The sequence below is a fragment of the Mycobacterium syngnathidarum genome (assembly GCF_001942625.1).
GTDB lineage: Bacteria > Actinomycetota > Actinomycetes > Mycobacteriales > Mycobacteriaceae > Mycobacterium > Mycobacterium syngnathidarum.
In genome coordinates this window covers 1-56,918 of sequence record NZ_MLCL01000023.1, presented here as the reverse complement: position 1 = coordinate 56,918, position 56,918 = coordinate 1, and the positions used below count along the sequence as shown (strand labels likewise).

53 protein-coding genes and 1 pseudogene (1 of these 54 running past the window's edge) are annotated in these 56,918 nt (G+C 66.0%); 31 read left to right on the top strand and 23 right to left on the bottom strand.

What is annotated here, in order from left to right:
- The 4 genes in view from BKG60_RS05500 to atzF are tightly spaced (each overlapping or abutting the next) and all read left to right on the top strand, a layout consistent with a single transcriptional unit that may run on beyond the window.
- On the top strand, positions 1-651 hold the 3' portion of the coding sequence (locus BKG60_RS05500; protein ID WP_070944414.1) for an urea amidolyase associated protein UAAP1. The gene continues 177 nt to the left of window position 1, outside the view; the window shows 651 of its 828 coding nt (coding positions 178-828); the start codon falls outside the window, past its left edge; the stop codon is at positions 649-651.
- A complete protein-coding gene (locus BKG60_RS05495; RefSeq protein ID WP_070944413.1) occupies positions 648-1,271 on the top strand; it encodes an urea amidolyase associated protein UAAP2 in 624 nt (207 codons plus the stop codon). The genes BKG60_RS05500 and BKG60_RS05495 overlap by 4 nt, the downstream gene beginning before the upstream one ends.
- Positions 1,268-3,262 (top strand): 5-oxoprolinase/urea amidolyase family protein, encoded by a 1,995-nt coding sequence (locus BKG60_RS05490; protein ID WP_070944412.1) that lies wholly within the window; start codon positions 1,268-1,270, stop codon positions 3,260-3,262. The genes BKG60_RS05495 and BKG60_RS05490 overlap by 4 nt, the downstream gene beginning before the upstream one ends.
- Entirely contained in the window at positions 3,259-4,920 is a 1,662-nt protein-coding gene (gene atzF, locus BKG60_RS05485; protein ID WP_070944411.1) for an allophanate hydrolase, read from the top strand. Before BKG60_RS05490 ends, atzF begins: the two co-directional genes overlap by 4 nt.
- A 17-nt stretch (positions 4,921-4,937) precedes the next feature.
- On the opposite strand, the gene BKG60_RS05480 is transcribed toward atzF, so the two are convergent.
- Positions 4,938-5,516, bottom strand: a complete 579-nt coding sequence (locus BKG60_RS05480) for a TetR family transcriptional regulator (RefSeq protein WP_070184778.1) — start codon at positions 5,514-5,516, stop codon at positions 4,938-4,940.
- A 183-nt stretch (positions 5,517-5,699) separates the two neighbouring features.
- Here BKG60_RS05480 and BKG60_RS05475 point away from each other — a divergent pair, with 183 nt between their 5' ends.
- Positions 5,700-7,286, top strand: a complete 1,587-nt coding sequence (locus BKG60_RS05475) for an FAD-dependent oxidoreductase (RefSeq protein ID WP_070184777.1) — start codon at positions 5,700-5,702, stop codon at positions 7,284-7,286.
- Here the strand turns inward: BKG60_RS05475 and BKG60_RS05470 are convergent.
- The 3 genes from BKG60_RS05470 to BKG60_RS05460 all read right to left on the bottom strand — a co-directional run bounded on the left by BKG60_RS05470 (position 7,264) and on the right by BKG60_RS05460 (position 10,601).
- Positions 7,264-8,163: a DMT family transporter gene (locus BKG60_RS05470; RefSeq protein WP_070944410.1), complete on the bottom strand. Its 900-nt coding sequence runs from the start codon at positions 8,161-8,163 to the stop codon at positions 7,264-7,266. The two genes, BKG60_RS05475 and BKG60_RS05470, sit on opposite strands and share 23 nt — an antisense overlap.
- Before the next feature lie 62 nt (positions 8,164-8,225).
- A complete protein-coding gene (locus BKG60_RS05465; protein ID WP_070944409.1) occupies positions 8,226-9,368 on the bottom strand; it encodes an acyl-CoA dehydrogenase family protein in 1,143 nt (380 codons plus the stop codon).
- Positions 9,369-10,601 (bottom strand): acyl-CoA dehydrogenase family protein, encoded by a 1,233-nt coding sequence (locus tag BKG60_RS05460; RefSeq protein WP_075909324.1) that lies wholly within the window; start codon positions 10,599-10,601, stop codon positions 9,369-9,371.
- A gap of 201 nt (positions 10,602-10,802) precedes the next feature.
- On the opposite strand from BKG60_RS05460, the gene BKG60_RS05455 reads away from it, so the two are divergent.
- Positions 10,803-11,165, top strand: coding sequence for a PAS domain S-box protein (locus BKG60_RS05455; RefSeq protein WP_207549553.1), 363 nt, complete (start codon positions 10,803-10,805; stop codon positions 11,163-11,165).
- A 2-nt stretch (positions 11,166-11,167) separates the two neighbouring features.
- On the opposite strand, the gene BKG60_RS05450 is transcribed toward BKG60_RS05455, so the two are convergent.
- Positions 11,168-11,821, bottom strand: a complete 654-nt coding sequence (locus BKG60_RS05450) for a ScbR family autoregulator-binding transcription factor (protein WP_070944406.1) — start codon at positions 11,819-11,821, stop codon at positions 11,168-11,170.
- 1 nt (position 11,822) lies between these two features.
- On the bottom strand, positions 11,823-12,533 hold the full coding sequence (locus BKG60_RS05445) for a TetR/AcrR family transcriptional regulator (protein ID WP_070944516.1): 711 nt from the start codon (positions 12,531-12,533) through the stop codon (positions 11,823-11,825).
- Between the two features lie 503 nt (positions 12,534-13,036).
- Here BKG60_RS05445 and BKG60_RS05440 point away from each other — a divergent pair.
- Complete coding sequence (locus BKG60_RS05440) at positions 13,037-13,777, top strand: hypothetical protein (RefSeq protein WP_239252466.1); 741 nt, start codon at positions 13,037-13,039, stop codon at positions 13,775-13,777.
- Here the strand turns inward: BKG60_RS05440 and BKG60_RS05435 are convergent.
- From BKG60_RS05435 to BKG60_RS05425, 3 genes are all read right to left on the bottom strand, one after another.
- The gene (locus BKG60_RS05435; protein ID WP_070944515.1) at positions 13,757-15,556 is read right to left on the bottom strand and encodes a putative bifunctional diguanylate cyclase/phosphodiesterase; all 1,800 of its coding nucleotides are present in this window, start codon (positions 15,554-15,556) and stop codon (positions 13,757-13,759) included. The genes BKG60_RS05440 and BKG60_RS05435 overlap by 21 nt on opposite strands.
- Before the next feature lie 80 nt (positions 15,557-15,636).
- Positions 15,637-17,799 carry an Rv1355c family protein gene (locus BKG60_RS05430; protein ID WP_083339223.1) on the bottom strand — a complete coding sequence of 721 codons (2,163 nt, stop codon included), beginning with the start codon at positions 17,797-17,799 and terminating at the stop codon, positions 15,637-15,639.
- Positions 17,796-18,551, bottom strand: coding sequence for a hypothetical protein (locus BKG60_RS05425; RefSeq protein ID WP_070184762.1), 756 nt, complete (start codon positions 18,549-18,551; stop codon positions 17,796-17,798). The genes BKG60_RS05430 and BKG60_RS05425 overlap by 4 nt, the downstream gene beginning before the upstream one ends.
- Positions 18,552-19,011: 460 nt before the next feature.
- Between BKG60_RS05425 and purU the strand changes: the two genes are divergently transcribed.
- From purU to BKG60_RS05405, 4 genes are all read left to right on the top strand, one after another.
- Positions 19,012-19,902, top strand: coding sequence for a formyltetrahydrofolate deformylase (gene purU, locus BKG60_RS05420; protein ID WP_070184761.1), 891 nt, complete (start codon positions 19,012-19,014; stop codon positions 19,900-19,902).
- A 22-nt stretch (positions 19,903-19,924) separates the two neighbouring features.
- Positions 19,925-20,377, top strand: a complete 453-nt coding sequence (locus BKG60_RS05415) for a MaoC family dehydratase (RefSeq protein ID WP_070184760.1) — start codon at positions 19,925-19,927, stop codon at positions 20,375-20,377.
- A 145-nt stretch (positions 20,378-20,522) separates the two neighbouring features.
- Positions 20,523-21,875, top strand: a complete 1,353-nt coding sequence (locus tag BKG60_RS05410; RefSeq protein WP_070944404.1) for a flavin-containing monooxygenase — start codon at positions 20,523-20,525, stop codon at positions 21,873-21,875.
- Positions 21,872-22,771 carry an alpha/beta hydrolase gene (locus tag BKG60_RS05405; RefSeq protein WP_070944403.1) on the top strand — a complete coding sequence of 300 codons (900 nt, stop codon included), beginning with the start codon at positions 21,872-21,874 and terminating at the stop codon, positions 22,769-22,771. Before BKG60_RS05410 ends, BKG60_RS05405 begins: the two co-directional genes overlap by 4 nt.
- 17 nt (positions 22,772-22,788) lie before the next feature.
- Here BKG60_RS05405 and BKG60_RS05400 read toward each other — a convergent pair whose 3' ends face one another.
- Genes BKG60_RS05400 through BKG60_RS05390 form a run of 3 tightly spaced genes read right to left on the bottom strand, consistent with a single transcriptional unit; the run spans position 22,789 to position 26,303 of the window.
- A complete protein-coding gene (locus BKG60_RS05400; RefSeq protein WP_070944402.1) occupies positions 22,789-24,267 on the bottom strand; it encodes a class I adenylate-forming enzyme family protein in 1,479 nt (492 codons plus the stop codon).
- Between the two features lie 6 nt (positions 24,268-24,273).
- Positions 24,274-25,095 (bottom strand): mycofactocin-coupled SDR family oxidoreductase, encoded by an 822-nt coding sequence (locus BKG60_RS05395; RefSeq protein ID WP_070184756.1) that lies wholly within the window; start codon positions 25,093-25,095, stop codon positions 24,274-24,276.
- 26 nt (positions 25,096-25,121) lie between these two features.
- Positions 25,122-26,303: an acyl-CoA dehydrogenase family protein gene (locus BKG60_RS05390; RefSeq protein WP_070944401.1), complete on the bottom strand. Its 1,182-nt coding sequence runs from the start codon at positions 26,301-26,303 to the stop codon at positions 25,122-25,124.
- 66 nt (positions 26,304-26,369) lie between these two features.
- On the opposite strand from BKG60_RS05390, the gene fabG reads away from it, so the two are divergent.
- The 5 genes from fabG (at position 26,370) to BKG60_RS05365 (ending at position 31,522) form a co-directional block, all read left to right on the top strand.
- Positions 26,370-27,158 (top strand): 3-oxoacyl-ACP reductase FabG, encoded by a 789-nt coding sequence (gene fabG, locus BKG60_RS05385; protein ID WP_070944400.1) that lies wholly within the window; start codon positions 26,370-26,372, stop codon positions 27,156-27,158.
- Positions 27,155-28,375, top strand: coding sequence for an acetyl-CoA C-acetyltransferase (locus BKG60_RS05380; RefSeq protein WP_070944399.1), 1,221 nt, complete (start codon positions 27,155-27,157; stop codon positions 28,373-28,375). Before fabG ends, BKG60_RS05380 begins: the two co-directional genes overlap by 4 nt.
- Positions 28,372-29,565, top strand: a complete 1,194-nt coding sequence (locus BKG60_RS05375; RefSeq protein ID WP_070944398.1) for an acyl-CoA dehydrogenase family protein — start codon at positions 28,372-28,374, stop codon at positions 29,563-29,565. Before BKG60_RS05380 ends, BKG60_RS05375 begins: the two co-directional genes overlap by 4 nt.
- Positions 29,566-29,567: 2 nt before the next feature.
- Positions 29,568-30,236 carry a GntR family transcriptional regulator gene (locus tag BKG60_RS05370; RefSeq protein WP_070944397.1) on the top strand — a complete coding sequence of 223 codons (669 nt, stop codon included), beginning with the start codon at positions 29,568-29,570 and terminating at the stop codon, positions 30,234-30,236.
- 89 nt (positions 30,237-30,325) lie between these two features.
- Complete coding sequence (locus tag BKG60_RS05365; protein WP_070944396.1) at positions 30,326-31,522, top strand: CaiB/BaiF CoA transferase family protein; 1,197 nt, start codon at positions 30,326-30,328, stop codon at positions 31,520-31,522.
- A 1-nt stretch (position 31,523) separates the two neighbouring features.
- On the opposite strand, the gene BKG60_RS05360 is transcribed toward BKG60_RS05365, so the two are convergent.
- From BKG60_RS05360 to BKG60_RS05320, 9 genes are read right to left on the bottom strand one after another with little or no spacing between them, the layout of a single operon-like run.
- A complete protein-coding gene (locus tag BKG60_RS05360) occupies positions 31,524-32,351 on the bottom strand; it encodes a TIGR03619 family F420-dependent LLM class oxidoreductase (protein ID WP_070944395.1) in 828 nt (275 codons plus the stop codon).
- Positions 32,348-32,746 carry a PaaI family thioesterase gene (locus tag BKG60_RS05355; RefSeq protein ID WP_070944394.1) on the bottom strand — a complete coding sequence of 133 codons (399 nt, stop codon included), beginning with the start codon at positions 32,744-32,746 and terminating at the stop codon, positions 32,348-32,350. Before BKG60_RS05355 ends, BKG60_RS05360 begins: the two co-directional genes overlap by 4 nt.
- Complete coding sequence (locus BKG60_RS05350) at positions 32,743-33,870, bottom strand: NDMA-dependent alcohol dehydrogenase (RefSeq protein WP_070944393.1); 1,128 nt, start codon at positions 33,868-33,870, stop codon at positions 32,743-32,745. The genes BKG60_RS05355 and BKG60_RS05350 overlap by 4 nt, the downstream gene beginning before the upstream one ends.
- Positions 33,867-35,357 carry a class I adenylate-forming enzyme family protein gene (locus BKG60_RS05345; RefSeq protein WP_070944392.1) on the bottom strand — a complete coding sequence of 497 codons (1,491 nt, stop codon included), beginning with the start codon at positions 35,355-35,357 and terminating at the stop codon, positions 33,867-33,869. The genes BKG60_RS05350 and BKG60_RS05345 overlap by 4 nt, the downstream gene beginning before the upstream one ends.
- Positions 35,350-36,786 (bottom strand): class I adenylate-forming enzyme family protein, encoded by a 1,437-nt coding sequence (locus BKG60_RS05340; protein ID WP_070944391.1) that lies wholly within the window; start codon positions 36,784-36,786, stop codon positions 35,350-35,352. The genes BKG60_RS05345 and BKG60_RS05340 overlap by 8 nt, the downstream gene beginning before the upstream one ends.
- On the bottom strand, positions 36,779-38,227 hold the full coding sequence (locus BKG60_RS32340; protein WP_070944390.1) for a class I adenylate-forming enzyme family protein: 1,449 nt from the start codon (positions 38,225-38,227) through the stop codon (positions 36,779-36,781). Before BKG60_RS32340 ends, BKG60_RS05340 begins: the two co-directional genes overlap by 8 nt.
- The gene (locus tag BKG60_RS05330) at positions 38,227-39,000 is read right to left on the bottom strand and encodes an enoyl-CoA hydratase/isomerase family protein (protein WP_207549550.1); all 774 of its coding nucleotides are present in this window, start codon (positions 38,998-39,000) and stop codon (positions 38,227-38,229) included. Before BKG60_RS05330 ends, BKG60_RS32340 begins: the two co-directional genes overlap by 1 nt.
- A gap of 2 nt (positions 39,001-39,002) precedes the next feature.
- Entirely contained in the window at positions 39,003-39,818 is an 816-nt protein-coding gene (locus tag BKG60_RS05325) for an enoyl-CoA hydratase/isomerase family protein (RefSeq protein WP_070944388.1), read from the bottom strand.
- 14 nt (positions 39,819-39,832) lie between these two features.
- Positions 39,833-40,627 (bottom strand): enoyl-CoA hydratase/isomerase family protein, encoded by a 795-nt coding sequence (locus BKG60_RS05320; protein WP_083339222.1) that lies wholly within the window; start codon positions 40,625-40,627, stop codon positions 39,833-39,835.
- 90 nt (positions 40,628-40,717) lie between these two features.
- On the opposite strand from BKG60_RS05320, the gene BKG60_RS05315 reads away from it, so the two are divergent.
- From BKG60_RS05315 to BKG60_RS05305, 3 genes are read left to right on the top strand one after another with little or no spacing between them, the layout of a single operon-like run.
- A complete protein-coding gene (locus BKG60_RS05315; RefSeq protein WP_070944387.1) occupies positions 40,718-41,491 on the top strand; it encodes a FadR/GntR family transcriptional regulator in 774 nt (257 codons plus the stop codon).
- Positions 41,481-42,380 (top strand): enoyl-CoA hydratase/isomerase family protein, encoded by a 900-nt coding sequence (locus BKG60_RS05310; protein WP_070944386.1) that lies wholly within the window; start codon positions 41,481-41,483, stop codon positions 42,378-42,380. The genes BKG60_RS05315 and BKG60_RS05310 overlap by 11 nt, the downstream gene beginning before the upstream one ends.
- 51 nt (positions 42,381-42,431) lie before the next feature.
- Positions 42,432-43,613, top strand: coding sequence for a thiolase family protein (locus BKG60_RS05305; RefSeq protein WP_070944385.1), 1,182 nt, complete (start codon positions 42,432-42,434; stop codon positions 43,611-43,613).
- 72 nt (positions 43,614-43,685) lie between these two features.
- On the opposite strand, the gene BKG60_RS05300 is transcribed toward BKG60_RS05305, so the two are convergent.
- The gene (locus BKG60_RS05300) at positions 43,686-44,444 is read right to left on the bottom strand and encodes a TetR/AcrR family transcriptional regulator (protein ID WP_207549549.1); all 759 of its coding nucleotides are present in this window, start codon (positions 44,442-44,444) and stop codon (positions 43,686-43,688) included.
- Positions 44,445-44,703: 259 nt separating this feature from the next.
- On the opposite strand from BKG60_RS05300, the gene BKG60_RS05295 reads away from it, so the two are divergent.
- From BKG60_RS05295 to BKG60_RS05255, 9 genes are all read left to right on the top strand, one after another.
- Positions 44,704-45,465 (top strand): crotonase/enoyl-CoA hydratase family protein, encoded by a 762-nt coding sequence (locus tag BKG60_RS05295; RefSeq protein ID WP_070944384.1) that lies wholly within the window; start codon positions 44,704-44,706, stop codon positions 45,463-45,465.
- 43 nt (positions 45,466-45,508) lie between these two features.
- A complete protein-coding gene (locus BKG60_RS05290; RefSeq protein WP_070184737.1) occupies positions 45,509-46,303 on the top strand; it encodes an SDR family NAD(P)-dependent oxidoreductase in 795 nt (264 codons plus the stop codon).
- An 8-nt stretch (positions 46,304-46,311) separates the two neighbouring features.
- Positions 46,312-47,319, top strand: a complete 1,008-nt coding sequence (locus tag BKG60_RS05285) for a dihydrodipicolinate synthase family protein (RefSeq protein ID WP_070944383.1) — start codon at positions 46,312-46,314, stop codon at positions 47,317-47,319.
- Between the two features lie 112 nt (positions 47,320-47,431).
- Positions 47,432-48,253 (top strand): enoyl-CoA hydratase, encoded by an 822-nt coding sequence (locus tag BKG60_RS05280; RefSeq protein WP_070944382.1) that lies wholly within the window; start codon positions 47,432-47,434, stop codon positions 48,251-48,253.
- A gap of 4 nt (positions 48,254-48,257) precedes the next feature.
- A complete protein-coding gene (locus BKG60_RS05275) occupies positions 48,258-49,505 on the top strand; it encodes an amidohydrolase family protein (protein WP_070944381.1) in 1,248 nt (415 codons plus the stop codon).
- Between the two features lie 8 nt (positions 49,506-49,513).
- A complete protein-coding gene (locus BKG60_RS05270; RefSeq protein ID WP_070944380.1) occupies positions 49,514-51,130 on the top strand; it encodes an acyl-CoA synthetase in 1,617 nt (538 codons plus the stop codon).
- Complete coding sequence (locus BKG60_RS05265; protein WP_070944379.1) at positions 51,127-51,972, top strand: amidohydrolase family protein; 846 nt, start codon at positions 51,127-51,129, stop codon at positions 51,970-51,972. Before BKG60_RS05270 ends, BKG60_RS05265 begins: the two co-directional genes overlap by 4 nt.
- Positions 51,972-53,015, top strand: a complete 1,044-nt coding sequence (locus tag BKG60_RS05260; RefSeq protein ID WP_070944378.1) for an acyl-CoA dehydrogenase family protein — start codon at positions 51,972-51,974, stop codon at positions 53,013-53,015. Before BKG60_RS05265 ends, BKG60_RS05260 begins: the two co-directional genes overlap by 1 nt.
- Positions 53,016-53,017: 2 nt before the next feature.
- The gene (locus BKG60_RS05255) at positions 53,018-54,187 is read left to right on the top strand and encodes an acyl-CoA dehydrogenase family protein (protein ID WP_070944377.1); all 1,170 of its coding nucleotides are present in this window, start codon (positions 53,018-53,020) and stop codon (positions 54,185-54,187) included.
- Between the two features lie 106 nt (positions 54,188-54,293).
- Here BKG60_RS05255 and BKG60_RS32335 read toward each other — a convergent pair.
- Positions 54,294-54,513 (bottom strand): annotated as a pseudogene (locus BKG60_RS32335) (hypothetical protein); the annotation flags it as partial.
- A gap of 236 nt (positions 54,514-54,749) precedes the next feature.
- Between BKG60_RS32335 and BKG60_RS05245 the strand changes: the two are divergent.
- Genes BKG60_RS05245 through BKG60_RS31685 form a run of 3 tightly spaced genes read left to right on the top strand, consistent with a single transcriptional unit; the run spans position 54,750 to position 56,739 of the window.
- Positions 54,750-55,028, top strand: a complete 279-nt coding sequence (locus BKG60_RS05245; RefSeq protein WP_070944376.1) for a hypothetical protein — start codon at positions 54,750-54,752, stop codon at positions 55,026-55,028.
- A gap of 26 nt (positions 55,029-55,054) precedes the next feature.
- Positions 55,055-56,227 (top strand): hypothetical protein, encoded by a 1,173-nt coding sequence (locus BKG60_RS32180; RefSeq protein WP_207553868.1) that lies wholly within the window; start codon positions 55,055-55,057, stop codon positions 56,225-56,227.
- A gap of 50 nt (positions 56,228-56,277) precedes the next feature.
- The gene (locus BKG60_RS31685; RefSeq protein WP_131823369.1) at positions 56,278-56,739 is read left to right on the top strand and encodes a hypothetical protein; all 462 of its coding nucleotides are present in this window, start codon (positions 56,278-56,280) and stop codon (positions 56,737-56,739) included.
- Positions 56,740-56,918: the final 179 nt, after the last annotated feature.

Here is a 56,918-nt window from a genome sequence, read left to right as displayed (position 1 = left end):
CTGGCCCGCGGCACCCGGCTGCGCCTGCGGGATCTGGACGGCTCCGCGTGTGCCCACCTGTTGCTCTGGCGGGCCGACGCCTCCTGGGAGCGGCTCAATGTCGCCGACACGGTGAAAGTCCCCTGGCAGGCGTATCTCTCGACCGGGCACCCGCTGCTCAGCGACCAGGGCCGGGTGCTGGCCACTCTGGTATCGGACACCTCGAGGCACCACGACGCCCTGTGTGGCACTACCACCCTGGCCGGAAACACCGCCAAATACGGTGCGGGCGAGCCGGAATCGTCGAGCCCCGCAGGCCGCGAACTGCTTGCGCTCGCCGCGTTGAAGAACGGACTGACCCGACGTGACGTGGCGCCGAGCCTGTCGTTCTTCCACGGCGTGCGGGTGGAAGCAGACGGCACGTTGGTCTCCACCGGATCGGCCGGTGCCGGCACCATGGTCGAACTGGTCACCCATCTGCCGCTGATCGTGGCGGTCGCCAATACCGCCCACCCACTTGACCCGGCACCACAGTTCGCCGTCGGCCCGCTCGAGGTCCTGGCCTGGTCGGCGCCCGGCGACCTGGCCGAGATCGGTGCCACGGTCAATCAGCGGGACCCCGAGTACCAACGTGCCTACCTGAATTCCGAAGATGTCTGGAGTGCCCGATGACCACCATCACCGCTACCCACACCGTTGTCGATGAAATCGTCGCGCCCCGCGCCCCGTGGTCGAAGGTGGTATGCGCAGGGGACGTGCTCACCATCGTCGACCTGCACGGCAACCAGGCCGTGGACACCCTGTTCTACGGCGCCGACGACCATACCGTGCGCTACAGCGCCCCGGCCACGATCGCGGCACAGGGCAACATCTTCCTGACCACCGGATCGGTGCTGCGCGACAGTGACGGTGCGCCGATGCTGACCATCGTCGACGACGAGGTCGGCAACCACGACACCCTCGGTGGGGCCTGCTCGCAGGAATCGAACACCTTGCGGTACGGACACCACACCAAACACCAGCACGCCTGCGTCGAGAACTTCATCGGCGAGGGCGCCCGCTGGGGGCTGACCAAAGCCGACATCGTCAGCAACATCAACTTCTTCATGAACGTGCCGGTGGATCCCGACGGCGCGCTGGGCATCGTCGACGGCCTGTCGGCTCCGGGCAAGACAGTGTCGCTGCGCGCAGAGATCGACACTCTGGTGTTGGTGTCGAACTGCCCGCAGATCAACAACCCCTGCAACGGGTTCGACCCCACGGCGGTGCGAATGATCGTGACCCGCCCATGACCAGCTTGGAGATCGTTCGGCCCGGCATGGCCACCACCGTGCAGGACTGGCCGGGACGGACCGGTTACTGGCAGATCGGGGTGCCGCCGTCGGGGCCGATGGACGACGTGTCCTTCCGGCTGGCCAACCTCGCGGTCGGCAATCCGGAGGGCGCGCCCGGCCTGGAGGCCACCATGGGTGGGCCGGCGCTGCGGTTCGACACCGACACCTGGGTGTGTGTCACCGGTGCGCCCGCGCCGGTGGCCGTCGATGGTACGCGAGTCCCGCAGTGGGTGCCGATCCTCGTGGAGGCCGGCCAGCTCCTGGATGTCGGGATGATCGAGGGGCCAGGGCTCCGGATGTACATCGCGATGGCAGGCGGGCTGCTGGCCGACGAATACCTGGACAGCGCATCGACATTCACCCTCGGCCGGTTCGGCGGCCACGAGGGTCGGGCACTGGCCGTGGGGGACAAGCTGGAAACCCTGGACGCGGTGACCGGTGCACCACGACGGATCCTGTTCGAAGAACAGCCGGCCATCAGCAACCATTGGTGCATCGCGGTGACCGTGGGCCCGCACTCCGCGCCGGAGTTCTTCACCCGCAACGACATCGACACGCTTCTCAACCACGACTACGAGGTGCACTTCAACTCCGACCGCACCGGGGTCCGGTTGATCGGGCCGAAGCCGGAATGGGCCCGGCCCGATGGCGGGGAGGCCGGGCTGCACCCGTCGAACATCCACGACAATGCCTATTCCGTGGGTTCGCTCGACTTCACCGGGGACACCCCGATCCTGCTCGGCCCGGATGGACCGAGTCTCGGCGGTTTCGTCTGCCCGGTCACCGTCACCGCCGCCGACCGCTGGAAACTGGGGCAACTCGCCCCCGGCGCCACGGTCCGGTTCGTCCCGGTGAAGGCTTCGGCGGCACCCGCACCAGCGACCGTCGGCCCGGCGCGACGCGCCGCCATTGCGGCGGTGTTCTCCGCGGGCGGCGACGAGGACAACGGAATCATCGCCGGCACAACCTCATCGGACGGCAGCACTGCCGTCACCTACCGCCGGATCGGCGACGACAACGTTCTGGTCGAGTACGGGGACATGAGACTGGACCTGGCGTTACGCGCCCGCGCGCATGCGCTGCACCACGCCCTGGAACAGCACCGGCCGGACGGACTCATCGACCTCACGCCAGGAATCCGTTCGTTGCAGGTCAAGGTGGACCCGGCCCGGCTTCCGCAGTCGAAGCTGGTCCCGTTGCTCACCGAGCTCGAGGCCTCGCTTCCGGCCGCCCAGGAGTTGGTGGTGCCCAGCCGCACCGTGCGGTTGCCACTGAGCTGGGATGACCCGTCGACGCGAGAGGCGATCGAGCGCTACATGCACGGCGTGCGCGCCGACGCGCCATGGTGCCCCTGGAACATCGAGTTCATCCGCAGAATGAACGGTCTGGACTCGGTCGAGGATGTGCACCGGATCGTCTATGACGCTGAGTATCTGGTGCTCGGTCTCGGCGATGTGTACCTCGGCGCCCCGGTCGCGACGCCGCTGGATCCGCGGCATCGCCTCGTCACCACGAAATACAATCCGGCACGCACCTGGACGCCGGAGAACGCGGTCGGCATCGGCGGGGCATACCTGTGCATCTACGGGATGGAGGGGCCGGGCGGATATCAGTTCGTCGGCCGCACCACACAGATCTGGAACCACCGGCACCCGCTGGTCGCGCAGGGATTCGATCCTGAACATCCCTGGCTGCTCCGGTTTTTCGACCGCATCCGGTGGTATCCGGTGTCCGCCGAGGAACTGCTGGACCTGCGTGCCGACATGGCCGCCGGCCGCGGTCAGGTCGAGATCACCGACGGAACCTTCTCACTGGCCGAGCACGAGCGGTTCCTGGCCGCCAATGCCGAGGACATCGCCTTGAAGCGCGCGGCGATGGAGGCCGCACGGTCCGAGGAGCGCGAGCGGTGGGCGGCGGCAGGAGAATTCGTGAGGAAAGAGTCTGCATGAGCAAGATCGCCGAGATCTACCGGAACATCGAAGCCAGCGGACGCGACGAGGTGTTCATTCACCTGCGCCCGCAATCGGAGGTAGAAGATGACTACCGCGCGGCGCTCGCCGCTGACGGCCCACTGGCCGGGTTGGTGCTCGCCGTCAAGGACAACGTCGACGTGGCCGGGATACCGACCACTGCGGCGTGCCCAGATTTCAGTTATATTCCCGATGCCGACGCACCGGCGGTGACCGCTCTCAAGGCCGCCGGTGTTGTCGTCCTCGGGAAGACCAACCTCGACCAGTTCGCCACCGGATTGGTCGGAACCCGCAGTCCCTATGGCGCCGTGCGCGATTCCCGCCGACCGGACTACATCTCCGGCGGCTCGAGTTCGGGGTCTGCGGTGGCCGTGGCGCTCGGCTTCGCCGACATCGCGATCGGGACCGACACCGCCGGGTCCGGTCGCGTGCCGGCCGGGCTGCAGGGAATCGTCGGCATCAAACCCACGCTGGGCCTCGTCTCTACCGAGGGAGTCATCCCGGCATGTGCGAGCTATGACTGTGTGACGATCTTCGCCGCTGATCTGGCCACTGCCCAATCGGCAATGGCCGTGATGACTGCTGGTGCGCCGCAACGGCAGTGGCCGGCCAACGTCCCCTTTGCCGCGCCGGTGACACCCAGAATCGCGATACCCGATACGTCGGCTGGTCTCGACGACGCCTGGCAGGCGGCCTTCGGCGCCGCCGTACGCCAGGCGAAGGAAGCCGGATTCGAGGTCGTCCCGATCCCGATGGACGACTTCTTCGCCGCCGCTGCTCTGCTCTACAACGGCGCGCTGGTCGCCGAACGATGGGACGCGGTAGGGGAGTTCGTCACCGCCGCAGGTACTGAGGCGAAGCTGGATCCGACTGTGGCGGCCATCATCACCGCGGCCGGGTCACATTCGGCGGCAGACCTGTTGCGTGACCGGCGGCGCGTGGAGGCGCTACGTACCAAAGCGCTCGCTCGGCTCGACGGCTGTCATGCGCTCATGGTGCCGACGGCTCCCGAGCATCCGCTCATCGAGGAGGTCGCGGCCGACCCGGTCGCGGTGAACTCCCGGATGGGCCGGTATACCAACTTCTGCAACCTCTTCGACATGTGCGCCATTGCCGTGCCCGCGGGGATTGTGTCCGACGGCGCGCAGTTCGGAATCACCCTGCTGGCACCGGGATTTCACGATGGCGTCATCGCCGATCTGGCGAGTCGCTTTCTCGACGTCCCGTCGGTCGGCACCTGGCCCGAGTCGGGTGGTGCGCCGGTGACCGAACTCGCGGTGTTCGGTGCACATCTGCGCGGTCAGCCGCTGGAGCATCAGCTCACCGGACGTGGTGCGCGATGGGCCGGTCCGATCACCACCGCGCCCCACTACCGGCTGTACGCCCTCGACACGGTTCCGCCCAAGCCGGGCCTGACCCGCGTGGACGAGGGAGGGGCCCCGATTGTGGGCGAGCGCTGGCTGTTGTCCCCGGCCGCACTAGGCGAGTTCCTGGCCGAGCTACCCGCGCCGATGATGCTGGGAAAAGTGGAACTCGACGACGGCCGCTGGATCACCGGATTCGGTTGTGACCACACCGCGCCCGGACAAGGCCGCGACATCACCGAGTACCGGGGTTGGTTGGCCGCGATGGCATGAGTGGAGCATTCGTGGAGTCAGCCTCCGGGCACGATCAACGACACCATGGTCTCCAATTGCCGGGCCATCTGCCGGTAACTCATCGCGCCGGTTTGTGCCTGCAGCAGCGCGCCCCAGAACACCGCCTCCAAGGTCGCGAGTACCTCCGGCCAGGCCCCGGCTCCCAAGGCCGTCGAGATCCGGCGGTTGACCTCGGCGGCGATCCGGGAGCGGACGTCCTCGACGACTGCGTCGTCGGTGCTCATCAGTGCCTGAGTGCAGGCTCGGGCCAGTCGCGGCTCATCGGCCATCAGCAGCGTGAGCGCGGTGAGCTGCTCGGTGACCCGGCTGGTCGTACTGGCCGCGGGATCGATGGCCAGGGGCAGCTGTATCACGCGGTCCAGGTACAGCTCGGCGAATACCACCTCGATGGACGGGAAATGCGCGTAGAGCGCTGCGGGCGCCATCTTGGCGCGCGCAGCCAGCGCCGGCACCGAGACGACGTTGTGCGCATCGAGAAGTTGCGTGGCCGCCCCGAAGACGCGGCGCTGCGTGCGCATGCGCTGAGCCTGGGCGTCGTGTAGGCGAGTGACCGTAGCCACCACTGGCCTGGACATGTGTCCAAAATAGTGGCGTAGGTCGCGATTGGCAATCGTCCAGTGAAATTGCCTGTATAAACCCGTTCTCTGCCGTGAAGTCGGTGCGGTTTGGCTGGCGGCGGGTGCGCAGGTGCGACGATCGAGTCGATAAACCGGACAGGTGTCCAGTACGATCTGGATAGATTTGGAAGGGGAGGGCCGATGGCTTACGTGATCACGCAGAACTGCTGCAAGGACGCCAGCTGTGTACCGGTGTGCCCGGTGGATTGCATCCGTCCTGCAGAGGGCGGACTGGATTCCGCGTCGGCCGAGATGTTGTACATCGACCCGGAATCGTGCATCGACTGTGGAGCGTGCTTCGAGGAATGTCCGGTCGGCGCGATCCACTATGAAGAAGACCTGCCCGGCGAACTCAAGCGGTTCAAGGACCTCAACGCCGCCTATTTCGAGCGCCATCCGCTCGAGCCGGTGACCTTACCGACGGCTACCTCCCGCGCTCGGGTCGAGGCAGGGTCGTTGCGGGTGGCGATCGTCGGATCCGGGCCCGCCGCCTGCTATGCCGCCGCCGAGCTGATCGATGTCGACGGTGTGGAGATCGACCTGTTCGAGCGTCTGCCCACGCCGTTCGGCCTGATCCGGGCGGGCGTGGCTCCTGATCACCAGCACACCAAGTCGGTGGTCGACATCTTCGAACGGGCATTCACCCACCCGCGCTTCGCCGGCCATTTCAACGTCGAGGTCGATCGGACCATCAACCACGACGAGCTGCTGGCCCATCATCACGCGGTGATCTACGCGGTGGGCGCGGCCACCAGCCGACGACTGGGGATCGACGGCGAGGATCTCATGGGACACCATGCCGCCGCCGAGTTCGTCGGTTGGTACAACGGCCACCCCGACCACGCTGCGCACCAGTTCGACCTGTCTGGCGAGCGGGCGGTCATCGTCGGCAACGGCAATGTCGCCCTCGACGTCGCCCGGGTGCTGTTGATGGACCGGACCACGCTGGCGGCCACCGATATCGCCCAGCACACGCTGGATGCGTTGGCCGACAGCGCAATTCGGGAGGTGGTGATCCTGGCGCGCCGCGACATCGGGCACGCCGCATTCTCGGCGGGGGAGTTCCTGGCGTTGGGGCACCTCGACGGTGTCGACGTGATCGTGGACCCGCAGGACCTGCCCCCAGATGACGAACATGACGACGTCGAGACTTCGTTCAAGCTCGCCATCGCACGCGAATACGCACAGCGCAGCCCGACTCCCGGATACAAGCGCGTGGTGTTCCGCTTCGGCACTACCCCGGTCGCTTTCCACGGAACCGGCCGGGCCGAAGGGCTCGAGATCAGCAGCGACGTCCGCGGTACCGAAGTGATCGCGACGTCTCTGATCCTGAGGTCCATCGGCTATCGAGGCCTACCTGTCTCAGGGTTGCCCTACGACGAGGACACCGGGACCGTGCCCAACGACTCGGGCCGGGTCGTGCCCGGTACCTACGTGACCGGTTGGATCAAACGCGGACCGCGTGGGGTGATCGGCACGAACCGGTTGTGTGCCGAGCAGACAGTGGCCCAGTTGTGGGCGGATTTCGACGCCGGCCTGTTGGCTCGTGACGTCGACGGCCGGGAGTCGCTCGATGCGCTGTTGGCCAGTCGGGGAGCCGAGCCTGTCGGCTGGCCGGGGTGGCGCGCGATCGACGCCGCCGAGCGTGACCGCGGCGTGCAGGCGGCGCGGCCTCGGGTGAAGTTCGTGTCGATCGAGGAGATGCTCAGCGCGGGCCGGCGCGGCTGACTTCGGCTTCGAGGTCCGGCTCGGGATCCCGCGAGGTCCGGGTCGCCAGAATCGATCCGGCGAGGATCAGCGCCAGCCCGGCGACGTTGTACACGGTCAGCGGTTCACCGAGCACAACGACCCCGGCGGCCAGGGCAACGGCCGGGTTGACGTAGGTGAACACCAGCGCCCGCGCGCCCCCGACTTCGCGGATCAGCGCGAAGAACACCACGAAGGCCAGGGCGGTGCAGATCACGGCCAGTGCTGTGAGCGCGAGCAGTACGTTCCGCGAAGGCATCTGGTCCGGCCAGGTCAGCAACGCCGGTGCGGTGTAGATCAGCGCCGCCAGCGACAGACACGCAGCGGTCAGCGGAAGGGTGGGCACCTCACCCAGATAGCGGGCGGCGATCAGCGGTGCGATGGCGTAACAGGTTGCCACCAGCAGCACTTCGGCGATCGGCCAGCCATGCCCTCCAGTGAGCCCGGGCCCGGCCAGCACGGCCACGCCGGACAGGCCGATCCCCAGTCCGGTGATCCGCTTGGCGCTCAACCGTTCTCCACCGGTGAGCCGGTCGAGAACGGCGGCGATGATCGGGGCGGTGGCGATCAGCAGGCCGGTCAACGAGCTGCTCAGGCGCCGCTCGGCATCCGTGAGCAGGAACCACGCCGCGATGATCTCGAAGAACGCGAACGCCAGCACGGGCCGCCAGTGCCGCAACACCGGCGCCCACGCCGCGCGGGACATCACCAGCGGCAGCAGCACGGCTGCGCCGACCGCCGTGCGGGCCAGCACCAGCACGGGCACCGAGACGCCTTCGACGGCAATCTTGATCAGCAGGTACGGGATGCCCCAGATGATGCTCATGGCGCCCAGCAGCAGCCAGCCCCGCACACTCACCCGATCCAGACTACGGATCGCGCGAAGCTGACCGCCGGTGTTTCAGCACCCGACGAGCACGACTAACCCCGGGTCAGCTCCGCATAGCGGCTGACGTGGTAGTCGGTCGAGCCGAACTCGTACTGCACCGCGGTGAGACGTTTGAAGTAGTGACCGATTGCCAGCTCCTCCGTCATGCCCATGCCGCCGTGCAATTGCACCGCGTTCTGTCCGACAAAGCGCGCGGCCCGTCCGATGGTGGCCTTGGCCGCCGAAACCGCCTTGGCGCGCTGCGCGGGTTCGGCATCGAGGTTCAGCACGGCCAGATAGACGGCGGCCGAAGCCTGTTCGACCTCCATGTGCATGTCGACCATCCGGTGCTGCAACGCCTGGAAACTGCCGATCGGCAGGCCGAACTGCTGGCGTTGTTTGCAGTATTCGACCGTGTCGGCCAGCACCTTGCGCATACCGCCCACGGCCTCGGCGCACACCGCCGCAGCGCCTTCGTCACGAGCCAGGTCCAGTGCCGGCCAGGCCTGCCCCTCGGTGCCCAACAGTGCTGCGGCCGGCAACCGGACATCGGAGAATGTCAGGTCCGACGCCCGGCGATCGTCCACTGTGCGGTATGGATGGGTGCTGAATCCTGTTGTCAACGACGCAATGTCGACCAGGAACAACGAGATGCCGTCGGTATCCGCGCGTTCCCGCGAGGTACGCGCGGTCACCAGCAGGTGGGTGGCCAACGGTGCGTTGACGACCATCACCTTGGTGCCGTTGAGCACCCACTCGTCACCGTCGCGGCGGGCGGTGGTGGACACGTCCCGCCAGTTGTCCCCGGAGGTCGGCTCGGTCGCCGCGAGCGCGGCAATGGCCGACCCCGCCACGATGTCTTCCAACAGGGCCGCGGCGCCCTCATTTCCGGACCGGTGCAGCAGGCCCCCGGCGACCACCACGGTGTCCACGAACGGCTCGATCACCAGGGCGTGGCCCAAAGCCTCGGCGATGACCATGGTTTCGACCGGGCCGCCACCGATGCCGCCGGCCTCCTCGGGCAGGGTGGCTCCCAGAATTCCCAGTTCGTCGGCGAATCCGCGCCAGATCTCCGGCTGCCAGCCAGGGCCGGTCTTGGCCGCCGCGCGGCTCGCAGCCAGGTCGTATCGGCTGGCCAGGAACTTGGTCAGCCCGTCGCGCAGCAGTTCCTGTTCGTTGGTCAGGTTGAAGTCCATCTAGAGCCCCAGTTCTGCCTTGGCGAGGATGTTTCGCTGAATTTCGTTGCTGCCGGCGTAGATCGAGCCGGCCCGGTCATTGAAGTAGCGCAACGGTGCAACCGCCTGCCATGGTGCGCCGCTGTGATAGCCGTCGGCTGGCGGTTCGTAGTCGGCCACCGGACCGCCCGGGAAGGTGGCGTGCGGTTGGTAGGCGCGAGCGAGCGGGCCTGCGGCCTCCATCGAGAGTTCGGTGAGCGTCTGGCTCAGTTCCGTGCTCAAGACCTTGAGCATCGACGATGCGGTACCCGGATGGCCACCACCGGCCAGCGCGGACAACACCCGGTACTCCAGGATCTCCAGCACATCGGTGCGCAGCCGAGCATCGGCGAGCCTGCGGCTGAAGCCCGGATCGTCGATCAGGAGGCCGCCGTTCGGTCCTGGCATCTGGGTTGCGGCCGTGGCGATTTCCTCGCCCAAGACCTGCAACGCCGGCGCCGTGGCACCGCCACCGCGCTCGAACTCCAGCAGATACTTGGCTACGGTCCAGCCGTCGTCGATCTTGCCGATCACGTTGGACTTCGGTACCCGGACCTCGTCGAAGAAGACCTGATTCTGCACCTCTTCACCGGAAGTCATGACCAGCGGGCGGATTTCGATACCGGGGGAGGTCATGTCGATCAGCACGAACGTGATGCCCTGCTGCTTCTTGGCGCCGCGGGTGGTGCGGACCAGCGCGAACATCCAGTTGGCTTCCTGGGCGTGGGTGGTCCAGATCTTGCTGCCGGTGCAGACCAGGTCGTCGCCATCGGAGACAGCGGCCATCGACAGCGCGGCCAGGTCGGAGCCGGCCTCGGGCTCGGAGTAGCCCTGGCAGAAGAACACCTCACCGGTCAGGATGCCGGGAAGGAAGTAGTCCTTCTGCGCCTGCGTACCGAATTTGATGATTGCGTGGGCCACCATGCGGATGCCCATCGGCGACAGCGACGGGGCGCCGGCCAATGTCGATTCGCGGCTGAAGATGTAGTGCTGGGTGAGGCTCCAGTCGCAGCCGCCGTGTTCCACCGGCCATGCCGGGGCGGCCCAGCCCCGCTCATGGAGGATCTTCTGCCAGGCCATGCTGGCGTCGTGGTCGGCATACACGCTGGTCATCAGCTGGCCCGCGCGCCGAAGTTCGGGAGTCAGATTCTTGGCGAGGAAGTCGCGCACCTCGTCGCGGAATTCCTGGTCGCTCGTCGACCACTTCAGGTCCATGCCTGCCCCTTCTGCTGGTGTCGCTCCACAGAGTAAACCTAGTTAGTCAAGTGGCGTAGACCACCCCAGCATCTACGCGGCGAACCGGCGGCGCGGCTTCGGCGCGGCGCGTTGCTGGACGCTGGTGGCACCCCTACGGGGCCGCGGGCGATAATCGGATTCGTGGAGCGTCGCCAAAGCGGTCATGACCCCCAGTCCCCGATGGCACTACTGCAGAACCTTCCTGCGCTGGTGGTGCTGGAGCGGTTCCCGGTGCCGGTGTTGGCAATCGCCGAGGACGGAACGATCCTCTTCGCCAACACCGCCTTCGGTGAGATGGTCGGCCGCGGCACCGAAGCGGTCAAGAGCATGCGGTTTGCTGAGGTGTTCCACTCGCTACCGGCCGACGAGTCGGCGGTCTCGGTGATGCGCGCCCACGCCGGCCTGTTGGTCGACCTCGTCCACGACGACGGTTCGATCGTGCGGGCCCGGATGAGCAAGTCGGCGCTGCTGCGCGGCGACGATCCGGTGGCGCTGGCGACGTTCCAGGACCTCACCGAACGGTTGTGGGCCGAAGAACTCTAGGGCTATCCGGCGGCCCGCGCGCGCCGCAGTGATTCGCGGGCCAGAAACTCGCGGAAGTAGTCCAGAGATTCCCTGCTGACGATCGAAGGAAGCAGCAGGTCCCACGTACGGGCGACCCGTTCGCGCAAGTCGGTGCCCGTCGCGTTGGCGCGGGAGAGCGCCTCCGCGCCCAGCATCGATCCCAGGATCACCTCGGCGGCACCGACGACGTCGAGGTTGTCCCGCAGGTCGCCTTCGTTGGCTGCTTGATTCAACTGCGCCCGCAGCTCATCGAGCCAACTCGCATATACGCGGGTGGCTGCCACGTTGATGCCGCTGAACGTGCGGAGCAACTGCATGCCGATCTGTGCCACCTTGTCTGAGCGGGCGAAATCGGCCACCACGAACAACCCGTGGATCGTGTTTTCCAAAGCCGGCGACGAGGATTCGGCGATCGTGCGGAAGGTGGCCAGCATCGCGCTGCCGCCGTCACTGATGATCGCCTCGGCCAGCGATTCTTTCGAGTCGAAGTGATAGTAGAGCGCGCCCTTGGTCATCTCGGCCCGCGCGATGATGTCGCCGAGCCCGGTCGCCGGATAGCCCTGCTCGCTGAAAAGGTCGACGGCGGCGGTGATGATCTTCTGCCGGGTCAGTTCGGATCGAGCCTGGCGTGCCATGTCAGCCTCGCTCGACGTTGGTGTCCGCGGCATTGCCGGCGGTGCGGGGCCGCAAGGGCACCACCTTCTTGACTCCGACCGCGGTGCGTCGCCGGATGAACTGTTTGAGGTAGCCGAGCCGTTCGGGCTCGACGAATCCAGGCAGCGCCAGTCGCCAGCTGTGCTCGAGATCGGTGAGGAATCGAGGGGGATCGTCGAGGTCGCTGGTCTGGCGCACCCCGAGGTAGATCGACACCAACAACCGCGCGACCGCCTCCGGGTCCGAGTCCGCGGTGAAATCACCTTCACCGATGGCCCGTTTGGCGATGCCGGCGAAACCTTGCACCCATTCGTCGAGCACCCGTGGCCCCAGGCCGTCGGTCCGGCCGATGGATTCGACCAGATTCAGGCAGGCCCGGGCCATCGGGTCTCCGATGTCCTCGGCTGCAACCAGGCAGGTGAGGTCGATCAATGTCTCGGCTCCGGACAGGTTGCGGGCCAGCACTTCCTCGACCGACTTGTTGGCCCGTGCGGTGCGGTGCTCGACGATCGACACCGCCAGCGCGTGCTTGGACCGGAAGTGGAAGTACAACGCACCCTTGGTGACCGTGGCATCGGCGAGTATGTCGTCGAGGCTGACCAGGCTGTAGGGCGTGTGGGCGAACTGGCGCGCCGCCGCCTGCAGGATCTGGAGACGGGTCAGCTCTGCTCGCCGGTCGAGCTGCTCAGTCACCTCGGGGCCTTTCTGACTCTGATCGGCCGGCGGCCAGGTGTCTGATCTCGCCGTCGTCACCAGCAGACTCAAAGTCTTCGCCGTACGTGCATAACATTCTAAAGGTATGTATCGTGCTTAGCGTGATAACTCTTGGTTCGTCGCGGGTTGCCCGCCCGGCGGTGGCGCACGCCACGGCTGCGGGCACTGTGGCGAGCGCCACCATTTGGCGGTCGGCGGTAGCCAAGGGCTATCCTGGAAGCGTTGTCATGGCCTGCACCGGCAATCCCCCTCGAATCCCGGTGCGGGCCATGACGACCTCAATTTCTCATGCCTTCCAATATGATTCGATCTTGATGACGCCGCTCGAGGTTCGCTCGGAGTGTCCGTAGCCAATGTGGGATGACGAAGTCGACGTCGTTTGCTGTGGCCCCGGCTTCGGAGCATTGGCGGCGGCCGTAGCGGCGGCGGACGCCGGGCTGGACGTGCGTATCGTTCGTCCGGGGAGTGCGAGCACCGGTTCGGTGGCGCCCGGTCTTGGGACACCGTGGTTGGGTGCTGGGATCGACGATCCCGAGACCCGCGAATATCTCGATGCGTTGTCGGCGGACCTGCCGCCGGCCGACGATGCCGAATACGACACTGCCCTGACGGTTCGGCCGGTCAGCGACTGGACCCCGGTAACCGGGCGCGGTCGGATCGCGCCGTTCTACGGCGCCCGGCTGCAGGCCTGGGCGCAACACTGCCTGACGTCTCCCTACGGCGTGCTCTACACCCGGCTGGCGGACCGGGGTACGACTTCGATGAAGACCCGCGCCGGCGAAGAAATCCAGGTCAAGGTGCTCGGGAGCGTGGATGTCGAGAGCGGTTCCGCCGTATCGGTGCTCGGTGACTGGCTCTCGGTGCGGGTCGTCGACAAGCAGATCGACGTCGACACCGGCGCGCTGCAACGCCTCGTGTTCGAGGAGGGCGAGGTTCTCGGGGCGGTGATCGACACCGCCGACGGCCCGTTGGCCCTGCGAGCCCGCCATGGCGTGGCTCTCGCGACCGAACCCCGGGGCGCCGCCCCGGCCGCGGCGGATGACCAGCTCATCGAGCCCGGCAAGTGCCTGCAGGTCGGCTTGGTCGGCTACAGCGCCAGCAGATTCGGTCGCGTCGAGTTGCTCGACCACCAGCCGGACACCGGACGGTCGGACTACTGCCGATCCGGGGGAGTGCACGACTCACCGCGTGAGTCGTATCGATCACGTGCGCGGCGCGGCTGAGAAATGCACGGGCACGCGCCCTTTGGCCAGTAACGCGGCCATCTCTTGTCCCAGGATCGGCTTGGACAGCAAAAAGCCCTGGGCGCGGTAGCAGCCGTGCCGCAACAGCGTCAGCGCGGCCCGTTCTGTCTCCACGCCCTCGGCGACCAGCTGCAGGCCGAAGGCGCCGGCCAGGGCGATCACCGCGCGCACGATCGGCAGGTCGCCCGGGTCTGACCCGAGTCCGGCAACAAAGCTCCGGTCGATCTTGAGGGTGTCCACCGGGAGTGACTTCAACAGTGACAGCGCGCTGTAGCCGGTGCCGAAGTCGTCGATGGCCACCTGCACGCCCACCTTGTGCAGTCCCGTCAGAGTGGATCGGGTGGTTTCGATGTCCTGCACGACGATGCTCTCGGTGATTTCCAGGCATACCGATCCGCGGGGCAGACGGAACTCCTTCATGATGCCGGCCACCGACGCCACGAATCCGTCGGTCACCAATTGCACCGGCGACACGTTGATCCGCAGCACGATGTTGCGGCCGACGCCGTTGGACCGCCACCGGGCGAACTCGGCGCACGCGGTCCGCAGCACCCAACGGCCCAATTCGCCTGCCAGATTGATGGATTCGGCTACGCCGATGAACGAGTCAGGGGACAGCAGGCCCCGCGTCGGATGTTGCCAGCGCACCAGCGCCTCGGCCGCCAGCACCTCGCCGGTCCGCATGTCGATCTCTGGAAGGTAGTGCAGTACCAGCGCGCCGCTCTCGATCACACTCTGCAGGTGCAGCTCGATGTCGTTGCGGAAATCGATCTCCATGGCCATCGCATCGGAGAACACCGCGACCCGGTTGCCCCCGGAGTTCTTCGCCGTGAGTACCGCGTGGTCGGCTCGGTTGAGCAGATCAGAGGTGGAGTCACGCCCCGGAATGCCTTGGGCCAGACCGATACTGACAGTACGGGTGAGCATCTCGCCATCGATGGTTACCCGTTCGCGCAGCACCGACTGGAGTCGGTAGGCCAGCGCCGTGGCTGCTTCGGCTGTCATCGCCGCCGCGGGCACCACGACGAACTCGTCACCGCCGAGCCGGGCGATGAGCTTGGGCGAGTCGTCTCCGCGTTGCAACCGGTCGGCCAGGATGCTGATGAACGCATCGCCGGCGGTATGCCCCAGATAGTCGTTGATCGCCTTGAGCCGGTCCAGATCGAAGAACATCACCACAACCGGGCCGGGCTGCCCCGGTGCCAGCCGGGCCTGGAGGTGCGCCATCAGCGCCCTTCGGTTGTGCAGGCCGGTGAGGTGGTCGTGATCGGCCAGGTAGCGCAGCCGGTCCTCGGCTTCGATGCGGGCTTGCACCTGGGCGAACAATGAAGCAATCGCCTTGAGCGCGTTGAGCTCTGCGGGTAGCCACTCGCGATCGCCGAACTTGACGAACCCCAGGACACCGGTGGTGATGTCGCCGGACAGCAGCGGCACGCAGGCCATCGACGTACTCGCGATGTGCCGGCCCGCCTCGATCGTGCGCTGATAGTCGTCGGTGGACGGCTCCGGACGAAACACCGCCGGCTCCTTGAGGTGCTCGGCCATCGCGAACACCGGGTCGGCATCGGCGAAATGGATGACCGCGATCGGGTCGGTGTGCGCGTCGGGCGGGCGCGGCGGCCACTCGGCCACCAACCGTGTCGCGTGAGCCTCGTGGTCGTTGTGACGCAGGAAGCTCACGTCGACGTCGAAGAACGAGACCAGCTCGGCGAGGACCTGCTGGCTCACCGTGACCGAAGTCGCGGCGTCCACCGCCATCAGTTGGGTGGCAACCGATGTGACGAGCAGTTCGAGACTGCCTGGCACCAGATACCTCCGCCTATCCCTCAGCACGCGCCTCAGCCGTACTGCGTCGTCGAACCCGCCCGGGCTCGGCGCCTGCTGCGTACGGTCGGACGCGGCGCGTCGGACAACCTGAGCACCAGCGCTTGTGATTCGTCGCGCTCGGTGCTGGTCAACCTGCGAAAAGCGTACTGCAGGTCGCGCAACGCGTCGGCGTGACCAGGTGAGAGCTCGTCGCGTTCCCGATCGTTGTGGGCGTAGAGGAACACCGGCGACACCGGTTGAACCGCCAGGCCGCGGCGCTGGGCATCGACCCAAACGGCCTCGACCGCAGATCCGGCGGCGGCGTAGTCCGTCAGCCGACGACCCCGGATCGAGACGACCGCCAGTGCCGAGCTGGATGTCACCCGCTCGTAGGTGTCGTCGCCGAGTGCCGTGCCGGCATCCCAGCCGGCCAAATGCTCCATCACCTCGGGCCGGCGCAGGATGTCGAGGATCACCAGGTCCGCCGGGTCCAAGCCGAGCGTCGTCACGTCGAGACCGGTATCGGGGTCCGGGTCGCCGGGCCAGCGCAGCTCCGACATCATCTCGCGGTGCAGGGCCGGTGTCAGATAGCGGATCCGGTCCGCCGCGGCGAGTAGGCGTGCGGCGGCTTCGATCTTGTCCCGATCATCGAGGATCGTGAGTTTGGCGCCCTCGTTGCGTGCGGCGGCCTGCAGCCCGTCGATCACCTCGCCGGCGATCGGCGCCGCCGTGCCCCGGAGTCGGTTGGTCTCCCGGGCCAGCATCGGTTCGTACAGCTCGGCCAGCTCCGGTGCGCTACCGACGGAAAATTCCGCGATCCCGTACAACGGTGTGCCTTCGTCGCCGCGGGACCACTGCACGTCTCCGGTGAGTCCGTGTGCGGCCGCGGCCACCCGCGCATTGAACGCCGCGGCGCCCAGTGCCACCGCGCTCCCGCGATACCCGACGTCCATTGTCGTGGTGTATTTCGTCGCCAGCCGGAGGCTGATCCGGTCGTCGGTCGCCTCGATGTGCCACGGCTGGACATTGCCACCCGAGGGTGCGCGCGTTGCCGCCTCGGCCAGGATGTCGGCCATCCCGGCCGGTTGGTGATACGCGTCAGGCGGGCGGGATACGGGCGCGGGTCTGAAGTCGAGGGGATCGCCGATTCGGTCCAGCGCGTCGGCGACATCGACACGAACCCGGCCCGAGGGCATCGGCTCGCCCAGACCGATGCGCCGTACGGCATTGGCCACGACGGTCGCCCCGAGAACCACCTCGGAAGCGAGTTGGGGCCACGTGCTCAGCGTCTTGCCGACCTCGACCAACGAAGCCGCCATGCGGGGGGAGAGTTGAGGGGCGTCCAGGATCCGCAGGACGTGCGGCACCTTGTCCTTGCTGCTGAGCCCGGCCAGGTCTCGTGCGGCGACGTCGCCGAGCAGACCGTGCAGGACGGGCCGTGCGGGTTCCAGGTCGAACCGCTCGACGTCGAGCAGGCCGCGGTCGCCCGTGGTCATCAGCACCGGTAATCGGTGGGCTCGGGCCGCTTCCCGGACAAGGACTTTCGCGTCCAGCGAGTCGCATTCCTCGACGACGACGTCGAGCCCGCGCAGGAAGGCGTCGATGGACTCGGGTGCGGCACCGTTGCGATCGATGTGGACCGAGATGTACGGGTCGATCTCGGCGATCCGCCGGGCGGCCACCACGGCTTTGTTCAACCCCAGGTCGAACACCGTGCCCGGGACCCGGTTGAGGTTCGCCAACTCGAGTTCGTCGAAATCTGTCAGGTGGATCTCGCCGCACAGGCCCTCGGTGGCGAGGTTGTGGGCGATGGCATGGCCGACGCTCAGCCCGATCACGCCGATCCTCAATCGCGACAGTTGTCGTTGTTCGTCGGCGGTGACGAGGTTGCGGTTGCGGTCCAGCCGTAGCCGATTGAAAGCGGCCGGCCCGAGGATGTGGACCAGGCTCCGACGCCACGAGTAGTACGCCCATCGTGTCGGCTCGTCGAGCAATTCCCGGCCGACCGCCGGTACAAGAGTGCGCAATGCGGCCTGCTGCTCGCCGCATTCATCGACAACTGCGATCCGCGGGTCCCGGCGGAGCTGGTCGAGGGTGAATTCGTCATCGATGAAGATCGCATGATGTTGACCAGAGTCGTCGACTTCGCTCAATGCGGAATTCCCGACGGCTGCGTGGCTGTTTTCGTCGGTCATCGTCCCGCCGCGGTCCCGGTGTGGTCACCGAAGCCGGCGGTGGCCGGGTGCGGCCCGATTCGCTGGGCCTCGGCGAAGTAGCGCGACAGCTGTCCCGCATCGGCGTGATTGGCGAATGTCCTGCTATCCCACCACATCATCTTCGTCTGGTATCGCGCGTCGGGATAGGGAGTCGCCGGAATCCTGGCGGCGAGCACCCCGCCCGATGACAACCAGCGTTTGAGCACATAGGCCGCTGCGGTGGCCATGGCAAACTGAATGTCCAACAGCGTCATGGCATGCAGCGGCATGCGCGCCAGCGTATCGGTGAGTGCACGGCTCTGCTCCGGGTCGTCGCCCACCCACGCGGTTTTCATCTCGACCACACCGAACGGCAGCCGGTCGGCGATCATCTTGCGTACCGAGCCGAGCGCGGGTTGTCCGCTCCATTCGACTACGGCGTGGCTGTCCTCGACGCGCTGGTGGGGGCCCTTGGCCCGCAGACCACCGACGACGTCGCCCGCACTGTTGATCCCGACGCAGAAAAGCGCCGTATCCTCACCTGTCCGTAGTGTTTTCGGGTCCAGTGCACGTTCCACTCCGTGTTTGCGGTAGTTGGAGTGGGCGCCGCGGACGTACTCCTTCCACAGCCGGCGCTCCGCCGCCGGCCGTGCCACGACGATCGTGCACTCGCTGTCGGGGTCCCACCAGCTTGGGCTTTCGTCCAATGTCACGCTGCGGCGGGCTGCCGAATCGAGTTGGGGAGCGGTCATCTGGAATCCATTTCGTCGGTCAGCCGTGCCTTCCGACTCGGCCGGCTGATTTTGGTGTGCAGCACGGTTGTACGAATACGTGTGACGAGTATTGCGCCGCCTCGTGGTGGAATTCCAGCGAGCCGAGAAATCTTGTCCAGGCGCGGGGTGAATTCTTCCCGGGCGCCCTCGATTTACTCACGGGTACGTGCAATTTTGGCAAATTCGGTTGACGCTATTCATGCCGTATATGTGCGTCTCGGGTGAGCATGGCAAAAATTGCCAATTGACGTCGCTGTCGAATGGGTGATGTGAGGAGGGTGGGGAAACCTTTTGCTGCGGCGGCCCTCAGCCAGCCGTTCGGCGATAGCGCATCGGGGTGAATGGCGATCGGCTTGGTGTTCGCCACGTCCTTTCGGGCCGGTGTTTCATTGGCGGGTAGTGCCGCGGCCCGCGCACCCAGGATGAGATTCTTGTGGGGATGACACAGGAGTATCCGAAAGCGACCACCCTGCCGGTTCAAGATGTCGGCAGGCTGCTGTTGCGGTGCGCGGACCGGCCCGGGTTGGTCGCGGCGATCAGCGGCTTCCTCACCGGCGCCGGGGCCAACATCATCTCGTTGGATCAGCACTCCACCGAGCAGTCTGGCGGCACCTTCATGCAGCGCACGATCTTCCACCTACCTGGGCTGGCGGCGGTGCGCGACGAAATCGAGCGGGACTTCCGGCGGCAGGTGGCAGAGCCGTTCGAGATGGACTTCCGGCTGACGGAGGCGGCCAAGCCGAAACGGGTGGCGCTGATGGCTTCCCGCGAGGACCACTGCCTGCTGGATCTGTTGTGGCGCAACCGACGCGGTGAACTCGACATGTCGGTGGTGATGGTCATCTCCAACCATCCCGACCTTGCCGATCAAGTGCGCGCGTTCGGTGTGCCGTTCCTCTATGTGCCCGCGACCCGTGAGAACCGGCCCGAGGCCGAGCAACGCATCCTGGAGTTGTTGCGCGGCAACGTCGATCTTGTGGTGCTGGCCCGGTACATGCAGATCCTGACGCCCGAATTCCTGGACGCTGTGGGATGCCCCCTGATCAACATTCACCATTCCTTTCTGCCGGCGTTCATCGGCGCCGCGCCGTACCGCAGGGCCAAGGAGCGCGGGGTCAAGTTGGTCGGCGCGACAGCGCATTACGTCACGGGCGACCTCGACGAGGGGCCCATCATCGAACAGGACGTGGTCCGTGTGGATCACCGTCACTCGGTCGGTGACCTGGTGCGATTGGGTGCGGACGTGGAGCGGCTGGTGTTGTCCCGCGCGGTGCTGTGGCACTGTGAGGACCGCGTAATCCGGTTCGGGAATCAGACCGTAGTCTTCTGACCACGGTTCGAGAGGAGTGAGCGTGAAAGTCTTCAACGGTCTTGACGAGTTCGTGGCGGCAAAGGGCAGCGAGCTGGGTCCCACCGAGTGGATGGAGATCACCCAGGAACGGGTGAACCTGTTCGCCGATGCCACCGATGACCATCAATGGATCCACGTCGATCCCGAAAAGGCGGCGGGCGGACCGTTCGGCGGGACCATCGCGCACGGGCTGCTCACTCTGTCGCTGCTGCCGCATTTCACGCATCAGCTGTATCGCGTCGACAACGTCAAGTTGGCGGTCAACTACGGATACAACAAGGTTCGGTTCATCACGCCGGTTCGCGTCGGTGCCAATCTTCGTGCGCGTGCGGCGGTCACCGATGTCGCGCAGCTCGACGGCGCGGTTCAGGCGACCATGACGGTGACCGTCGAGATCGAGGGTTCGGACAAGCCCGCGGCGGTCGCCGAGTCGATCGTCCGCTTCATCGGCTGAATCAGGGCCCGTTCCCCTTCAGCTTTTCGCGTGAGCAGTCCCCGCAAGGGGCTGCTCACGCGCATTCTGACAGTTGTCAGAATTCATTGACGGCCGTCAAAGTCCGCTGCTAGTGTTCTGCATCACAACGTGAAGGAGCACTGGGTTGCAGCGTTCACTGCCTCGGACCGCGATCATCGGCGCGGGTATCAGCGGGCTCACCGCCGGGAAGATGCTCAAGGATTACCGGGTGCCCTACACGACGTTCGAGACGTCGGACCGCATCGGCGGAAACTGGGCCTTCGGCAATCCGAACGGTCACAGCAGCGCATACCGCTCCCTTCACATCGACACCAGCAAACATCGGTTGTCGTTCAAGGACTTTCCCATCCCGGAGCGGTTCCCGTCGTTCCCGCACCACTCCGACATCAAGTCCTATCTGGACTCGTACGCGAACGCGTTCGGGTTGTCGGAGAACATCGAGTTCAACAACGGCGTGGTGCATGCGGCCCGGATCGAAGGGGGCGGTTGGGAGATCGAGGATCAGGCCGGCGCGCGGCGCGAGTTCGATCTACTCGTCGTCGCCAACGGGCATCACTGGGATCCGCGATTGCCGGATTTTCCCGGCACTTTCACCGGTGAAGAGATCCACTCGCACCACTACATCGACCCGAAGGAACCGCTTGAGCTGACCGGCAAGCGAATTCTGGTGGTGGGCATCGGGAACAGCGCGGCCGACATCGCAGTTGAAATTTCGTCGGGTTCGCTGCAGAACAAGGTCACGCTGTCCACCCGCTCCAGTGCCTGGATTGTGCCGAAATACATTGCGGGACAACCGGGGGACAAATACTTCCGCACCAATCCGTACCTGCCGTTGTCGTGGCAGCGCAAGCTGGTCCAGCTGATCGGTCCGATACTGGGCACCGACCCGACGATGTACGGGCTTCCTGCGCCGAACCACAAGCTCTTCGAGGCGCATCCGACGCAGTCGGTGGAGTTGCCGCTGCGGTTGGGCTCCGGCGACGTCATTCCGAAGCCGAACGTGGCCCGGTTGGACGGTGCCACCGTGCATTTCGAGGACGGATCCAGCGACGATTTCGACGTGATCGTCTATGCGACGGGGTACAACATCACCTTCCCGTTCTTTGATCCGGACGTCGTCAGTGCGCCCGGCAACCAGATCCGGCTTTACAAGCGGATGTTCAAGCCCGGGATGGACGATCTGGTGTTCATGGGATTCGCGCAGGCGATCCCGACGCTGTTCCCGTTCGTGGAGTGCCAGTCCCGGCTGTTGGCGGCGTACGCGGTCGGGCGCTACGCCCTGCCTGCGGTGGCGGAGATGGAGCGGGTGATCGATGCCGATCAGCAACTGCACGCCGGGCATTGCACCGACCGGCCCCGACACACCCAGCAGGTGGACTACTTCTACTACGAGCACGACATCCGCACGCGCGAGTTGCCCGCAGGGGCGAAACGGGCAGCCGGCCGCGTCAGCGCGATCGCCGGAGTGAGGGCATGACCTACACCGAGCTCGCGTTCTACTCGGCCGGAGACCGCTGCAGTGGATGGCATTTCCGCGCGGAAGGTGACGGATTCGCCGGGCCTGCGGGACGGCCGGTGGTGGTGATGGCACACGGGTTCGGCGGTACGAAGGACTCCGGTCTGCAGCCGTTCGCGGAACGGTTCAGCGCGGCCGGTCTGGACGTGGTGGCCTTTGACTATCGCGGCTTCGGGGCTTCCGACGGGCAACCGCGGCAGAGTGTTTCGGTCGAGCGCCAGATGGCGGATTACGGTGCGGCGGTCGCTGCGGCCCAACAATTGCCGGGGGTGGACCGCCGGCAGGTGGTGTTGTGGGGATCGTCCTTCTCGGGCAGCCATGTCCTGCGGGTGGCCGCTCAGTGCGCCGACGTGGCCGCGGTGATCGGGATGACGCCGCTGACCAGTGGGCTGGCTGCCAGTCGAGCGGCCGTGGCACACCGTGATGTGGCCTCGGCGCTGCGCTGGACACTGGCGGGTCTGAAAAGTCGCGTGGCGGTGGCGGCGGGTCGGGCACCGACGCTGATGCCGCTGGCGGCCAAGCCGGGAGAGCCTGGCGCGTTGGCCCTCGACGGCGCGTACGACAGCTACAGCGCGATCGCCGGGCCGACGTGGCGCAATGAAGTGGATTCGGCGATCGGGATGGAGCTGGTGCAGATCCGCACGAGTGCTGCGGCCAAAGCACTGAAATGTCCTGTGCTGATTCAGATTGCCGACTTCGACCGGTTCGTGCCGGCCAATTCGGTGATGAAGACGGCGGTGCAGGCCCATGCTCAGGTCCACCACTATCCGTGCGATCACTTCGACGTGTGGCCGGGCCATGACTGGTTCGACACCGCTGTCGAGGACCAACTGAAGTTTCTGGCCGCTCACCTTTGAGCGCTCGCGGGGGAACGTTACGTGCGGTACAGCGCCGCAACGTCTCCCGGTCGCACCTTGAGAGCGGCATTGCGGGGGAGTGCATCGACGACGGTCACAGCCACCGGTACGTGATGGCTCGGGAGTGACTCGCGCACGAGGTCTTTCAACTCGGCTTCGGTGGGCTTGACCGAATCCCGCCGAAGTTCGACCGCGGCGAACGGCACCGCGCCGAGGCGGTCATCCGGAACGCCGACGACGCAGGCGTCGAGCACGCTGGGATGTGAGATCAACACGCGGCGTACCGTTTCCGGGAGGATCTTGAAGCCGCCACGGTTGATCGCGCCATCGCCGCGCCCGTGCACGGTGAGGAATCCGTCTTCGTCCATGGCGGCCAGATCAGTGGTGCGCACCCAATCCGGTCCGATCACCTCGACGCTGGCTTCGAGTAGTCCGACGGTACCGGCCGGAACTTCGGAGCCGGTGTCGGGATCGACGATACGCACGCGTACGCCGGGCAGCGGCCGTCCGACGCTGTCAGGCTTGTCCGCGCCGTATCGGCGGTACAGTTCGGGTGTCCAGCTGCACACCGACCCCGCGAATTCGGTTGCCCCGTAGGCCCACAGCAGGGGTATGCCGTAGCGACCCTCGAACTCCGCCCGCAACCCCGGCTCCAACGGTCCGGAGCCCCCGGACAGCCCCTCCAGCGATGCCAGATCTTCGGGAGGCACATCAGCCTGCAACAGCATCCGCAGGATCGCCGGTTGCACGCCCGCCCGGGTGATTTGGTAGGTCTTGATGGCCCGGACCCACTCGTCGACTCGGAACTTCTCCAACAGCACCATGCGCTTGCCGGAGCACGGTGCGGCCAGCAACTGGCAGACGCCGATGCTGCCGAACGGCCAGTACACCAGCGCCGGCGGGGTGTCGTCGTCCACTCTCTCGGTGCCCGCACCGATCGTCATGCTCAGCACGGTGTGGGCAAGCACATTGGTGGCGACCGGGATTCGCTTGGGCGGGCCGGTGGTACCGCTGGTCAGGATGTGCAGCCCGGCCCGCTCCAGCGCCCGGTCGTGCCTGCTGCCCGGTTGTCGCGGTGCGGTCACGCCGACCCCGAGTGGTTCACCCGACAGCGAGATCCCGGCCGATCCGACGGTCTGCAGCGCACCGTTCAGTTCCGGTGTCCAGTCCTGGCGATCGGCGACGATCGCCGGCAACGCCAGATCCCGGGCGTCGCGGGCAATCGCCGCGGCCGATTGGTACGAGTAGATCATCACCACCGGGCGGCGTGACGCGATGAAACCCAGGATCGTCGCGGCGTGCGCGACGCGATTGCGCACCACGATGCCGACCGGCTCGCCGGGCCCGACACCCGCCTCGCGCAAGGCAGCCGAGACCCGCTCGATGAACTGCGTTATCTCGTTGCCCGTATACCACTTTCGGGCGAACTCGATGAACGGACGGTCACCGTAGGCGTCCAGCCCGGTGCCGAGACTGTCGGCGAAGTCTGCGGACATGCCGGCCTAGAACTGCGTGGAGCCCAAGTCGACGGCCACCCGGCTGGCGGTGACGTAGCGTGACTCGTCGCTGGCCAGCCAGATCGCGGCGTCGGCGATGTCCTCGGGTTCGGCGATGTAATCCGGCAGGAACGGAGTCACCATCTGCATCAGGCCGGGGTTGGTGTCATTGGCCCGGTTGAGCGCGGCCAGCATGTCGCCGGTTCCCATCGGGGTGTTGACCGCGCCTGGGTGCAGGCTGTTCACCCGGATCTTGTGCTTGCCCAACTCTGCGGCGAAAGCCCGGGCCATGCCGGCGACGGCGTGCTTGCTGGCCGTGTAGTGCACCATGAACGGCTGCATCTTGATGCCGGCGGCCGAGCTGATCAAGATGATCGACCCGCCGCGGCCACCGTCGATGATGTGCTGGGCACCGGCCATCACGGTATTCCAGGTGCCGGTGACGTTGATGTCCATGACGTCCCGGAATGACTCCGGGGTGGTGTCGTTCCATGGTTCGGGCACCGTGATACCGGCGTTGGCGACGATCACGTCGAGCCGACCGAATTCGGCGACGCCCTTGCCGACGATGGTCTTCAACGCGTCGTGGTCGCGGGTGTCGGCGGCGGTGGCGATGATGCGCTTTCCGGTGGCCTCAACCAAGCGCACGGTCTCGTCCAGGTCTTCAGGGGTGGCCGAGTCGTAGGGCACGCTCGGCGGCAGTGGCCCGGCGATATCCACGGCGATGATGTCGGCGCCCTCTTTGGCCATGCGAACCGCGTGGGCACGTCCCTGCCCGCGGGCAGCTCCGGTGATGAACGCGACTTTTCCGGCGAGCCGTTCAGTCATGGATTCTCCTTGGTGAGTATGCGGATTCAGTGCTGGCGCTGGGCGGCCTTGACCAGCCCGCCGCCGATGATGAGTCGTTGGATCTCACTGGTGCCCTCGTAGAGGCGCAGCAGTCGGACTTCCCGGTAGATGCGTTCGACCGGGACCTCGCGCATGTAGCCGGTACCGCCGTGGATCTGTACCGCGAGATCGGCTACGTTGCCTGCCATTTCGGTGCAGAACAGCTTTGCTGCCGAGGGGGCGATGCGGCGGTCCTCACCTGACACCCACTTGGCCGCGGCGTCGCGCACCAGTGCCCGGCCGGCCATCACTCCGGTCTGCTGGTCGGCGATCATCGCCTGCACCAACTGAAAGCTGCCGATCGGTTGGCCACCCTGGGTGGCCGCTGCGGCGTAGGCGACTGACTCGTCGAGCGCGCGCTGGGCAGATCCCACCGCCAGCGCAGCGATGTGGACACGGCCGCGGGCCAGGGAGGTCATCGCGGCGCGGTAGCCGACATCCTCGCTGCCGCCCACGAGTGCGCTCTTCGGCACCCGCACGTCGGTGAAGGTGACGTCGGCGGTCCAGGCCCCTTCTTGGCCCATCTTGGCGTCCTTTACGCCGACTTCCACACCGGGAGCATCGGCAGGGACCAGGAAAACTGCGATACCGGGTCCGTCGGTGTCGGCAGGGCGGGTCCGGGCGAACACCACGAACAAGTTCGCGGTGGGTGCGTTGGTGATGAACCGCTTCTGACCGTCGATGACCCAGTCGTCCCCGTCGCGAACGGCCTTGGTGCGCAGGCCTGCGGGGTTGGATCCGGCGCCGGGCTCGGTCAGGGTGAACGAGGCGACGACGTCGCCGGAAGCGATGCCCTCCAGCCACCGGGACTTCTGTTCATCAGAGCCGAACCCCACCAGTACCTGCCCGGCGATGCCGTTGTTGGTGCCGAACATCGACCGCAACGCCAGCGACGTGTAACCGAATTCCATTGCCAGTTCGACATCTTGGGCCAGGTTGAGGCCGAGGCCACCCCACTGCTGGGGGATCGCGTATCCGAACAACCCCATGTTCTTGGCCTGCTCGCGCAGATCATCGGGCACCTGGTCGGTGGCCAGGATCTCGTTCTCGCGGGGCACCACGGCGGAGCGGATGAAGCTGCGGGTCTGCGCCAGGATCTCGGCGAAGTCCTCGTCACTGACTTCGGACGTGGCCGCGGTGGTGGTCACAGGTGAGCTCCATTTCGTCGCGCGGGATCCGCGGGGGCGATGAATCTCCAATATCGTATATGAAATATGATCTGGCTCAGACAGAGCCCCCGGGATCGAAAGTTAGGTGATCAGGTGTCGTTGCTGACCGGTCAGACTGCAGTGGTGACAGGCGGTGCCCAGGGTCTGGGCCTGGCCATCGCGAAGCGCTTCATCGGCGAGGGCGCCCGGGTGGTGCTGGGTGACGTGAACCTGGAGGCGACCGAGGCGGCCGCCCAGGAACTCGGCGGACCCGAAGTGGCGACCGCGGTGCGTTGCGACGTGACCTCGTCCGCCGAGGTCGACGCCCTCGTGCAGGCCGCCGTCGAGCGGTTCGGTGGGCTGGACATCATGGTGAACAACGCGGGCATCACCCGTGATGCCACCTTGCGGAAGATGACCGAAGAGCAGTTCGATCAGGTCATCGCGGTGCACCTGAAGGGCACCTGGAACGGCACCAAGTCGGCCGCGGCGATCATGCGGGAGAACACGCGCGGCGCGATCGTCAACATGTCCTCGATCTCGGGCAAGGTCGGCCTGGTCGGCCAGACCAACTACTCGGCGGCCAAGGCCGGCATCGTCGGCATGACGAAGGCGTCGGCCAAGGAACTTGCGCACCTCGGGGTCCGCGTCAACGCCATCCAGCCGGGGCTGATCCGCTCGGCGATGACCGAGGCCATGCCCCAACGGATCTGGGATCAGAAGCTGGCCGAGATCCCGATGGGCCGGGCCGGCGAACCCGACGAGGTGGCCAAGGTCGCGCTGTTCTTGGCGAGCGACTTGTCGTCGTACATGACCGGCACCGTGCTCGAGGTGACGGGCGGTCGGCACGTATGACGACCCGCGAGGCGGTCATCTGCGAACCGGTCCGCACCCCGATCGGCCGCTACGGCGGCATGTTCGCGTCGCTGACCGCCGTCGAACTCGGTGTCGTCGCGCTCAGGGGACTGCTGGAACGCACCGGCGTGGCACCCGAGCAGGTGCAGGATGTGATCCTGGGGCACTGCTATCCCAACAGCGAGGCCCCGGCCATCGGCCGCGTCGTGGCGCTCGACGCCGGCCTGCCGGTGACGGTTCCTGGAATGCAAGTCGACCGCCGATGCGGCTCGGGTCTGCAGGCCGTCATCCAGGCCTGCCTGCAGGTCCGCAGCGGCGACAACGATCTCGTGGTGGCCGGTGGCGCCGAGAGCATGAGCAACGTGGCGTTCTACTCCACCGACATGCGTTGGGGCGGGGCCCGCAGCGGCGTGCAGATCCATGACGGGCTGGCGCGGGGACGCACCACGGCCGGTGGGCAGTTCTATCCCGTGCCGGGCGGCATGCTTGAGACCGCCGAGAACCTGCGCCGCGAGTACGGCATAACCCGGGCTGAGCAGGACGAGCTCGCGGTGCGCTCACATCGCAGCGCGGTGGCGGCCCAGGAATCCGGGGTTCTGGCTGAAGAGATCATTCCCGTCACCGTCCGCGACCGTAAGGGCGAAACCGTCATCGACGCCGACGAGCACCCGCGCGCCGACACCACGGTCGAGGCGCTGGCCAAGCTCAAACCCGTTCTGCTCAAGCAGGATCCGGAATCTACCGTGACCGCGGGCAACTCCAGCGGGCAGAACGATGCCGCGTCCATGTGCATCGTGACCACCCCGGAGAAGGCCGCCGAGCTGGGCCTGCGGCCGCTGGTGCGGATGGTGTCGTGGGGTTCGGCGGGCGTCGCGCCCAACGTGATGGGCATCGGACCGGTGCCGGCGACCGAGGCGGCCCTGGCCAAGGCCGATCTGCAACTGAGCGACATCGACCTCATCGAACTCAACGAGGCGTTCGCCGCGCAGGCACTGGCGGTGACGAAGGAGTGGAAGTTCGGAGAGGCCGACTTCGAGCGCACCAACGTCCGGGGCTCCGGGATTTCGCTGGGGCATCCGGTGGGGGCGACCGGTGGGCGGATGCTCGCCACGCTGGCCCGGGAACTGGACCGGCGCCAGGCCCGGTACGGGCTGGAGACCATGTGCATCGGCGGTGGCCAGGGTCTGGCCGCTGTGTTCGAAAGGGTGACCCCATGACCAAACTTGCCCAGACGCTCGGGTTGACCGAGTTCCAGACCGAGATCGTGTCGACAGTAAGGCAATTCGTCGACAAAGAGGTCATTCCCACGGCCCAGGAGCTCGAGCACTCCGACGCCTACCCCCAGGCCATCGTCGACCAGATGAAGGACATGGGCCTGTTCGGGCTGATGATTCCCGAGGAGTACGGCGGCCTCGGCGAATCGCTGCTGACCTACGCGCTGTGCGTCGAGGAGCTCGCCCGCGGCTGGATGAGCGTATCCGGGGTGATCAACACCCACTTCATCGTCGCCTACATGATCCGGCAGCACGGAACCGAAGCCCAGAAGCAGAAGTTTCTGCCACGCATGGCCACCGGCGAGACCCGCGGCGCGTTCTCGATGTCGGAGCCCGAACTGGGCTCGGATGTGGCGGCGATCCGGACCCGGGCCAAGAAGAACGACGACGGCACGTACACGATCGACGGTCAGAAGATGTGGCTGACCAACGGCGGCAGTTCTACGCTGGTGGCCACACTGGTGCGCACCGATGAGGGCGCTGACAAGCCGCACCGCAACCTGACCGCATTCCTCGTCGAAAAGCCCACTGGTTTCGGCGAAGTGGTCCCCGGGCTGACGATCCCCGGCAAGCTTGACAAGCTGGGCTACAAGGGCATCGACACCACCGAGCTGATCTTCGACGGTTACCGCGCCAACGCGGACGACGTGCTCGGTGGCGCCACCGGCCAGGGCTTCTTCCAGATGATGGACGGCGTCGAGGTGGGCCGCGTCAACGTCTCTGCCCGCGCCTGTGGGGTCGGCATCCGCGCCTTCGAGCTGGCGGTCCGCTACGCGCAGCAGCGCGAGACGTTCGGCAAACCGATCGCCGAGCACCAGGCGGTGGCCTTCCAATTGGCTGAGATGGCAACCAAAGTCGAGGCTGCTCACCTGATGATGGTCAACGCCGCGCGGCTCAAGGACTCCGGTGAGCGCAACGACGTGGCGGCCGGGATGGCGAAATACATGGCCAGCGAGTTCTGTTCGGAGGTGACCCAGCAGAGCTTCCGGATCCACGGTGGGTACGGCTACTCCAAGGAGTACGAGATCGAGCGGTTGATGCGCGACGCTCCGTTCCTGCTGATCGGTGAGGGCACCAGCGAGATCCAGAAGAACATCATCAGCAAGCGACTGTTGTCCGACTATCGGGTTTGACTGTGTCGATACCCGATTTCGCTGCGCGGCCACAGCTGGCCGAGGATGTGGCGCGGCTGATCCGGCGGAGGATCTTCGACGGCACCTATCCGGCGGGGAACTACATCCGGCTCGAACAGCTCGCGGCCGAGCTGGGGATCAGCGTGACCCCGGTGCGCGAGGCGTTGTTCGGCCTTCGCACCGAGGGGCTGCTGACCCAGCAGCCCCGCCGCGGGTTCCTGGTGCTGCCGGTCACCCGGCGCGACATCGACGACGTGGCCGGCGTGCAGGCGCACATCGGCGGGCAGTTGGCCCTACGCGCCGCGGGCCAGATCAGCGACGGCCAGCTCGACGAACTCGACCGGATCCAGCAGGAGCTGGAGGACGCCTATGCACGCGACGACCATGACGCCGCCGTCCGGCTCAACCACGCGTTCCATCGCGGCGTGAACCGGGCGGCCGAGTCGCCGAAATTGGCCCAGTTGATGTCCCAGATCACCCGGTACGCACTGGAATCGGTGTATCCGACGGTCGAAGGCTGGCCCGAGCAGTCCACCCACGACCACCGCCGGATCCTGGCCGCGCTCAAGGAACGCGACGGGGATGCGGCCCGCGACGCCATGGCCGAGCATCTGTGTGCGGCCTCCAAACCGCTGAGCGATCACCTCGACCGGCTTGGTGTGTTGGAGTAGCGAATGACCCGCGAGCAGACGCAAACTCGCACATTTCGGTGCAAAAGTGTGCGAGTTTGCGTCTGCTCGCCGAAGGAAGGTGAGTGAGCGTGGCAGGCGTTCCAGGGGTTCTCAGTGGGATCCGGGTGCTCGACTACGGCCGGTTCATCGCCGCGCCGTGGTGCAGCGCGATCCTGGCCGACATGGGTGCCGACGTGTTGCGGGTGGAGAAACGCGAAGGCGGGGAAGACCGTTGGGTGCAGGCCGTCACCGAGGGCGGCGAGGGCGGCACGTTCCTGCAGTGCAACCGCAACAAGCGCTCACTCACGCTGGACTCCACCACGGCCGAGGGTGCCGAGATCACCCGCCGTCTGGTGGCGCAGGCCGACATCGTGATCGCCAACATGCCGGCAGCCGGAATGCGCGCGAGCGGCCTGGATTACGAGACCCTCAAGACGGTCAAGCCCGACATTATCCTGGCCAGTGCGACGGCTTACGGTGAGGGCGGCCCGTACAGCGAGAAGATCGGCTTCGACGGCGCCGGGCAGGTGATGTCCGGTGCGGTCTACCGGCAGGGCCTGCCCGATCAGCCCATCCGAACGGTGGTGCCCTACGCGGATTTCGGCACCGCGCTCACGCTGGCGATCGGGGTCATGATGGCGCTGTATCACCGCGACAAGACCGGTGAGGGCCAGCACGTCGAGGGTGCCCTGCTGCCCACTGCGCTGATGCTGTCGAACGCGTTCCTGATCGAACGCGAGCTGCTGCAGGTGGACAAGCCCCGGATGGGCAACAGGGGTGCGTCGGTGGCGCCGTGCGATCTCTATCGCACGGCCGACGACCAGTGGGTATTGCTGCAGGTCGCGGGCCAGCCGATGTTCAAACGGTGGTGCCGCTTGGTGGGTCGCGAAGAACTGTTCGACGATCCGCGGTTCGCCAACGACGACACCCGCTGGGCCAACGGCGACATCCTCAACGACATCATGGCCGCGTGGTGTGCCGACAAGACCAAAGCCGAAGTCCTGGAGCTGTTGGAGAAGGCGAAAATGCCTGCCGCTCCGTTACATTCCACCCAGGACGTGCTCGATGATCCGCATGTGCAGGCCATGGGTTACCTGCAGCGGGTGCCGTACCCGGGTGCGTCGCGCGACGTGCCGATCATCGAAACTCCGTTCCGGATGTCGGCGACGCCGGGGACGATCCGCCGACGGGCTCCGCTGCTGGGTGAGCACACCGATGAGGTGCTCGCCGAGATCGGTTACGACGCAGCGCAGATAGCCGGCTTGCGGGCAGACGAGATCGTGTGAATCACAGATCCTCGCCGATCGCCTTCAGGGCCGCCAGCTGATCGCAGAAATGCTCGGCATTGCGGGCCTGCACCGAACAGTTGGCGATCGTGGCTCCGGCGTCGCGCAATCGGGTCAGGCGTTTGCGCACGGTGTCTGCGTCCCCTGACGGATCCAGCGGCGCACCGGGAGAGAGGACGACGTCGAAATCCCCGGGCAATGCGTGCCGGGCCAGGAATTCGGTGATCGTGTCCGGCGAGAGGCTGAACGGCATCCAGCCGGTGCCAAGTTCGACGGCACGGCGCAGCGAGCGTTTGGTACGCCCACCCACCCAGACCGGGAGGTCGGTGGTGGCGGCATGAGGTTCGATGGCGAAGCCGTCGACCACCGGCTGCCCCCACGCGGCCCGCAACTTGGCGATGTCGCGGTCGGCAGCCGCTCCACGATCCTCCCACGGGGCGCCTAGCAGTTCGAATTCCTCGGTGAGCGATCCGACCCCGACGCCGAGGATCACGCGTCCACCGCTGAGCCGGTCGAGGGTGCCGTAGCTCTTCGCCAGCGCCACGGGATGGTGGTACGGGAGCACCGCTACGGCGGTCGTCAACCGGATGCGGCGGGTCCGAGCCGCCAGGAAAGACAAGGTGGCCAGCGGATCCCAATAGACCGTCCCGCGCACTCCGGCGGCGGAGGCAGGAATTCCGGTGTGCTCGGCACACGTGAGGTGGTGAAACCCCAGATCGTCTGCCGCCTCGGCGATCAACGCCAGTTCATCGGGACCGGCGTCAGCCTCCCACGGTGAGAACTCACCGGGATGCTGCATGACGATGGGTGTGGATAGTCCGAGCTTCACGACGTTGCCTCCTTGGCTTGGATCTTCGCAAAGCTGACCGTGGCGACGACAGCCAGGTCATTGTCCGGGACCGTGAAGATGTCGACCTGGATGACCATCGACCGCTTGCCGGTATGCACGATGCGGGCGACCGCCCGCGCGGCGCCGGCTGTGACCGGCCGTAGATAGCGCAGGTTGAGGTCCGATGTCACCACGCTGTGGCCGGGCGGCAACCCGCGCATGGCGAGCTTGCCCGCCGCGGTGTCGACCAGGGTGGCCAGCAGGCCGCCCTGCAACCCGCCGTTGGTATTGACCACTTGCGGGGCCACCGGCAGTTCGACCACGGCCTCGTCGTCGGATCCCGGCGCGTCCCGATATCCGATCAGCTCGAACAACTCGAAGATGTTGGTGGTCATCGGTCCGCCTCGCTGTAGCGGATGACGCCGCGGATGTTACGTCCTTCCAACATGTCCCGGTACGCATCGTTGATCTGTTCGAGCCGGTATTCGCGGGTGACCATGTCGTCGAGATTCAGCTGGCCCAGCTGATACAAGGTGAGCAGTTCGGGGATGTCGAACTGAGGGTTGCCGCCCCCGAACAGACTCCCTTGCAGGCTCTTCTGCAGCAAGGTCAAGCCGGCCAGGTTGAGCTTCGTCTCGGAGTCGGTCACGTTGCCCATGGCCGTCAGTACGCAGGTCCCGCCCTTGGCGGTGAGCTGCATCCATGACTCCACGTCGCGGCCTTCGGCACGCCCGACCGTGACGATGACCTTGCGGCACATGCGACCACCGGTCGCTGCGGCCACTCCGGCCAAGGCGGTAGCCACGTCGGGATAGGCCTCGCGCGCCCCGAACTTGAGCGCCTGTTCACGCTTCCATTCGACCGGGTCCACCGCAAAGATGCGCCTGGCTCCGGCGATGGCTGCACCTTGCAGGGCCGCGGTGCCGACGCCGCCGATGCCGACGATCGCCACATCGTCACCGGGCCGGATCTCGGCGCTGCGCACGGCCGAGCCATATCCGGTGGTCACCCCGCAGCCGACGAGGCACGCCACCTCGAAGGGAATCGTCGGGTCTATCTTCACCACCGACGTCCGATGCACCACTACGTAGGGCGAGAAAGTGCCGAGGAGGGACATGGGAATCACGTTCTGTCCCTTGGCCTGTACCCGGAACGAGCCGTCGGAAACCGATGCGCCGGCGAGGAGGCCCATGCCGAGGTCACAGAGATTGCGCAGGCCGGTCTGGCAGGCCGGGCAGCTACCGCAGGACGGGATGAACGACATCACCACGTGATCCCCGACTTCGAGACCTTCGGTGTCCGGCCCGGCCTCGACGATCACCCCGGCACCCTCGTGGCCGCCCAGAATGGGGAAGTCGGCCATCGGAATGTCGCCGGTCATCAGATGATGGTCGGAGTGACACAACCCTGCGGTTTCCAGCGCTACCTTGACCTCGCCCTTGCGTGGGTCACCGATCTCGATCTCCTCGATCGACCACGGTTGACCAAAGTCCCATACCAGGGCACCTTTGGTTTTCATCGGTGAACACCCTCCCTCAACATGGCTCGCAGTGTGGCGATGTCGACTTTCCCGGTGCTTCCGCGCGGGACGTCATCCTCGTCATCGAGGAGCAGCCACACCGTGGGCACCTTGAACGAGCTGAGGACCGCGCGGGTGGCGCTTTGCAGTGACTCCACCGAGAGCCCAGCTCCCAGCACGGCCGCACCGATCCGATTGGCCTGGCCGTCAGGAACATTGACCACATAGGCCGCACGGACTCCGGGCACGGAACGCAGCGCCCGTTGCACCTCGCTCGGATATACCGTCGCACCGCGGACCTTGACCATGTCGTCGGATCTGCCGCGGTAGAACAGGAACCCGTCGGAATCGAGGTAGCCCAGATCCCCGGTCGGGTAGTAGCCGTCTGCGGTGAAGACGTCTTCTCGGCTGCGCCGGCAGATACCCCGCATCACGTGCGGGCCACGGATCTGGATCGACCCGGTTTCGCCGCGCGGCAACGGCTGCCCGGTTTCGATGTCGGCGATGCGCACGTCCATCCCGTCGAAGGGTTGACCGCAGCTGCCCCACGCCGATTCGGGCATGTCGGTGTCGGCCCGGAATCCGCAGTACGGACCGAACGATTCGGTCATCCCCAACAGCGACGCTCGGGCCCCGGGCCGTGACCGCATCCCTTCCGGCAAGAGTGCTTCCAGACTTCCCGGCCGCAACGCGCTGACATCCGCGGTTCCGGCGTGACGGGCCAGCGCCTCGGCCTGCTCGGGCCAGCCCCGGAACAGCGTGACCTGTTCGCGTTCGAGGAGTTCGAGTGTGGACTCCGGCCGGGGGACGGGTTCGGTCACCAGGGTGGCCCCGGCCAGCAGGGCCGACAGGATGCCCGCACCGAAACCGCCCACCCAGAAGAACGGCATGGGCAGATACAGCCGGGTCTCGCCGGTGATGCATCGAGCCTCGAGACCAGAGCGCACGGCGCCCAGGGCATTTCGGTGCGAATGAATGGTCCCCTTCGGTGGCCCGCTGCTTCCTGAGGTGAACATGATCACCAACGGGTCGCCTTCGCGCACGCAGGCGGCCAGCGCATCCGCCGCGCCGCGAGGCCCGATTGAGCTCAGCGCCTGCTCGGCGGTCCAGATTCCGCACAGCGCGGGTAGCTGATCCTGGTCCACCGGATATCGATGGCCCCGGAATTCCTCCACCGCGATCAGGAACTGCACCGACGCCATCCGCAATTGCGCGGTCAATTCACCCGGGCGCAGCAATGTGCTCAGCGGGACCAGGACAGCGCCGATCCGCGTCAGGGCGATCGCGATCCGCACCCAGTCCACCCCGTTGGGCATCAGGAGCCCTACCCGGGACCCCTTGGTGACACCTGCGGCGATGAACCCGGCGGCCAGTTCGGCGGTTCCGGAGTCGAGTTCGGCGTAGGAGATCCGCGATTCGGGGTCCACCACCGCAGACTTTGTGGATGACGAATGAGCGCGCACCAGCGCGTCGATCGTGTCAGGCATCGAACAGCCCACGTAGACCCGGAATGTCCAGCTTGCCGCTGGAGAGTGTCGGCAGATCGGCCGGGCGGCACACCGTGAATGCCCGCGGCACCTTGTATGCCGACAGCGTGCCCCGCAGTTGGCCGCGCACCGCATCGATGTCGACGGAGTCGTCGGTGACGATGATCGCCGCCACGATCTGCCCGCGAGTCGCGTCGGGCAGGCCGAGCACATGCGCGGTGATTCCCAGTGTCGCCAGCGCTTTCTCGACCTCATCGGGAGTGACGTTGGCGCCCGAGGTTTTGATCATCGCGCCCGCCCGGCCGAGAAAGTAGACGTAGCCGTCGTCATCGACGCGGACGAGATCGCCGGTGTGAAACCAGCCGTCGGCGTCGAAGCACTCCTCGCGGTTGCGCCCGTAGTAGCCCTGCATCAGATAAGGCCCGCGCACGCACAGCTCGCCTGAGGCCGGCACTTTCGTCTCGAATCCGGGGGCGGGCCGACCATAACTGCCGCGACGATGCTCGGGTTGATCACCGTCGTCGGCATCGATCAGCACGACACTTCCGGTTTCGGTCATCCCCAGCATGTTGTGCCGGAGTTCCGGGTCGGCGGGCCGGCAGTCCGGGGCCATGACGGGGTAGAGGTTGCCTCGCCGTGCCGAGAACTGCCGGTCTGGATAGCTGGGATGACTGCTCAGGTGGGCGATGCCGGCGACGAAACCGTTGGTGATAGTGGGTTTCTCGGTCTCGATGAGGTCGAGGGTAGCGCCCGCATCGGTCGCGTTCGAACAGATCAGGGTGGCCCCGGCGGTGATCGTGGCCAGCAGCCCGAACGCGAAACCGCCGATCCAGAAGAACGGCGAATTGCAGAACAATCGGTCAGTGGCCGTGAGCCCGCGGATCTCGTTGAGATTGCGCTGATGTCCGATCAGCGATGCGTGAGTGTGAACCACGCCTTTGGGGGAGCCGGTGGATCCTGACGTGTAGATGACCGCCAGCGGATCACAGCCATCCACATCGTCTTCGAATCCGGCCAGGTTCGGGACGTCAGCGCGTGGCATGTCGAACAGCACATGCTGAAGGCACGGTGTGTCGATCCCCGCCAGCCGTTCCTCATAGTCGTGATTGCGGAAACCGCGGGCCGACAGCAGGATCGCGGTATCGCTGTCGCGCAGCTGGGTCGCCAGCTCGGCCGTGGTCAGGAAGGTGGAATACGGCACGACCACCGCGCCTATGCGAGCGGCCGCCAACATCCCCACCACGAAGTCGACACCGTTGGGATAGAGCAGACCGACGTGTGTGCCCTTGCCGGCACCGAGCGCGAGCAGGCCGCCGGCCACCTCGGCGGAGCGGCGCTGTGCCTCGGGGTAGCTGATCCGCCGGTCGTCGCAGATCAACAGCGGGCGGTCGGTGCACCCGCGCAGCAGTCCTGCGACAGTGTCAGACACGCGACGCGAAGTGGTCCCGTACGGCGCCGAGATCGGCTTTCCCCGATGGCGTTCGCGGAATCGTCTCGACAAGAGCGATGTCAGTGGGGATCTCGTAACGGGCCAGCCGGCCGCCCAGGTACTCAAGCAGACCCTCGATGGTGGCGGCGTCGTGCAGCTCCACCATCGCCACCGGTGTCTCGCCCAATCGCTCATCGGGCATGCCGATCACGGCCGCACCGCGCACCGCGGGGTGGCTCTCCAGAGCGGTACGGACATCGTCGGGCATCACCTTGAATCCGCCGCGGATGATGGCCTGGTCGGCACGGCCGAGGATCCAGACGAATCCGTCGGCGTCGATGCGCGCCAGATCTGTGGTGCGCAGCCAGTCCGCGTCGGCATCGAATTGCGCCGGCTTGACCTCCAACAAGCCCTTCTCGTCCGGGCCCAGCTCACTGCCGCCCTCATCGACCACCCGCAGCCGGGCTCCGGGGTTGGCTCGGCCCACACTGCCGCGCTTGGCTTTCCAGTACTTCTGATGATCGGCCAGCGTCCAGCCGGCCACCCCGCCGCCGAACTCGGTCGCGGCATAGGATGTCAGCACCGGGATGCCGAACTTCTCGGCGAAGGCGTCGGCATCGTCAGCGGACAGCGGTGCGGTGCCGGAGGTGACCGCACGGACACCGGCGAGGTCATCGCGGGTGAGGTCGGAGTGCAGCACCATCCGCAGGGCAGCCGGGACCAGTGATACGGCGCGTGGCTGGTGTTCGCGCACGGCATCGGCCCAGCGGGTCAGGTCGAACTTGGGGAGCAGTACGAAGGGCCGGGCCTCGGCGATGCACAACAACACTCGGAACACGCCGCCGACGTGTACCAGCGGCGAGTTGACGATCGCCACGCCGCGACGTAATTCAGTTGGTGCCGGGGAGTTTTCGGGGGCACGCCCGATCACGCTGCGGGCCAGCATGTCGTAGGTGAGGTCCACGCGCTTGGGTGGGCCGGTGGTGCCGCTGGTCAGCATCCACACCGCGACGCCCGGGCGACCAGCATCGTCGGACGGGTTCTTGGCGGGGCTGACCTCGGGTTCGGTGTCGAGATCGTGGATCGTCACGGTCGTCGTCGTGGGGGAGGGCGCCGCCAGGGTGGCGATGTCCTCGGCCAGCCCGATGAGCACCGGCAGGCCGAGGCTTTCGATGTCGGTGCGGGTGCGCTCGTCGCCGCGGGACGGGTTGATCACGACGACGGTGCCGCCGGCGGCCAGTACCCCGAGCAGCGCCGCCACATGTACCGGTCGATTGCGCAACATGATGCCGACCCGGGTGCCCGAAGACACCGCCCCGATGCGCCGTGCCAATGTCGCGATCTGGGTCCAGGTGTGCCACTGGCCGTCGTACTGAATGGCTTTCGCGGTCGGGTCCAGATCGAGGACGTCATCGATGCGCTGTGAAAGTGGGTGGGCCATCAGCGGATCCGGGGTGTTGTCTTGGGTAGGGGGCGCGCGGCCAGCTCGGCCTTGGCGATCGGATTGCCCAGCCGGGTGTAGATGAGGCCCTGGTCCATGGCGGCGCGATACGGCTTGTCCAGAGACTCCCAGATCGCCTTCACGGTCCCCTGCGTGGCGGTCGGCGGTTTCGCGGCGATGGTGGTGGCGATCTCGCTTGCGCGGCCCCACAAGTCGTCGCGGGCCACCACCTCGGTGACGAGTCCGATCCGCAGTGCGGTTTCGGCGCTGACGCGTTCGTCATTGCCCATCAACGCCATCCGCAAGGTATCGCCGAGCCCGACCCGCCGCATCAGGCCGATCGGCTCCAACGCCGACACCAACCCGGCGCTGACGTGGGAATCGAAGAACGTGGCCTCCTGCGAGCAGATCACCACGTCGGCCTCGTTGACGAAATAGAGCGCACCGGCCGTGCACATCCCCTGCACCGCGCACACCACCGGCTTCCACATCTTCTGCCACTTCGGGCTGAGCAGTTCACCGGGATCCTCATGGTTCCAGACGATCTCGGGCTGCCCGTAGCTGGACTTCACATCCAGCCCGGCGCTGAACGCCCGGTCGCCCGCTGCCCGTAACACCACGGCGTTGATGCCCTCGTCATCCTTGATGGCGTGCCAGGCATCGCGCATCTCGTTGCACATCGCGCGGTTGAACGAGTTCAGCGCTTCCGGACGGTTCAGCGTGACCGTGGCGACCCGTGACTCGTGGTCGAAGTCGAGGAGGATGGTTTCCACGATTACCGCGCCTGCCAGTTGGGCTTGCGCTTCTCCACGAACGCCCGCGGTCCTTCGAGCGCATCCTCGGTGCGGACCACACGCTCGCGGAACGTCTCGGCCAAGATCTCACCCTCGTGCAACGGCAGGTCCAGGGTCTTGTGAATGGCCAGCCGCGTCCCCCGCACCGCCAGCGGGGCGTTGAGGCACACCGTGTCGGCGATCTCGTGGGCACGTTCCAACAGTTTGTCGTGTTCGACGATCTCGGTGATCAGCCCGAGTTCGTAGGCACGCTCAACTGTCATGCGCTCGTGCTTGCCCATCAACGCCATTCGCAGCGCCACCGAGCGGGGAAGGGCGCGGGCCAACCGGACCATCTCGCGCGCCGCCACCAGCCCGATGCTGACGTGCGGGTCGAAGAAGGTCGCCTTGTCCGAGGCGATCACGATGTCACCGGTGGTGACCCAATCCAAACCGGCCCCACAACAGATTCCGTTGATGGCCACCACGACGGGCTTGGCCATGCTCCGGAACGGCGGGGTGCCCTCCTGGGGTGCTTCCCATTGTTCGTAAGTGGACAGGTAGGGCCGCTCGTTGACGACCTTTCCGTCGCCGGGGATCTCCTTGACATCGGCGCCGGTGCAGAAGGCGCGGCCGGTGGCGGTGACGATCGTCAGCCAGACATTGTCGTCGTTCTCGGCTTCGTCATAGGCCGCGCGCAGCTCGGTGATCATGTGTGGTGACAGTGCGTTGAGCGCGTCGGGCCGATTCAAGGTGATGGTGGCCTTGTGGCCGTCCACCTCGTACTTGATGGTGTCGTACGTGACTGGCGCAGTCATGGGTTTCCTTCGGTTCATCGACCCTGGAAGTCCGGATCGCGTCGTTCGCGGAACGCGGCCAGGCCTTCCTTGAAATCGGCTGTGCGGCAGGAGATTTCCAGGTTGGACAGCTCCTGGTTGAGAGATTGGGTCAGGGTGGCGTGCTGGCCGTAGGCGATGGCCTGTTTGGCGAGGCCGATCGCGACGGTCGGCCCGGCGGCCAGCCGGGCCAATAAGGAGTCCACTGCCTCATCGAACTGGTTGACGGCAACCGCGTCGTGGATCAACCCCCAGTCGGCGGCTTGGGACCCCGTGACCTTTTCGCCGAGCAGCAGCATGCGCTTGGCCCGGGCCACCCCGGCCAGGCGGGGCAGCAGCCAGGTCGCGCCGGAGTCTGGGGTGAACCCGCGGCTCATGAACGGTTCCCAGAATGTCGCCTCGCTGTCGGCGATGGTGAAATCGGCGGCCAGCGCCAGGTTGCAGCCCAATCCCACCGCCCAGCCGCGGACCGCGCACACCACCGGCAGTTGGATGGTGGCGACCAGTTCGATGACGCGGTGTGCGGTGTGCGGGATCCGCCGGACCAGATCGCCGGTGCGGGGCCGCTGACCTGTTTCGTTGGTGGCGACCCAGTCGGCTCCGGTGCAGAAGTTGTCGCCGGTCCCGGTGAGGGCGATGGCCCGCAACGAGTCATCCGAGGCGGCCGCCGTCAGGATGCCGACCAGATCATCGATCATCTCGTGGCTCAACGCGTTACGCCGCGACGGCCGGTCGAAGGTGATGCGCAGGATGGAGTCCGCGCGAGACGTGGTCACCGAACCGTCACTCACCTGGATTCCAACCTTCCCTGTCCATACAGTTGCCCATACAGTAGGCGATGCGGTTACTATCTTGTACAAGTTAGCAAGGAAAGGTCTCCGATGGAAGGACGCGCGCGGCGCATCCGGCAGCCCCGGGTTGCCGAGATCGTCGCGTCCAAGCTGCGTGACGACATCCTGTCCGGCCGCCTACGTGAAGGTGACATCCTGCCCACCCAGGAGAGCCTGTTCCAGGAGTTCGGGGTCAGCCCGCCGGCATTGCGCGAGGCCATTCACCTACTCGAGACCGACGGGTTGATCTCGGTGCGCCGCGGAAACGTCGGGGGAGCGGTGGTTCAGATGCCCTCGGCCGACCGCACTGCCCACATGATCGGCATGGTGTTGCAGACCCGCGCGGCCACGCCCGCCGATGTCAGCGAGGCGCTGTTGCACCTGGAGCCGATCTGCGCGGGGATGTGCGCCGCGCGGGAAGACCGCGCCATTGAGGTGGTGCCGCACCTGCAGGCCGAGATCGACCGGCAGGTGGCTTATTTCGACGAGATGTCGCAGTATGTGCCGAACGCCCGAAAGTTCCACGAGGCATTGGTATCTCGATGCGGCAACGAGCCGATGATCCTGCTGATCGGCTCCCTGGAGCTGATCTGGTCGACGCACGAGTCCGGCGTATGGACCGGTGAGGGCGAAGCGGGTATGTCGGCTTCGACCATGCGCGCCGCACTGCGGGACCACCAACGGCTGGTGGACGCCATCGCCGACGGCAACACGGCCCGGGCGACCAAGCTCGCGGCCGACCATCTCACCGCTGCGCGGCACACCACGCTGGCCGCCGGCAACGACAAAACCATTGAAGCGAGGTTGATTTCGCATGACCGATGACCGGGTGCTGTTCGAGGTCGATGCGGACCACCGCATCGCCACCATCACGCTGAACAATCCCAAGCAGCGCAACTCCTACGACGCTGCGATGCGCGACGAGATCGCCCGCTACCTCGACATCGTGGCCGACGACGACGATCTGACCGTGGTGCTGTTGCGCGGCGCCGAGGGCGTGTTCAGCACCGGCGCCGACATGAACAATGCCTACGGCTGGTACGGCGATGAGCGCTTGCGCGAAGCGCAGAGGGATGGAGCTGAGCAGTCCGCTCCCAAGAAGTCACGCCCCAGTCAGCGGCGACGACTGACCGTGGACCGCAAGTCTTTTGGCTTCTATCACAACTTCATGGGCTTCCCCAAGGTCACCGTGGGCGAGATCAGCGGTTACGCACTCGGCGGCGGATTCGAGATGGCGTTGATGACCGACATCTCGGTGATCGCCCGCGATACCAAGATCGGGATGCCGGCCACCCGGTTCCTCGGCCCGGCGCTGGGCAGCCTGCACATGTTCTTCCATCGGCTCGGTCCGGTGCTGGCGCGCAGGATGCTGCTGACGGGAGACGTCATCGAGGCCGGCTCGATCGAGCACCTCGGCATCTTCACCGACACGTGTGAGTCCGATCAGGTGACGGCCCGCGCGCAGTACTGGGCGGCCAAGGCGGCCAAGATGCCGGCCGACGGCGTGGTGATCGCCAAGGAGGCGTTCCGGCTCGTCGAGCAGAGTCAGGCCTACCAGGGCGAGGAAGCGGCCAGCTATATCTTCCACGCGTACGGCACCAACCTGCAGTTCTCGCCAGGTGAATTCAACTTCGTCAAGACCCGCGCGCAGCATGGCACGAAGGAGGCGTTCCGGCTGCGTGACGAACATTTCCACGTCCCCGAACCGCAGTAGACCCCGTCCTGATACCGTTACAGAAACACGACATCGCGTAAAGGTGGAACCATGCCAACACCCGTCATCGTCGGCGCTGCCCGCACAGCGATCGGCCGTTCCTTCAAGGGGACCCTGGTCAACACCCCGCCGGAAACCCTGATCACCACCGTCCTGCCCGAGGTCGTGCGCCGCGCCGGCATCAGCCCGGAGTCCATCGACGATCTGATCTTCGCCGAATCCAACTACGGCGGCGGCGATATCGCCCGCTATGCCGCCGACGCGCTGGGCTGGGAGTCGGTTCCCGGTCAGGCCGTCAACCGACACTGTGCGGGATCGCTGACCGCGATCGGTAACGCGGCCGCCCAGATCGGCTCCGGCATGGAGCGGGTACTGGTGGCCGGCGGCGTGCAGTCGCTGTCCTCGTCGCCACTGATGAAATGGCGGGTGCCCGGATTCGGCCCCGAGATCGAGTTCATCGAGCCCTGGATGACCCCGACGCACGTCGAGACCCCGGATGCGCCGATGCGCGACATGTCGATCACGGTCGGCTGGAACACCGCTCAGGCAGCCGGGATCACCCGTGAAGACATGGACGCCTGGGCCGCGCGGTCGCACCAGCGGGCCGTCGCCGCGATCGACGCGGGCAAGTTCCTCGACGAGATCGTGCCGCTGAAGGTCAACCAGCCCGACGGTTCGGTCATCGAGTTCAGTGTCGACGAGCACCCGCGCCGCGGCACCACCGCGGAGAAGCTCGCCGAGCTCAAGGTCCTGCACCCGGAGATCGAGGGATTCTCCATCACCGCGGGCAACAGCAGCGGCACCAATGACGCTGCCGCTGCTGTCGCCCTCGTCGGCGACGACTATGCGGCGGCGGAGAACCTCAACGTGATGGCCAAGGTCAGGGCCTGGGGTGCGGTCGGTGTCGCAGCTCGTGACACCGGGCTCGGCGGCGTCGAGGTGATCGGCAAGGTCCTCGACCGTGCCGGGCTCAAGGCGTCCGATGTGGCGCTGTGGGAGATCAACGAGGCATTCGCCTCGGTGCCGATCGCCGCGGTGCGCAAGTACGGCATCGACGAGGAGCTGGTGAACTTCTCGGGCAGCGGCTGCAGCCTGGGCCACCCGATCTCGGCTTCCGGTGCGCGCATGGTCACCACGCTGATCTACGAACTGCAGCGTCGCGGTGGCGGTATCGGTGTGGCCGCGATGTGCGCCGGTGGCGGTCAGGGCGGCGGGCTGGTCATCGAGGTCTGACGCCATCGAACCTGAGCTTGTTGTCGAAGAATCACGGATTTCTCGACAACAAGCTCAGGTTCGGAGTCCGAGCTAAACCGCCTTGCGGCGGGCGGGCGTCTTCTTCGCCTTACCGGCATTCGCCTCGATCCGTGCGGCCGCGTGGTCGAGGATGCACTCCAGGCCGTACTCGAAGTTCTTCTCGTCGGCCGCGCCGATGCGGTGGCCCTCGCTGGTGACCTGCGCCAGCAGCGGGGTGACCTCGGGGTCGATCACCATGGTCTCTTCGTAGTCGCCGGGGGCGTTGTCGTTGGCCCGGTTCTTCTCGTAGAGGCGGTGCAGCACAACCGAGCCGCGGACGTGTACGGACACGGCCGAATACGTGTCGAAGGCATCCTCGACCGACAGCCCGGCCTCGACCAGCCCCGAGATCGCGGTCTCCATCTCCTGTACCCCCAGGCGTGCGGCCCGGGGGCTCAGTGCCGACCGAATGAGAATGAGATCACACAGAATCGGGTTACCCATGAAGGCTTTTCGCATGGTCCTGGCGTGGTTGGCGAGTGACTCACGCCAATCCTTGGCCTCGACGTAAGGGGTGGCGACGACGAACTGGCGCAGCGCGCGGTCGGTCATCGCGTTGAGCAGATCGTCCTTCTTGCGGAAGTACCAGTAGATGCTCGTGACACCGACGCCCAGATGTTTGCCCAGCAGCGGCATGCTGAGGTTGTCGATCGACACCTGTTCCGCGAGATCGAATGCGCCGTTGATGATGTCGTCGGGATTGATGGATCCACGTTCGCGCCGTTGACGTTTCTCAGCGGTCGGTTGCTTTGCCACTGCGGGCACCTCCATCGAATCGATTCTGTTCACGTCGTCCCTGTGCCGCGGCTCAATCGCAGGTGAATTTACCGCCGTCCGCCACCTGAACTGCGCCTATGCGCGCGTGTCGCGGGGTCTGGTCGCTGTCAACCTTACCGGTAGCCCTTCCGTGGATGCCTTCCACCGTTCGCGCGGTTCCGTCGCTCGGGCGCTGCCGACGGGGTGCCGCCTTTGTACTGTAATCCCTATAGTAGGCTTTTCCGGGTTATCGGCCGCGAGCAAAGGGGCATTGATGTCGGACGCAGTTCTCACGGAACGACGGGGTCGTACGCTCGTCGTCACAATCAACCGCCCGGAGGCGCGCAACGCGTTCAACCTCGCGGTGGTCCAGGGACTCGCCGATGCGATGGACGAACTGGACGACACCCCCGAACTGTCGGTAGCGGTCCTGACCGGTGCGGGCGGAAACTTCTGCGCCGGCATGGACCTCAAGGCATTCGCTGCCGGGGAACTGCCCTACGTCCCCGGTCGCGGCGCGGGTTTCACTGAGCGCCCGCCGCGCAAGCCGCTGATCGCCGCCGTCGAGGGGTTCGCCCTCGCGGGTGGAACCGAATTGGTCCTCGCTACTGATCTCGTGGTGGCGTCCAAGGTCGCCAAGTTCGGCATCCCCGAGGTCAAGCGTGGTCTGGTGGCCGGCGGTGGTGGGCTGCTGCGTCTGCATCAGCGCATCCCGTACCAGAAGGCGATGGAACTGGCGCTTACCGGTGACAGCTTCACCGCCGAGGAAGCCGCGGCGTGGGGTTTCGTCAACAAGCTGACCGAGCCCGGTGGTGCGCTCGACGGTGCGCTCGAGCTCGCCGATCGGATCACGGCCAACGGTCCGCTGGCCGTGGCCGTGACCAAGGAGATCATCGCCTCGTCCTCGGAGTGGTCGGCCGACGAGATGTGGAAGAAGCAGGGCGAACTGCTCGGGCCGGTGTTCTCATCGAACGACGCCAAGGAGGGGGCCATCGCCTTCGCCGAGAAGCGCGCCCCCAATTGGACCGGTTCCTGAGTCCGGCGGGCAGGAGCGAAGCGACCGGGGAGTTAGTTGAGCCATGGATCTGGGATTCGCAGGTGCGGCCACCGTCGTCGTGGGCGGTGGCCGGGGGATGGGCTTTGCGACGGCGCAGTGTCTGGCCGAGGACGGCGCGCGGATCGCGATCGTGGGGCGCTCCCGCGACGTATTGGACTCCGCCGCAAGGGAGCTGACCCGCCTGGGATCGCCGGAGGCGGTGGCCATCGTCGCCGACACCTCGGACGGCTCCCAGGTCGAACAGGCCTTCACCACGGTGGGCGAGCGGTGGGGTGCGATCAACGCCTTGATCAACACGGTCGGCCCCGGCGCCGCGGGCAACTTCGAGGAGTTGACCGACGACCAGTGGCAGGAGGCGTTCGACGCCGGTCTGATGGGCATGGTGCGCTGCGTGCGGGCGGCATTGCCGTTGCTGCGCAAGGCCGAGTGGGCACGCGTCGTCAACTTCTCGGCCCACTCAACCCAGCGGCAGAGCACCCGGTTGCCGGCCTACACAGCGGCCAAGGCGGCCGTGAACAGTGTGTCCAAGAATCTGTCGCTGCTGTTGGCCAAGGACGAGATCATGGTCAATGTGGTGTCCCCGGGTAGCATCTCGTCGGAAGCGCTGCGCGGGTGGGCTGACACGGTAGGCGTCGACGGCAACGACCCGTATGCGCTGATGGCAGCGATCGATGAGCATTTCGGGCATCCCGCCCACCTGCCGCGCGCCGGATTGCCCAGTGAAATCGGCCCTGTCGCAGCCTTTCTGGCGTCCAAGCGCAACTCATACATGACCGGGGCCAACATCAACGTGGACGGTGGATCGGACTTCATCTAGGGGGCGTCATGGCAACAGCAGCCGAAGCGCGGGACTGGGCTCGCTCGGCATTGCGCGGAATCGGCGACTCGCTCTACACCCCGTTCTGCGGAACCGACGGCGACGACATCGACTGGGACGCCTACCGTTACCTCGTGCGCTACTGTGTCAGCGATCTCGGTCACCGAATGCTGTGGTGTACCAGCGGTTTGGCGGAGTTCTGGGCGCTGACCCTCGACGAGCGCAAGAAGCTGCTCGAGGTGGCGATCGAAGAGGGCCGAGGGGCCGATCCGAACGTCGTCATTCAGGCCTGCACCGCGGCGACCTCGGCCAAGGACTGCCTGGAGCTCACACTGCACGCGCAGCAGGCCGGCGCCGACATCGTCTACATCCAGACACCGATGATGGAGACACACGCCGGAGAGGGTGCGCTGCGCTTCTTCCAATATGTGGCCGATCGCACGGACATCGCCCTCGGGATGTTCAACTCGCCGTCCTCCGGCTACGTGCTCACACCGGACGAAAGCGCCCGGATCGCCGAGGCGATCCCGGCGGTGTGCGCCACCAAGGAAGGCGCCTTCCGGCCTGCCGCGAGCCGCCGGCTGCATGAGCTGGCTCCGTACCTGGCGGTCTGGGAATGCGACACCACCGTGTACCGGGCAGGCTGGCTTCGGGAGGGCATCGTGTGCCCGGCGCAGCTGGGCACGGCCGGGTACCTGTATGAAACCCCGCAACGCCGCATCTTCACCGAGTACTGGGATCTGGTGTACGCCGACCGGCTCATCGAGGCGATGGACTTCGGTCGGGAGTCGGGATTGGACCAATTCGGCCTCGACATGGGTTCCTGGTTCACCTGCTATCCGGGCCGGGCCGACTACTTCACCCACTGGGCCGGCGCCTTCAAGCACGCCGCCTTGGTGCTGGGAATGCCCATCGGCGATTACCCGCATTCCCGTCCGCCTCAGGCGTTCCTGCCGGAAGCGGCGAAGACCCAGATCGAAACCGCTTATCGGAAGCTCGGATTGATCGACGCCTGAACCGTCTTTGTGCAGGTCGTGGCGGTAACGCCGGGCTTGCGGAATGCACTACCGATAGGTATACAGTATGTATGTCTGAACGGCTGGTGTGGCATCGGGGAGGTATCGGCGCGTGACGGTCGCTGACAGTGTGGGGACCGAGGCGGTTCTCTACGAGACGACGGACGCGGGCGTGGCTGTCATCACGCTCAATCGACCGGACCGGCTCAACTCCTGGGGTGCGGACATCTCCGCCGGCGTCTACGCGAGTTTCGACCGCGCCGAAACCGATCCCGCGGTGCGGGCGATCGTGCTGACCGGGACCGGGCGCGGATTCTGCGCCGGCGCCTACATGGGCGCCATGCAGGATCTGGGCGCCAGCATCAACGAAGACACCGACGTCAGCAAGATCGTCGGCGAGCGCCACCCGCATTTCCTCACCGAGCTGCGCAAGCCGGTGGTCGCCGCCATCAACGGGGCGTGTGTCGGCATCGGCCTCACCCATGCCCTGATGTGCGACGTCCGATTCGCCGCGGCCCGAGCGAAATTCGCCACCGCCTTCCCGCGCCGGGGATTGATCGGCGAATACGGCATCACCTGGATCCTGCCGAGACTGGCCGGCTGGGGCGTCTCGGCGGACCTGTTGTTGTCCGGCCGGACATTCTTCGCCGAGGAGGCCGCCCAGCTCGGATTGGTGAAAGAGGTTGTCGCGCCCGAGGATCTACTGAACCGCGCCCTGGAGTACGCCGAGGATCTGGCCCGCAACTGCTCTCCGGCATCGATGGCGGTGATCAAGCGTCAGCTCTACGGCGACGCCCATGACAACGTCGTCGACGTCAGCGACCGAGCCGAGAAGCTCATGCACGAGTCCATGGTTCGGCCCGACCTTGTCGAGGGCATCACCGCGTTCTTCGAAAAACGGCCCCCGAATTTCCCGCCCCTGAAAGAAGGTTGATGACATGACCGAAGCTCCCGAACGGCTTCCATACCTCGCCGTCGACGTCGACAACCATTACTACGAGCCGATCGATGCCTTCACCCGGCACCTGCCCAAGGAATTCCGAAGCCGTGGCGTCCAGATGGTGCAGGATGGCAAACGGACCCTCGCGGTGTTCGGCGGGACCGTCAACCACTTCATCCCCAACCCGACCTTCGACCCGATCATCGAGCCAGGATGCCTGGATCTGCTGTTCCGTGGCGAGATCCCCGAGGGCGTCGACCCGGCGTCCCTGATGAAGGTCGACCGGCTCTCCGACCACCCCGAGTACCAGAACCGCGATGCCCGGCTCAAGGTGCTGGACCGGCAGCGCCTCGAAACCGTGTTCATGCTGCCGACTTTCGCGTGCGGTGTGGAGGAGGGGCTCAAGCACGACATCGAGGCCACCATGGCCTCGGTGCATGCCTTCAACCTGTGGCTCGACGAAGACTGGGGATTCGACCGGCCCGACGGACGTTTCGTGTCCGCACCGATCATCTCGCTGGCGGATCCGGTGCAGGCGGTCGAGGAAGTCGAGTTCGTGATCGGCCGCGGCGCCAAGCTTGTGTGTGTGCGGCCCGCCCCGGTTCCGGGTGCGGTCCGGCCGCGGTCCCTGGGTGACCCGTCGCACGATCCGGTCTGGGCGCGGCTGGCCGAGGCGGGTGTCGCCGTGGTCTTCCATCTGTCGGACTCCGGATACATGGCGGTCCCGGCCTTGTGGGGCGGCAGTGGCGTATTCAAGGGCTTCGGCAGGCGTGATCCGCTCGACATGGTCATCATGGATGACCGCGCGATCCACGACACCATGGCCTCGATGATCGTGCACCAGGTGTTCACCCGGCATCCCAAGCTCAAGGTGTGCAGCATCGAGAACGGTTCCTACTTCGTCTACCGGCTGATCAAGCGGCTGAAGAAGGCGGCCAACAATGCGCCATACCACTTCAAGGAGGATCCGGTCGAGCAGCTGCGCAACAACGTCTGGATCGCGCCGTATTACGAGGACGACGTGAAGTTGCTCGCCGACACCATCGGCGTCGACAAGATCCTGTTCGGCTCGGACTGGCCGCACGGCGAGGGCCTTGCCGATCCCACCACCTTCACCGCCGACATTCCGCAGTTCCCGGAGTTCAGCCTCGAGGACACTCGGAAGGTCATGCGCGACAACGCTCTTGAACTGCTCGGCGACCCGACCCGGACTGCGCCCGGTGTCGCGGGTCTGGTGTCGGTCTAGCCGCCGCCATGGCCGAATGGACGATCGGTGCCGTCGTCGACGCGATCGCCGAGGCGGTGCCCGACCGGGAGATGACGGTGTGCGGCGCTCGCCGCACCACCTTCGCGCAGGGAGCGGAGCTCACCCGCCGGCTGGCCAACTTCCTGGCCTCGCGCGGATTGGGTGCGTACCGCGAACGGCGGGACCTGAACCGCTGGGAATGCGGTCAAGACGTGGTCGCGCTGGTCATGCACAACGAGCTGTACCCCGAGATGGTGATCGGCTGCCTCAAGGCGCGCACGGTCCCGGTGAATGTCAACTACTACTACTCGCCGGGCGAGGTGGCCGACCTGCTGGCCTACCTGAAACCTCGCGCGGTGATCTACCACCGCTCGCTGGGGGCCAAGTTTGCTTCCGTGCTCGGTGACGGTGTTGCCGAGTTGTTGATCTCCGTGGACGACGGCGACGGTGCCGAGCTGCCGGGTTCGGTGACACTGGAAGACGCGCTGGCGCAGGGGGATACCGACCACGGCATCGCTCCGTCGGCTGATGACTTGCTGATGGTCTGCACGGGCGGCACGACCGGCCGTCCCAAGGGCGTGATGTGGCGCCAGGGCGACATCTACGTGTCGTCGATGAACGGGGCCGACCACGATCAGGTGAGCGAGATCCACGACAAGGTGGCCAACGCCGGCCCGCCGTGGTTCGCGGTGTCGCCGTTGATGCACGCCGCCGGGATGTGGACTGCGTTCTCCGGCTTGCTCTCCGGCCAGACCGTGGTGCTGCACGACACCAAGCCTCGCTTCGACCCGCGTACGGTGCTGGAAACCGCACAGCGGGAGAAGATCGGGCTGATGACGATGGTCGGCGACGCCTACGCCGGACCGATCGTCGAGGAGTTGGGCCGGCGCTCCTACGATCTGTCGTCCATGTTCGCGATCGGCACCGGCGGTGCGGCCACCAACCCGAAACATCAACGCGCACTGCTGGAACACATACCGCAGATCACCATCATCAACGGATTCGGCTCCTCGGAGACCGGCAATATGGGGTTCGGCCACACCCAGCGCGAAACCCCGACCGCCGAGACTTTCCAGCTGCGGGCCGGCGGACTGGTACTGGCCGACGACTACTCCCGTTTCCTGGAGCCCGGCGACACCGAGGTGGGCTGGGTGGCGCGCAATGGCCGTATTCCCCTCGGCTACTTCAACGATGAGGCAGCGACGACGAAGACCTTCCCCGAGGTGGTCGGCGAACGGGTGGTGGTCTCGGGTGACCGCGCCTCACTCGACGCCGACGGCACCCTGCGCCTGTTGGGCCGGGATTCGCTGGTGGTCAACACCGGTGGGGAAAAGGTGTTCGTCGAAGAGATCGAGGAAGTCCTACGGGCACACCCGCACGTGGTCGATGCACTGGCTGTCGGCCGGCCCAGTGAGCGATGGGGTGAAGAGGTTGTCGCACTCGTGTCGATCCGCGACACCGTCGACGTGCCGGCGCTGCGGGAGCACTGCGCGACCCGGTTGGCCCGATTCAAACTCCCCAAGGACGTGCTGTTCGTCGAGGAGATCCGCAGACTGGGAAACGGCAAGGCCGACTACCGCTGGGCCAAGAGCCTGGCCACGCAACAGGCGGAGACAAAGGTATGACACGCAGCGAACATCGAGTGATTGACTGTCTGGCCAACGTGCACTTCGGCGAGACCGAGAACCAGCCCACCTTCATGAAAAAGGTGCGCGACGACTACTTCAAGGGCCCGAAGTCGATGTACGACCCGATCGACCTGTCGGAGATGCTCGACGAGATGGACACCCATGGAGTGCAGAAGGCCATCCTGATGGACTCACTGGCCAAGCCATCTGTCACGGCGCGGAAGTTCGTCGAGGCGCAGCCGGAACGGTTCGCCCTCGCGATGGGCGGGGTGAACCTACTGCGCCCAATCCCGTCGTTACGCGAGCTCACCGCCGTCGCCGCTGACCTGCCGGTGGCCTATACCGTTGTCGGCCCGAGCTTCTGGGGCGACGGCCAGTATCCGCCGAGCGACGCGGTGTACTACCCGCTCTACACCAAGTGCGCCGAGCTGGAACTGCCGTTGTGCGTCAACACCGGCCTGCCCGGTCCGCCGATTCCCGGTGAGGTACAGAACCCCATCTATCTCGACCGGGTGTGTGTCCGGTTCCCGGAATTGAAACTGTGCATGATCCACGGTGCGGATCCGTGGTGGGACATCGCGATTCGGATGCTGATCAAATACCAGAACCTGCGGTTGATGACATCGGCCTGGTCGCCCAAGCGGCTGCCGGAATCCCTGCTGCATTTCATGCGGACCCGGGGAAAGGGCAAGGTCATCTTCGCCTCGGATTTCCCGGTGTTGCGCATGCAGCGCGTCGTGCCCGAGGCGCTCGCACTCGACCTGCCGGCTGACGTGCTGGACAACTACCTCTACAACAATGCCGCGGAGTTTTTCCTCGGCCAGAATCGGGAGAGCTGATGGACCGCTATGAGCTGCGGAGGCTGGATTACAGCCTGACCGAGGATCACGTCGACCTGCAGACCGCATACCGGCAGTTCTTCAAGACGCACTCCGACATCGAGGCGGTGCGTGCGGCCGAGCCGTCGGGCTTCGACAAGAGTTTGTGGGAACGGTTGTGCGCCATGGGCGCCACGACGATGGCACTTCCGGAATCTGCCGGCGGTGACGGGGCAACCCTGGTGGACCTGACCTTGGTGGCCGAGGAACTGGGGCGCTCGCTGGCACCCGTGCCGTGGATCGACCACGTCGTGGGGGCGCGGTTGCTCACGCGGCTCGGGGCGTTGGATTCGCCGGAGATCGTGCAGGGGACCCAGATCGTCGGGCTTGATCCTGCGCAGGTCGCACCGAGTGGTCCGCGGCTCATTCCGACTGCGTCGATCGCCGATCACATCGTCGTCCGCGACGGTGAGAGCATCGTGCAGCTGGGATTCTCCAGTCGTCCGGCCCGTGTCGACAACATCGGAAAGCTGCCGATGGCGTGGGTGGATCCGGCCGCCGCGGACTCCCGGGTGGTGCTGGCCAGCGGTGCCGACGCAGTGGCGGAATATCAACGGGCACTGGATGAATGGCGTCTGCTGACGGCTGCGGCGCTGGTGGGGCTGGTCGAGGAGACCATGACGATCGCCGCCGAGTTCGCCAAGTCGCGGTACACCCTCGGTGTGCCGATCGGCACGCTGCAAGGCATCTCCCATCCGTTGGCCAACATCGCGATCACCGTCCAGAGCGGGCGGGGCCTGGTGCGTCGGGCCGCGTGGTTCCTCGACAACGAGCCCGACGAGCGGCCGGAACTGGCCCCCTCGGCGTTTGTCTTCATGGCGGAGGAGGCCGCCAAGGCCGCCACCATGGCGGTACACGTCCAAGGCGGGCTGGGGGTGTCGGCGGAGGCGGCCGCTACCGCCTACCTGGTGCGGGCCCGTGGCTGGGCACTTGCCGGTGGAGATCCGGGTGCCACCGCGGTGCGCATCGCTCAGATTGTGGCCGCTCGCGAAAGCAGGGTTTAGATATGGATTTTTCAACAGTCGAACTGTCCGCCGAAGACGAGGCCTTCCGCACCGAGGTGCGCGAGTTTCTGTCGAGCGTCGTGACGGAGGACGTCATCCGGCGCGACCGCGAGACCGGTGACAACTTCGACGAGGGTGTCCACCTGGCTCTGGGTGCGGCCGGTTACCTGGAGAAGGAGTGGAAGTCCGAGGCCGACGGCGGGTTCTCTCGGGTGCGCCGGCGGATCTGGGAGCTGGAGAAGCGTCGCGCCGAGGTGCCGTGGGTGACGTGGGGGACCACCTCGATGGTGGCCCGCTCGGTCGCGAAGTTCGCCTCTCCGGAGATCCGTGACGATGTGCTGCGCGGGGTGTTCGACGGCACCGTGCGGTTGTGCCTGGGCTACACCGAACCCGAGGGCGGTTCCGACGTCGCCACCTGCAAGACGCGCGCGGTGCGCGACGGCGACCACTGGGTGATCAACGGATCCAAGATGTTCACCACCGGCGCGCACAATTGCAAGTACGTCTTCCTGATCACCAACACCGATCCAGAAGCGCCGAAACACAAGAGCCTCACCATGTTCCTGGTGCCGCTTGACTCCGACGGGATCGAGATCCAGGGTATTCGCACCGTCGACGGCGACCGCACCAATATCGTCTATTACTCCGACGTGCGGGTCGACGACAAGTACCGGCTCGGCGATGTCAACGGCGGCTGGACGGTGGTGCGGGAACCGCTCGACGCCGAGCACGGGGCGGTCGCGGCGGCCGATGACGGCCTGGCCGATGTTGCGATCATGATGCACCAGGCCGGCTTCATGGCGGAGGCGGCAGACAATGTGGCTGCGCTGGTGGGCAAGTCCGGTGCCGTCGAGGACGGGTCGGTCGCGTATCGACTGGGCCGTAGCGTGGCTCGTCTGGAGGCATCGCTGTCGTCACCCAGCATCTTCGGCCGGGTGGCGCTGGCGCAGACCATGCGTGACATCTCCCCGGATCTGATGGATATCGCGGGGTCGGTCGCCGCACTGCCGGTCGGGGCCGACGGGGGAGCCGATGACCGCAGTGAGTACGTGTACCGGTTCGCGCCCTTGGTCGGCATCTACGGCGGCACGCTCGAGGTGTTCCGCAACATGATCGCCCAACACGTGCTCGGTCTGGGCAAGCCGAACTACTCGGCGCCGAAGGCATCGTGATGCGGCTCCGGTGTCGTGATTGGCAGAACGTAGCGAGCGGGTGCTCACCACGCGGCGCGAGTTCGCAACAGACCACGGTGTCTCGTTCGACGAGGTTCGCAGCAAACTAATTGAGGGTTGGTTGTGATTGGAAGGGTGGGTGGCCACCACCAGTCGGCGCGTTCGCCGGTGGGTCCGGGGCAGGGTGGGCCATCGGGTGGGGGCGCGGTAGGTGGGCGGGCCAGCGATCCACCGTGTAGCGGATGTCCGACACTGTCGGTGACGACGAGCCGGTCGGCGGGTCCGGTGATGGTGATACCGCCCCGATGATGGTATGGGCATACCAGCGCCGGCTAACTAGTTTGTAGTGTGCCCTCAACTTATCCCCTGACGCTTCGGATCGGCATGGGGTTCGTCGCTGGCGGGCAGGCCGCGTGTGTTTCGGTCGCCATTGGGATGCGCGCCAGAGTGATCGTTCGACGCATCGGAATCGGGGTCGCGATGTGTCGACGTCGGCCAGACAGTGGACGGCTCGCGCGGTGATAGGCTATATGGGGCGAATTAGCCAGTTTGGGGGATTGATATGGCAAACGGGCTGGAAGTGAACGCAGGTGGTTTGCGGGCGGCTGCCGGTGCCAGCGATGCGCTTGCCGCTGGATTGGTAGCGGGAGCAGTCGATGGGTGCTTTGGTGGTGATGATCCGAGTGCAGCTGGAGTGGGTGCGGTCAACGCTGCCTTGAATGTGGTGCGAGAACGTCAGGCTCGACGCGTGGTGGGGCAGGCTGGCGATTTGTCGGTGGGCGGCGGACGGTATGACGACACCGACAGCAGTGGCGCTGGCGCGATTTCGGCGACGGTGTGAGTCCAGCGTCCGGTTCGTCGGGTGGGTTGCCCACGCGTTCACAGATTGAGAACTGGAGCACGTCGCACCTCACCGAGGCTGCGGCAACATGGCGGCAGGCTGCCACCAGGAGTGAGAACACCTTTGAGGAGCACCTTCAGAACATCGCATCGCCGGGCGGCACCACCTGGGATGGTGACGCGAAGGACGCGGCCCTGGATCGGGTGACGGCGGACGTCGCGGTGGTCGGCCGTCAGGGCGGTGTGCTGCGCGAGGCTGCCGACCTCGCCGACAACGGCGATCACGACATCAACGCCGCCATCGACAAGGCCGCGGAGGCAATCACCACCGCCGAGAACAACGGATTCAGCGTGGCTGAGAATTTGAAGGTCACCGATGCCCGCAAGTACGACATCACCACGATCGTCGGGCGGAACAGGGCTCTCGCCGAGCACGCCGAAGATATCCGCTGGAGCGCCGAACAACTCGTTAGTACCGCCGCGTTGGTGGGCAAACGCCTTCACGCCAAGGCAGTTGAGCTGGAAGAGATCAGGTTCGACGGCGACAGCAAGAACCATCTTGTACAGGCGGTTGATTACAAGCTTGGACCACCGAGGTTAGGTGATCTACCGGAGACTCCGGGCCAGGACGGATGGGACAATCTCTCTCCGTTCGGTGTACCGCGCCAGCCGAAGGACTCGATCGAAGGCGGTGGACGGTGGGAAATCGACTATGACCACCCGTACCAGGGGAACGGACTACCACCGGGTCCACCTCAGGTTAAGCCATGGCATAGAGACTTTCCGTCGCCTGTGATCGGGCCTCCCTCAGGATTCAAGAATGTGGTCGAGCCACCCCCTAACGGATGGGGAGCGACTCCAGGCTGGAACCTGCAAGAGGCATACACTTTCCGGGTCGTAGGTGAGGGATTCGACGGAGCCGCGGGTCATGCGCAGTGGGTTCAACGCGACGGCAACTGGTATCCGGCCACATGGGTCGGATACCAATTCGAAGCTGAGCACAAGTATGTACTAATCCCACAGAACGACGGTGCCGGGTTGATGCGCCCGTTCTGGGGCGCGGGAGTCTGGGCACCGATCGAACCTCGCGATATTGGCCGAGTTTGGGCCACCAATCCCAGCCTGCACCTATACATCCCCAACCCCTACGGTGGCAATCACGAGTTCCCAGGTGATTCGACAAACATGAGAGGAAGCTAGAACAGAATATGGGTGTGCCAGGAAACCGTTGGCTGTGGACAGTCTCTGCCGTGGTTGCGATTGCCGGCGCTGCAGCGGGTGGGGTATGGGCGTTTCAGCAACGTGACGATTCTGCCGCGCCGCCCGCCGAAGAATGCACCGTGGTTGAACAACTCGGACGCGAGTGGCTGGCGATGACATCGTCGGTAAACAACGAGTTGTCAACGGGGCCCGGCGGCCGGGATGCTTTGCTCGCGGCGGCAGAACGCGAGGCAAGCATGGGAGATAAGATTCGCTCTGCGGCGCAATCCGTTTCAACTATCAGTCTGAAAGACGAGCTGACCAAATGGGCAGAAGCCGCCGAGCTGGGATCTCAACTGCAACGCGACTCAGCTAGCCGAGATCCGCAAGTAGCTCCCTCGGCAGCCGAGGGTAACGCATTTATCGAATCGTCGGTAGAGACTTACGAGGCCACCGCCGCGCTCCGAGAACAGTGCCCCGATATGCCCGCGCAACCCAAGACCGAGCCATAGAGGCTGGCGTAACCTTCGTGGACCACAACCCATGGGGAGGGAAACGACAGGTTGAATCGCCCTGGAAATCCCGGAGGCTCCTGACCTTGGAAACGAGGATGCAGGTATGCCGAAGGAACAGTGTGCCGGGAAGCCCACGGCGCGTCGTTACAGCCCGGAGGAGAAGGCCGCCGCGGTGC

Excerpts from the sequence above, each read along its gene's own strand:
- BKG60_RS05495 (WP_070944413.1), top strand. The coding sequence starts at position 648 with ATGACCACCATCACCGCTACCCACACCGTTGTCGATGAAATCGTCGCG.
- BKG60_RS05490 (WP_070944412.1), top strand. The coding sequence starts at position 1,268 with ATGACCAGCTTGGAGATCGTTCGGCCCGGCATGGCCACCACCGTGCAG.
- atzF (WP_070944411.1), top strand. The coding sequence starts at position 3,259 with ATGAGCAAGATCGCCGAGATCTACCGGAACATCGAAGCCAGCGGACGC.
- BKG60_RS05480 (WP_070184778.1), bottom strand. The coding sequence starts at position 5,516 with ATGTCCAGGCCAGTGGTGGCTACGGTCACTCGCCTACACGACGCCCAG.
- BKG60_RS05475 (WP_070184777.1), top strand. The coding sequence starts at position 5,700 with ATGGCTTACGTGATCACGCAGAACTGCTGCAAGGACGCCAGCTGTGTA.
- BKG60_RS05465 (WP_070944409.1), bottom strand. The coding sequence starts at position 9,368 with ATGGACTTCAACCTGACCAACGAACAGGAACTGCTGCGCGACGGGCTG.
- BKG60_RS05460 (WP_075909324.1), bottom strand. The coding sequence starts at position 10,601 with ATGGACCTGAAGTGGTCGACGAGCGACCAGGAATTCCGCGACGAGGTG.
- BKG60_RS05455 (WP_207549553.1), top strand. The coding sequence starts at position 10,803 with ATGGCACTACTGCAGAACCTTCCTGCGCTGGTGGTGCTGGAGCGGTTC.
- BKG60_RS05450 (WP_070944406.1), bottom strand. The coding sequence starts at position 11,821 with ATGGCACGCCAGGCTCGATCCGAACTGACCCGGCAGAAGATCATCACC.
- BKG60_RS05435 (WP_070944515.1), bottom strand. The coding sequence starts at position 15,556 with ATGGCGGTGGACGCCGCGACTTCGGTCACGGTGAGCCAGCAGGTCCTC.
- BKG60_RS05430 (WP_083339223.1), bottom strand. The coding sequence starts at position 17,799 with ATGACCGACGAAAACAGCCACGCAGCCGTCGGGAATTCCGCATTGAGC.
- BKG60_RS05425 (WP_070184762.1), bottom strand. The coding sequence starts at position 18,551 with ATGACCGCTCCCCAACTCGATTCGGCAGCCCGCCGCAGCGTGACATTG.
- purU (WP_070184761.1), top strand. The coding sequence starts at position 19,012 with ATGACACAGGAGTATCCGAAAGCGACCACCCTGCCGGTTCAAGATGTC.
- BKG60_RS05405 (WP_070944403.1), top strand. The coding sequence starts at position 21,872 with ATGACCTACACCGAGCTCGCGTTCTACTCGGCCGGAGACCGCTGCAGT.
- BKG60_RS05400 (WP_070944402.1), bottom strand. The coding sequence starts at position 24,267 with ATGTCCGCAGACTTCGCCGACAGTCTCGGCACCGGGCTGGACGCCTAC.
- BKG60_RS05395 (WP_070184756.1), bottom strand. The coding sequence starts at position 25,095 with ATGACTGAACGGCTCGCCGGAAAAGTCGCGTTCATCACCGGAGCTGCC.
- fabG (WP_070944400.1), top strand. The coding sequence starts at position 26,370 with ATGATCTGGCTCAGACAGAGCCCCCGGGATCGAAAGTTAGGTGATCAG.
- BKG60_RS05380 (WP_070944399.1), top strand. The coding sequence starts at position 27,155 with ATGACGACCCGCGAGGCGGTCATCTGCGAACCGGTCCGCACCCCGATC.
- BKG60_RS05375 (WP_070944398.1), top strand. The coding sequence starts at position 28,372 with ATGACCAAACTTGCCCAGACGCTCGGGTTGACCGAGTTCCAGACCGAG.
- BKG60_RS05355 (WP_070944394.1), bottom strand. The coding sequence starts at position 32,746 with ATGACCACCAACATCTTCGAGTTGTTCGAGCTGATCGGATATCGGGAC.
- BKG60_RS05350 (WP_070944393.1), bottom strand. The coding sequence starts at position 33,870 with ATGAAAACCAAAGGTGCCCTGGTATGGGACTTTGGTCAACCGTGGTCG.
- BKG60_RS05345 (WP_070944392.1), bottom strand. The coding sequence starts at position 35,357 with ATGCCTGACACGATCGACGCGCTGGTGCGCGCTCATTCGTCATCCACA.
- BKG60_RS32340 (WP_070944390.1), bottom strand. The coding sequence starts at position 38,227 with ATGGCCCACCCACTTTCACAGCGCATCGATGACGTCCTCGATCTGGAC.
- BKG60_RS05325 (WP_070944388.1), bottom strand. The coding sequence starts at position 39,818 with ATGACTGCGCCAGTCACGTACGACACCATCAAGTACGAGGTGGACGGC.
- BKG60_RS05315 (WP_070944387.1), top strand. The coding sequence starts at position 40,718 with ATGGAAGGACGCGCGCGGCGCATCCGGCAGCCCCGGGTTGCCGAGATC.
- BKG60_RS05310 (WP_070944386.1), top strand. The coding sequence starts at position 41,481 with ATGACCGATGACCGGGTGCTGTTCGAGGTCGATGCGGACCACCGCATC.
- BKG60_RS05305 (WP_070944385.1), top strand. The coding sequence starts at position 42,432 with ATGCCAACACCCGTCATCGTCGGCGCTGCCCGCACAGCGATCGGCCGT.
- BKG60_RS05300 (WP_207549549.1), bottom strand. The coding sequence starts at position 44,444 with ATGGAGGTGCCCGCAGTGGCAAAGCAACCGACCGCTGAGAAACGTCAA.
- BKG60_RS05295 (WP_070944384.1), top strand. The coding sequence starts at position 44,704 with ATGTCGGACGCAGTTCTCACGGAACGACGGGGTCGTACGCTCGTCGTC.
- BKG60_RS05290 (WP_070184737.1), top strand. The coding sequence starts at position 45,509 with ATGGATCTGGGATTCGCAGGTGCGGCCACCGTCGTCGTGGGCGGTGGC.
- BKG60_RS05285 (WP_070944383.1), top strand. The coding sequence starts at position 46,312 with ATGGCAACAGCAGCCGAAGCGCGGGACTGGGCTCGCTCGGCATTGCGC.
- BKG60_RS05275 (WP_070944381.1), top strand. The coding sequence starts at position 48,258 with ATGACCGAAGCTCCCGAACGGCTTCCATACCTCGCCGTCGACGTCGAC.
- BKG60_RS05270 (WP_070944380.1), top strand. The coding sequence starts at position 49,514 with ATGGCCGAATGGACGATCGGTGCCGTCGTCGACGCGATCGCCGAGGCG.
- BKG60_RS05265 (WP_070944379.1), top strand. The coding sequence starts at position 51,127 with ATGACACGCAGCGAACATCGAGTGATTGACTGTCTGGCCAACGTGCAC.
- BKG60_RS05260 (WP_070944378.1), top strand. The coding sequence starts at position 51,972 with ATGGACCGCTATGAGCTGCGGAGGCTGGATTACAGCCTGACCGAGGAT.
- BKG60_RS05255 (WP_070944377.1), top strand. The coding sequence starts at position 53,018 with ATGGATTTTTCAACAGTCGAACTGTCCGCCGAAGACGAGGCCTTCCGC.
- BKG60_RS05245 (WP_070944376.1), top strand. The coding sequence starts at position 54,750 with ATGGCAAACGGGCTGGAAGTGAACGCAGGTGGTTTGCGGGCGGCTGCC.